Raw genomic sequence first — 56,804 nt, 5'->3', positions numbered from 1 at the left:
ACGCGCGTGTAGACGAAGAGGTAGGCGACCACGGCGATCAGCGCCGTGCAGAAATAGACCAGGAACGCCGGCAGGCCGGCGAGGGATTGCAGGATCATGTGATGCGCCCGAACAGCCCTAGATGGTCATCCTATAGCTGATTGGTCGCGGTTCGCGAAGCTTCGGTTCGATCTGAGCTGTGGGCTGCGGTGGCCGCGGACTGCCGGCGGAAAATTGCTGCGTGGCGGTGTGAGCCGCTTCACAGCGGCCCCCGCGATAGTCGCATATACGATATGCAACCAGAAGTGAAGTCGCGAATGGGTTCGGTGATCCCGATGACGACCAGTTTTGGCAACGACATCCTGCCGATGTTTCGACCGGGCGACATCGCCTGCATGACCCCAAAGGGCGTTCGGCTCGGTGACGCCGGCTGGATCTGCGACCCGGCCGGCAATGATGACTTTGCCGATCACGCCAACGCACGCCGTGTCTTCGCTGCGCTGTCGTCCGGCTTCATGCCGCCCGGTCACCGATGGTCGCAGGACGCGCTCGATACCTATGCGAGCTGGATGGGGGACGGATTCCAACCTTGAACGGATTGCAACCTTGAACCCCAACCTTGAATCCAATGTGGAGAGCAAGATGAGAAGGTCGATCGACACGCTGCTCGTCTGTGGTCTGCTGGTGCTTCCCGCGCTTCCGGCCGCGGCGCAATCGCCGCCGAATCCCGCGATGAGCGCGCCGGATCAGGTCGCCTGGCAGATCTTCATCCAGGCCAACACCCGCGCGGGCGGCAGCAATTCGACGTTCGAGACCTGGGCGAGCGATACCGATCTGTTCCAGCCCAATCCGCAGTTCCCGGCCGCCGCAACGCCGCCGTCGCTGCGTGCGCCGATCCTGCCGCAGGTGGCGCGAGAAGGCGTGCAGGAGAGCGGCGGTTTGCTGCCGGCGCTGCCGCCCGGAGCCGCGCAGGGCGAGATGGAGGAAGCGCGCCACAACAAGGCGACGTTCGACTTCATCGTGCAGAACAATCTCTACAAGCGCTCAGGGCTGAAGGCCGCCTTCGGCAAGCAGCTGTCGTTCCCGGTCGATTCGATCGAGGTGAAGGGCAATTGGATGCCGGTCAGCGACATTCCGCAATTCACCAACAACAAGGTGACGGTGGCGCAGGTGCCGCAGCTCTATCACGTCAACAGCGCGGCCGGCGTGCAATACGCCCTGGTTTCGATGCATGTCATCAGCAAGCAGGTGCCGAACTGGACCTGGGCGACGTTCGAGCACCGCTTCAATCCGAGCCGCTGCGACATCATCGGCTGCCGCGATAATTTCGGCGCGCAGACCGCGTTCGTGCCGTCGAACCGGACCGCCGGCCAGGGCTATCCGGATTGTGTGAAGACGGCCGCACTGACCGCGATGCTGTCGAGCGCGGACATCGATCCGGTCTACAACAACTATTGCCTGAAGGGATCCCAGGCCGATTTCGTCGACAATGTCGGGCTCGACATCAGGGTCGGCAATTCCGTCACCGAGAACGGCTTCGTCGCGACATCGTCCTGCATCACCTGCCACGGCCGCGCGGCCTTCAAGGCGGACGGCACGCCGGCGTCGCAGGCGGGATTCCTGTCGTTCGGTCCGAATGGCCCGGTCGCTCCGCTCGGGCCGCTGCTGCCGGAATGGTATTGGAAGTTCTCGGGCCAGCCGCCGATCTTCGAAGGCAAGCCCGGTCTCACCCGCATCGCGACCTCGGCCGATTTCGTGTGGTCGATCCCGTTCTGCGCCTACGACGATACGCAAACTCCGGTGCAGCCGACGCCATGTAGCGGCAAGTGAGATCGCAGCGATGGCGGCCACCTCCGAGCGCAGGGTTCCGCTCGCCGGCAGCAACCGCGCCGCGCCTGATGGTGCGACGCTGGTCGGCGATGTCGATCCCGACGAGCGGATTCCCATCGTGGTCTATGTGAAGCGGCGCACCCCCGACAAGTTTGCGCCGGGCAGCGCCGGGGATCTGGCCCGGTTCGCAGGGCCGATCACGCGGCATCAGCTCGCAACGCAGCGCCATCGCAGCCATGCCCGCGCCATCGCGCGCGTGGTGCACCTGGCCGCGGAGCGGGGCTTGACCGTCGGCCGCAGCGATCCGCTCGCGCGAACGGTCGAGCTGGAAGGCACCGCGCGGCAGATGGCAGAGATCTTCGGCGCGACGCTTCGCATCTACCGCGACGGCGCGCGCGCGTTTCGTGCCCGCGTCGGCGGCTTGACGGTGCCGACCGAGATCGCGCCATGGACCCGCGCCATCCTCGGCTTCGATCAGCGGCCGCTGCGGACCAGGACGCCGCTGGTGCAGGCCGAGGCCGACGCGGGCAGCGGCAACGGACTGTGGCCGACCGACATCGCGGCGCTCTACGGCATTCCGCTGGATCGCGACGTGTCGTCGACCTGTGTCGGCATCGTCGCGCTCGGTGGCGGCTATCTCGCGAGCGATCTCGCCATGGCCGTGGCCGGCATGAACCGGCCGCCGCCGGTTGTCGTCAACGTGCCGCCGACCGGCAATGATGGCAGCTTCGGCAGCAACGATGTCGCCGATCAGGAGATCGCGCTCGACCTCCAGGTGCTCGCCGGCCTGCTGCCGAAGGGCAAGATCGTGGTCTACTTTGCCGAGAACTCCGCCGCCGGTCTGACGGACGCGATCCATCAGGCGGTGTTCGATGAAGAGCATGCGCCGCAGGTGGTCTCCGTCAGCTGGGGCAGCGCGGAGAAATACTGGACCGAGCCGGGGCGCGATGCGATGCAGGCGGTGCTGGCCGATGCCGCGCGGCTGCGCGTCAGCGTGCTGTTCGCCTCGGGTGATCAGCTCGCGACGAGCGGCCTGACCGACGGCAAGGTCCATGTCTGGTTTCCCGCCTCGAGCCCCTATGCGACGAGCTGCGGCGGCACCCAGCCCGTGCTTGCTGAGGGCAATGGATCGGCTGCAGCGGAGGCGGTGTGGAATGCCGGCGCGGTCGGCACCGGCGGCGGCATCAGTGACGCGTTTCCGGTCCCCGATTTTCAGTCGCATGTGACGCTGCCGAAATCGCAGAACGACGGCGCTACCAGGCGCGGCGTCCCTGATGTCGCCTGCGCGGCGTCGGCGAGCCCGGGCTACCGCATCATCGTCAACGGACAGGCGATGGCGATGAGCGGGACCAGCGCCGCGACACCGCTATGGGCCGCTTTGGTCGCAATTGCGATCGCCGCGCGCGGCGAGCAGATCGGCCTGCTCAACGCCGCGCTTTACGCCAACCCCGGCGCATTCCGTGCGGTCGTGCAGGGCAACAACCGCGTCGGCGGCAAGGGCTACGATGCCGGCCCCGGCTGGAGCGCCTGCACCGGGCTCGGCGTTCCGAAGGGCGCGGATCTGCTGGCCGCCCTGACCGCGATCCCGGTGGCGTAACCTCCCAAAACAAAAACCCCGCCGTTTGCGGCGGGGTTGAGGAGGTTTGCTGCAGAAAGCGACGCGTCAGGCGGGAATGCGCTCGTCGGCCTCGTGCGGCTCGCGCAGCACGTAGCCGCGGCCCCACACAGTCTCGATGAAATTGCGGCCCTCGGAGGCGTTGGCGAGCTTCTTGCGGAGCTTGCAGATGAAGACGTCGATGATCTTCAGCTCCGGCTCATCCATGCCGCCGTAGAGATGGTTGAGGAACATTTCCTTGGTGAGCGTGGTGCCCTTGCGGAGCGAGAGCAGCTCCAGCATCTGGTATTCCTTGCCGGTGAGGTGCACGCGCTGACCGCCGACCTCGACCGTCTTGGTGTCCAGATTGACCACGAGATCGCCGGTCTGGATGACCGACTGGGCGTGACCCTTGGAGCGGCGCACGATCGCGTGGATGCGGGCGACCAGCTCGTCCTTGTGGAAGGGTTTGGTCATGTAGTCGTCGGCGCCGACGCCGAGACCCTTGACCTTGTCCTCGATGCCGGCGAGGCCGGAGAGGATCAGAATGGGGGTCTTGATCTTCGAAACCCGGAGCTGCTTGAGCACGTCGTAGCCGGACATGTCGGGCAGGTTGAGGTCGAGCAGGATGATGTCGTAGTCGTAAAGCTTGCCGAGATCGACGCCTTCTTCACCGAGATCCGTCGTGTAGACGTTGAAACTCTCGGATTTGAGCATCAATTCGATCGACTGCGCGACGGCGCTATCATCTTCAATCAGCAAAACGCGCATGCCAGTCCCCTATAGTCGCCGCTCCGGGCGTCAGGTCGGCCGCACTTGCGGCACTCACAAAACGCCTTTGAACAACTGATTCGGATCCTGACGAGATATGGTTAACAAAAACTGATTCCTCGACGCAAGCTCTAACCGTGCAATTTTTGTCGAATCGCCCTAAGATATTGCGTAGAAGAAGCTTTTCCTAACCGCGCTCGTTCAGTTTCCACATTAAGAGCCGGGCCTAACCGACTCTCGCGACTCGCCCTTCTTCTGATGGGCGAGCGACCTCAGTCACCAAAGACAGTGACGCAATGATTAATGATGCGGGTAAACACGAAGTTAAGCGGCCGGAGCAAAATTGCGGAAACTTAAGGTTTTCGCAATGAAGGCGCTCGCGGAGCAGATCGGGGACATCGACGGCGTCAATATTTATGGCCGTGTGGTCGGCGTCCGCGGGCTCATGGTCGAGATCGCCGGCCCCATTCACGCAATGTCGGTCGGCGCCCGCATCGTGATCGACGTCGGCGCCGGCCGCTTCATCCCGGCTGAGGTGATCGGCTTCTCCGGCGAGAACGCGGTGGTGATGCCGTTCGGCGGGCTCGAGGGCGTCAGGCGCGGCTGCCGCGCCGTGATCGCCAACGCGGCGAGCCAGGTGCGGCCGTCGCCGGCCTGGCTCGGCCGCGTCGTCAATGCGATGGGCGAGCCGATCGACGGCAAGGGGCCGCTGGTCCAGGGCGCCTCGCCGATGTCCTACCGCAACTCGCCGCCGCCGGCACATTCGCGCAGGCGCGTCGGTCCGCCGCTCGACCTCGGTGTCCGAGGTCTCAATACCTTCCTGACCTGCTGCCGCGGCCAGCGGCTCGGCATCTTCGCGGGCTCCGGCGTCGGCAAGTCGGTGCTGCTCTCGATGCTGGCGCGCAATGTCGATGCCGCGATCTCGGTGATCGGGCTGATCGGCGAACGCGGCCGCGAGGTGCAGGAATTCCTCCAGGAGGATCTCGGGGAGGAGGGGCTGGCGCGCTCGGTCGTAGTGGTCGCCACTTCGGACGAGCCGGCGCTGATGCGGCGCCAGGCGGCGTATCTGACGCTCGCGATCGCCGAGTATTTCCGCGACGAGGACCAGGACGTGCTGTGCCTGATGGACTCGGTGACGCGCTTTGCGATGGCGCAGCGCGAGATCGGTCTCTCGGCCGGCGAGCCGCCGACTGCCAAGGGCTACACGCCGACCGTGTTCACCGAATTGCCGAAGCTGCTCGAGCGGGCAGGGCCGGGCACCGGCGTCGGCACCATCACCGCGATCTTCACCGTGCTGGTCGACGGCGACGATCACAACGAGCCGATCGCGGACGCGGTGCGCGGCATCCTCGACGGCCATATCGTGATGCAGCGGGCGATCGCCGAGCGCGGCCGCTATCCCGCGGTCAACATCCTCAAATCCGTCTCGCGCACCATGCCGAAGTCGGCCAACCCCGACTTCCTGCCCTACATCAACAAGGCGCGGCAGGTGATGGCGACCTATGCCGACATGGAGGAGCTGATCCGGCTCGGTGCCTACCGGCCGGGTTCCAGCCCCGAGGTGGACGAGGCGATCCGGCTGCACGAGCCCTTGGAAAGCTTCCTGCGCCAGGCCAAGGACGAGGCGACCAGCCTCGGCGACGGCTACCGGCAACTCGCTCAAATCCTGTCGGGTTTGGAAACGGAACGCTAACTTTGTCAGGCCATCATCCCCGGCACACCATAGCTATGCCGGCGGGGCCCAGGGGGGAGCCGGTTCTGTCCCGCGTTCAGAATTGGGACTTCTGGGGAGTATGAGTCGATGAAGTCACGTGAAACGCTGATCCGCCTGAAGAAGTTTCAGGTCGATGAAAAGCGCCGTCGGGTTACCCAGATCGAGGGCATGATCGCGGACTTCCAGCGCATGTCCGTCGAGCTCGAGCGCGAGATCCAGACCGAGCAGGAGCGCGCCGGGATCAATGATCCCTCGCACTTCGCCTATCCGACCTACGCCAAGGCCGCGATCCAGCGCCGCGAAAACCTGACCCGTTCGGCCGACGAGCTGCGCGCCCAGCTCGACGACGCCAAGGCGCTGCTGTCGGAAGCCTTCGAGGAACTGAAGAAGGTGGAGCTGCTCGACGAGCGCGACCAGGCGCGCGAGCGCGCGGAGGAGACCGCCCGCGAGCAAGCCGACATGGATTCGATCGGCCTGATGCGGGCCCGCCTCGGCGTCATCGCCTGATCCCTCGCTCCCTCCGCTGACGATCTTTAAGAGCCCGGGCCGATCGCCCGGGCTTTTTGTTGAGCGCTGTCCACAAGGCGGTCAGCGGTCGGCCACTTGTTAGCCCCTTGGCGGATCGCGCTGTCCCAAAATATGCTACCACCTGTCCGGACCAGATGATGATCGGCGGCGCGGCGGCAATGGGGCGATTGGGGATGCAGGCTTGGAGGGCGCTGAATGCTGACGCCGGCTGAGCTCGTCTGGCTGATCGCCGCCGTCGCGAAGGGGGATCAGGCCGCCTTTGAGCGGCTGTACGCCGCGACCCGCTCGAAACTCTTTGGCGTCGTGCTCCGTATCTTGCGGCGTCAGGACCTCGCCGAGGAGGTCATTCAGGAGGCCTACGTCAAGATCTGGAACAGCGCCGGCCAGTTCAACCCGGCCCTGTCGTCCCCGATCACGTGGATGGCGTCGATCGCGCGCAACCGCGCCATCGATGTCGTACGCAAGCGAGGCGAGTCCTCGCTGGAAGACGAGCCTGCGGCGATGGAAGTTGCCGCCGACTCGCCCGATCCGCTGGCGCGGCGGGAAATGACGGAAGAGTTGAAGCGGTTGCTGGAGTGCGTCGGTCGTCTGGAGCCCGATCGTCAGAAGCTCGTGCTGCTCGCCTATTACAACGGCTGGAGCCGCGAGCAGCTCGCCGCAAAGTTCGAGACACCGGTCAACACGGTGAAGACCTGGCTGCGCCGCAGCCTGATGGATATCCGGGAGTGTCTTGGACTCTGATTGATGGCCTATAGCGAAGACCATATCGCGCTCGCCGCGGAATATGCGCTCGGTACGCTCGATGCCGACGAGCGCACGCAGGTCGAGACCATGATGGCCGTGGACACCGAGTTCGCAGCCCTCGTGCAGGCCTGGGAGTTCAGGCTTGGGCCGCTGAACCAGATGGTCGGCCTGGTCGAACCGCGTCCGGTGGTCTGGGAAAATATCAAGGCGGCGATCGGCCATGCCGGCGCGCCGCAGGCGCCGCTGGTGCTGCCCGAGACGCCGGCCGCGACTGTGACCCCGCCGCCAGCGATAACCGACGATCCTGAATTCGGTTCGGCGTTCGATCCGGAGCCTGCTCAGCCATCAGAAATCCCACAGCCGGCCGAGATTCGACGGCCACCAATCCAGCCACGTTTTGGCGTCAACGACAGCACCAACATGATCGCGCTTGCGAGCCGCGTGAAGCGTTGGCGCGGTATCGCCTCAGCCGCGACCGCGATCGCGGCCGCGCTGTTGGTCACGCTCGGCCTGCAGATCTACCGGCCCGACGCGTTGCCGAATGCGATCCGTCCGAAGCCGCGCATCCAGACCGTCGAAGTGAAGACGCCGGCGCCGGCGCTCGCGCCTTCGGCGCAATATGTCGCGCTGTTGCAGGGACAGAATGGCGGGCCGGCCTTCATCATGACCATCGACGGCGCGACCAAGAATTTCACCGTGCGCAAGGTCGGCGCGCCGTCCGAGCCCGGCAAGAGCTTTGAGCTCTGGCTGATCTCCGACAGACTGCCGCAGCCGCGTTCGCTCGGCGTGATCGGCGCCGATGATTTCACCGCGCGCCCGGTGCTGTCGGGCTACGATCCTGATGTGATCAACGGCGCCACCTACGCGGTGACCGTCGAGCAGGCCGGTGGTTCGCCGAACGGCCAGCCGACCTCGGCGCCGATCTTCACCGGCAAGCTGATCGAGACCGTGCCGCCTGCGTCGGGCTCGACGCCGCGATAGGCCAACGCGCCTCGTCATCAGAGGTGGACCCGTCATTGCGAGCCATTCCGGCGGCGCGTCCCGCCGACCGGGTGGCTCGCAATGACGTGGACAGAGCCGTGGCGTCGATCCACCATCCGCACAAAAAGAAAACGCCCGTGGGGAGCGGGCGTTTTCGATAGTCAACTTGGGGGTAGTTGGGGGTCTTAAATATCCACGCAGCGACTTTGGGGGGCTGTAAAGAACACTACGTGAATTCGTGAAACTCTCCTGTTAGCGGACCAGCGAGGTGCTCGTGCTCGTGATCGCGACCGGCTTGCCGGCCTTCATGACACGTGCCGTCTGCGTGTAACCCTCGTCCGACGAATTGTGCGCGGTGGTGCCGAAACCAGCGACCAGGATACCGGCGACCAAGGCCACGACCACAATCTTCAGGTGCGTCGTACGATCAGCGCTGTAGATCGAGTGGTTCATGGAAGTCTCCTGCCGCCTTCCTGCTCTCAGTAGATCTGTCGGTTTGGTCCGTTGCCCGGTTCAACGTCTCGTGCCCCACCAACGTAGGATTTGTCGATTCCGTTCCCTAGGGATCATCACAAGGGCGTGATGAGACGTGATCGGGCGCGATCAAAACCCGTCTCTGGCACCCGAAATGCACATTAACTGGATGTAATATCAGTATCTTGCCGGGGCACCGGATCATGTTACCCCAGATAGGGCCGTTTCGGACTGTTCCACATAAATCAGTTGCCTGTGGCGAGAAAGCACAGGCGAAAACGCAAATGATTTGCGACGGCTACAGCGTTTTTCGAGCAAAGCTTGTCCCGCACTTGATGCGGGATGGACGCCGGTTCGCGTGAAGAAAACGCGTCAAACAGGAAGTTCTACACGCTGCCGACGGTCTTCAGCCGGGCCCGCGGATGGATCTCCGCCTGCGACAAAACGGTCGTCTGCGAGCGGAACCGTTCCACCAGCGAGCGAACGAACGGCCGGATCGCGGCCGAGGTCACCAGCACCGGCGCTTCGCCCTCGCGCGCCGCCTGCTCGAAGGCGTTGCGCACGGCGGTCATGAATTCCGACAGCTTGGAGGGCTGCATCGCCAGGCTGCGATCGTCGCCCTGACCGACGATCGACTCGGCAAACGCCTGCTCCCAGCGTGCCGACAGCGCGATCAGCGGCAGATAGCCGTTCGGAGAGGTGTTCTGAGCGCAGATCTGGCGCGCCAGCCGGGCGCGGACATGCTCGACCATGGTGGCCGGATTGCGCGAGAACGCGAGCGCGTCGGCGATGCCCTCGAGGATGGTCGAGAGATCGCGGATCGAGATCCGCTCGGCGAGCAGCAATTGCAGCACGCGCTGGATGCCCGACACCGTGACCTGGCTCGGCACGATGTCCTTGATCAACTCGCCCTGCTCCTTCGGCAGGTCCTTCAGCAGCTTCTGCACCTCGCCGTAGGACAGCAAGTCCGACATGTTGGTCTTGAGCAGCTCGGTCAGGTGGGTCGACAGCACCGTCGCGGCATCGACCACGGTGTAGCCCTTCAGCGCGGCCTCTTCCTTCAGGCCGGCATCGACCCAGGTCGCGGGCAGGCCGAAGGTCGGCTCGATGGTGTGGATGCCGGGCAGCTGCACCTGGTTGCCGGCGGGATCCATGACCATGAACTGGCTCGGCCAGATCTTGCCGGTGCCGGCGTCGACTTCCTTGATCTTGATGGCGTAGCTGTTGGCCTCGAGCTGGACGTTGTCGAGGATGCGCACCGCCGGCATCACAAAGCCCATTTCGATCGCGAGCGAGCGGCGCAGCGCCTTGATCTGCTCGGTGAGGCGGTCGGTGCCGTCGGGGCCGTTGACCAGCGGCAGCAGCGCGTAGCCGAGCTCGATCTTGAGGTCGTCGATCTTCAGCGCCGCGGCGATCGGTTCTTCCGCGGCGGCAGCGGCGGCGGCCGCGGCAGCAGCGGGGGCGGCAGCGGCGGCGGCCTCGGCGGCGTTCGCGACCCGCTTCTTCTTGCGCGCGTTCCAGGCCAGCGCCGCGGCGCCGGAGCCGAGCGCCAGGAACGGCAGCGTCGGAATGCCCGGCAGCAGCGCCAGCACCAGCATGACGCCGGCCGACATGCCGAGCGCCTGCGGATAGCCGGAGAGCTGGCGCATCAGCGCCTTGTCGGCGGCGCCGGTGATGCCGGCCTTGGAGACCAGGAGGCCGGCGGCGGTCGAGACGATCAGCGCCGGCACCTGGGTGACGAGGCCGTCGCCGACCGTCAGCACGGTGTAGGTGCGGGCGGCTTCGCCGAAGGAGAGGCCCTGCTGGGCGACGCCGATGATGATGCCGCCGACGATGTTGATGCCGACGATCAGGAGGCCGGCGATGGCGTCGCCGCGAACGAATTTCGAGGCACCGTCCATCGCGCCGAAGAAGCCGCTCTCGTCTTCCAGCGCCTTGCGGCGCTCCTTGGCGGTCTTCTCGTCGATCAGTCCGGCGGACAGGTCGGCGTCGATCGCCATCTGCTTGCCGGGCATCGAGTCCAACTGGAAGCGCGCCGCGACTTCGGCGATGCGGCCCGAACCCTTGGTGATGACCACGAAGTTCACGATCACCAGGATCGCGAACACGATGATGCCGATCACGAAGTTGCCGCCCATCACGAAGTTGCCGAACGCCTCGATGACGTGGCCGGCGGCCGCGGTGCCCTCGTGGCCGTGGCTCAGGATCAGCCGGGTCGAGGCCATGTTCAGCGACAGCCGCATCATGGTCGAGATCAGCAGGATGGTCGGAAACGACGAGAATTCCAGCGGCGCCTGGATGAACAGCGAGGTCATCAGGATCAGGATCGAAATCGTGATCGAGACCGCCAAAAAGAGGTCGAGCACGATCGAGGGCAGCGGCAGGATCAGCACCACCAGGATGGTGAGGACGCCGAGCGCCAGCGCGAGATCGCCGCGCTTGAGGATGTCGCCGATCTCGCCGAGACCAGGCAATCCGCCCTTGCCTGCCGTGCCCTGACCCGCCGTGACGTCGACCATGGTAGCCGCTCTCCCCCGCGACTGGCGGCTACGGCCGCCAAGCGTCTGCGCGACGGCCGCAGGGCCGCCGTTCCGAAAGTGAGGCACCGCGCTGGCGTCCACGGGGATCTCCACCCGTCATACGCGTTCGACGACACTCGACTTCACTCGGCAATTCTTGCCGGGTGTATGGTTAGCAAAGGGTTAATAAGTGCGTTTTGCGGGGGTGTGCGGGTCGTCGCAGGCGCCGGGCATCGGGGATTCCCGGCCGCGAGGGGCGGCGGGACCGCCCGGCCGTTCCGGCGGCGGAGGTCGCGCAGCCTCTATCTGAACGCACCGAGCACGACGCCCGATGCGGCGATGAGGCCGAGCGTGATGACGCTGGCGCGCCACAGCAATTGGTGCCGGGCGGCGCGCTGGTCATGAAACGCCAGCCAGTCGCGAACGAAGCCCGCGGGAATGTCGAACACCACGGCAAGCTCGTCGCGATGGTGCGTCTCATGCTCGCAATACATCGTGCGGACCGTGGGCACGCCCAGCCGCTCGAGCTCGCAATGCCACTCCCAGGCACGCTTGCCGTTGGTCCAGCGATTTTCGAAGGGGACCACGTGTGATTCCATGACGAGCCTCCTGGCCCACCCTTGAACCTCACGTGGCAAGTCTAGCTCAATATCCGGACCGGCGCGAGATCGGCGTCGGCCGCCCGGGACCGATCATGGCGGCGTCAATTGGCCGATAACATCCATTTGCGCCAATGCGTCGGCTGGATGTCGAGATGCCTGCTGCCGGCATGGTCGACCCATTCGGAACCGTCCCGGTGGCACGGGAACATCAGCGCGTGCACCATGCCGTCATAGTCGAGGACACAGACCTCGAGCTCCCGGTCCGACGGCGCTGACGCAACGGGCAACCACTCTGCTGACGACGAATGCATGGCGATCCTCCGACGATGTGCGCTTCGATCCTTCAACCTTGCGAGCTGCGCGCCATCCGGGCGGGATGATAGGTCCGGACGGCGAGCCGCCGATGTGAACCGGCTCGCATTGTAGCAGTTTTCTCATCAGCATGGATCACGGCTCGACGGACGATATTCCCGCTCGATCGGTCGGCTGCGATCGCTGCGGTGCATGACGCGGATTGAACTTTCGCGGCCCGGCCTCCGACCAAACGCCAGCAACGCCACTCAACCACCAGAGGCATCGATGTCGAACCGGACAGGTCGAACCATGACAGCAGGCCTTGCTGCTGCGATCGCGTTGCTGTCGGTGCCGGCGTCCGCCGTGACGCTGCCGGACGACCGGGCCTGGATGATCCGCATGATCGCCTGCAAGGGTAACGGTGTCCTGATGGAGGTCTACCTGCCGCAATCCGTCGTCTTCGCGCCGCATGGCGGCATGGCCGCGGGCAAGACGGCGGACGGCTACTACACGCTCGATCTGACCGAGCTCAACAAGGGCAAGGACCTCGAGCCGGTGCATGTGACAATGAGCGCGGACAAGAAGTCCGTCACCGTCGACCAGTACACGCGCGGCTTGCCGCCGACCCGCATACCGGTCGGCGGCGGCACCGTGGATTTCGATCAGCGCTTCGGCATCGGTGCGAAGTGCGGTCCGTTCCAGGCGCAGGATCCGAACTACGGCAACTGAGATGCCTCACGCGCCGGCGAGTTCAGCACGTCCCCTTGTTGCTGCATGCCTAATCTCTCGGCAACGCGCTTGACCTTGAGGCAAATGCCGACGAAGTTCCGCGTGCCGTGGTAATTTCTTCTGAATATTCCCCTGAAGCTGCAGTGTTCATTCCCGACTCGCGCCGGGCATGGCTGCGTCTTGCCGTCGCCGTGGTGATCGGTTCGCTCGGCAGCGTCGGCATGTGGTCGGTCGTGGTGGCGTTGCCGGCGGTGCAGACCGATTTCGGCGCGACCCGCGGAACGGCCTCGCTCGCCTTCACGATGGTGATGCTCGGCTTCGGCCTCGGCCAGGTCGTGACCGGCAAGATCAGCGATCGCTACGGCATCGTCTCGGCGATTGGCGCCGGGATCGGCATTCTCGGCCTCGGCTATATCTGCGCCGGCTATGCGCCGTCGATCTGGGCCTTCATCCTGCTGCATTTCGCGATCGGCCTGTCGTCGGCCGCGACCTTCGGTCCCCTGATGGCGGAGGCCTCGCACTGGTTCGAGCGCTACCGCGGCCTGGCGGTCGCGATCGCCGCCAGCGGCAATTATGTCGGCGGCACGGTGTGGCCGCCGCTGGTCAATTTCGGCATGCAGAGCGTCGGCTGGCGCACCACCCATATCGCGATCGGTATCTTCACCGCGATCGCGATGGCGCTTGCGCTCGTGGTGCTGCGTTTGCTGATGGGGGCGGCGACCCGGCGCAGCCATGTCAACGCGGCGCCGCCGCGGGTCGACATGCGGCTCTCCACCAATGCGCTCACCGCGATCCTGTCGCTCGCGTCGATCTCCTGCTGCGTGGCGATGTCGATGCCGCAGGTTCACATCGTCGCCTATTGCGGCGATCTCGGCTACGGCGTGGCGCGCGGCGCCGAGATGCTGTCGCTGATGCTGGGCTTCGGCATCATCAGCCGGATCGGCTCCGGCTTCCTCGCCGACCGGATCGGCGGCATCCGCACCCTCTTGATCGGCTCGATCGCGCAGGGCGCGGCGCTGCTGTTCTACCTGTTCTTCGACAGCCTGACCTCGCTCTACGTCATCTCGGCGATGTTCGGCCTGTTCCAGGGCGGCATCGTGCCGAGCTACGCCATCATCGTGCGCGAGGCGATGCCGGCCGCCGAGGCCGCGACCCGGATCGGCATCGTGATCTTCGCTTCGGTGTTCGGCATGTCGTTCGGCGGCTGGATCTCGGGCGTGATCTTCGACGCCACCGGCTCCTACGCCGCGGCCTTCGCCAATGGCCTCGCCTGGAACCTGCTCAATGTCAGCATCATCCTGCTGCTCATGATGCGGTCGCGGCAGCGGCTCGCCATGGCCTGATCCGCTAGAGATCGACCGAGATTCTCGCGATCGCCTTTTCCAGCCGGCTCTTGATGGAATCCATCTTGCCGGTCAGTTGCTGCAGCTCCCGCAGATCGAGGTCGGCATAGACGAACTCGTTGAGCTCCTTGCGTTGCGCGGACAGGTTCGCCATCTGCTTCTTGGCGTGCTCGGTCAGCGACAGGTTCACGACCCGGGCATCCTCGGTCGAGCTCTTGCGGCGCAGCAGGTTCTTCTTTTCGAGCAGCTTCGACTGCGTCACCACAAACGACTGGTCGACGCGCAGGGCCCTCGACACCGCGCCGACCGGCAGGCCGACGCTGCGGTCCTCGGCATTCGCCAGCACCGTCATGATCATCCATTGCGGACCGGTGATCCCGATCATCTTGGCCCAGATGCTGCGCAACTCGTCGAGGCGGATGCTGGTCGACACGATCTCCCAAGCCAATCGCTCAGCCGCGTCCTGCAGTTTGTCGGTCGATTTGCGCTCGGTCATGACGTACCTTAACAAAAATTCATCTTCACAGATATCGAGCAATTTTTGAAGCGGGCGTCCTGACGAAATGTTCGTCGGTGCGTTGCCTGAATGACACATGGCTGCGCAAACATAGAATGACTAACTAATATAAGTTGAATATGTGACTACCTAATTGCATTGTTCCGCATCGTAGATGGGGGGCATCCACCATCTCACGCCTGCAGTGGCCGAGTTGACCACGAGCATCTTGAAAATGGCTGCGCCGCAGCGGTTTTCGGGAGGGGAACGTTTGTCGCTTTGCCAGCAGTGCAAGGCATCACTTGGAGGATAGCATGAAAATCGTAAAGGGCCTTTTGTTGGGCTCGGCGGCAGCTCTCGCCGCGAGCAGTGGAGCCATGGCGGCCGATCTTCCGGTCAAGGCCAAGGCAGTCGAATACGTGAAGGTCTGCTCGCTCTATGGCCCGGGCTTCTACTTCATTCCGGGCACCGACACCTGCATCAAGCTGGGCGGTTACCTGCGCATGGACGTTCTGGCGAACACCAACTCGGACCACACCGGCAACTACGCCGGCGCGGGCGGCGCACAGAACCGCTTCACCAACGGTTACACCTGGCGTTCGCGTGAAGACCTCAACGTCGACACCCGCACCGCGACCGAATACGGCGTGGTTCGTACCTTCTTCGATGCGACCTTCAGCTGGACCTCGGACAGCTATGGTGCGGGCGCCGCAGCAGGCTCGACGGTCTACTCGCCGATCGGAACGTCTGCCGCCCCGAACAACGCAAGTGCGGGCGGTGTCGCCGCCGGCACGGTCGGCGTCTACTACGCCTTCGTCCAGTTCGCCGGCTTCACCATGGGCAAGGCGGTGTCGCAGTTCTCGGCGCCGTGGGCCAATTATCCGGGCAACAACTTCGACGGTCTCGTCGGCGGTGGCGGCACGATCACCGGTGTGAACCAGTTCACCTACACCGCGCAGTTCGGCAACGGCGTGTCGCTGGCCCTGTCGGCCCAGGATCAGTCGGCCTACTATCAGGCCGGCGTGCAGAATCTCGGTGTGCAGGGGACCGGCGCGCTCGGTCCTTACGGTGCGAGCGACTATGCCGGCACGATTGCTCCGGATCTGGTCGCGACTCTCCGCGTCGACCAGGCCTGGGGTCTGTTCCAGGCGTCGTTCGCGGCGCATGACAACCACGCGGCCTACTACGGCGCCACCGAAGTCACCGGTCATCCCGACGACAAGTGGGGCTGGGCGGGTCAGCTGGCCCTGTCGATCAAGAACATCCCGACCGGACCTGGCGACACCATCAACGTCCAGGGCGTCTATACCAACGGCGCAACGCGCTACAACATCCAGGATCTCTCGGGTGCCGGTGCGTTCACCTACTTCGGCAACACCAGCGTTCCCGGTGCCTACCAAAGCATCGGCTTCGGCATCGCGCCGGACAGCGTGTTCGTCAGCGGTGGCTCGCAGCAGCTGATCACGACCTACGGCGTCCGCGGTGCATACGTCCACAACTGGAATCCCTATTGGAACACCAGTGTCTACGGTGCGTGGGCCCAGGTTAACTACAACGGCACCGCCAAAGGCTACATCTGCGGCCCGGGCGGGACTGGCGTGGGCGGATCGTTTGGCGTCCTGATCGGTGCTACCTCGAATCTGACCTCGTGCAACCCCGACTACAGCATTGCTCAGATCGGTACGCAGACCCAGTGGACCCCGGTGAAGAACCTGACCTTCTCGGCTGACTTCACCTACACCCATCTGGATCAGAACTACGCGGGCACCATCACCTACCCGGGTAGCGCTGCGATCGGCAAGCCGGCCGCTGTCTACTCGCTCAGCAACCAGGACACCTACATGTTGCTGCTGCGCGCGCAGCGTAACTGGTAATGCCGGGTTGATCCGGACTTGATCGCGACCCAAAGCCTCGACGGGAAACTGTCGAGGCTTTGATTTTGAAAGAAGAGTCTGTTGTATGATTTACTAACATTAGTCTATCATGTACAAACCAAGCGTCGGTTGCTCTGCCGACCATGACGAGGAGATATCAGACTTCTTCATGAACTAACCTCCAGAACCTCCGGCAATGCCCTGCCGGAGGTTTTTCATTTGCGGCGGCGACAGCGCACCCATTTAACGGTGCGGGGATAAGCTAGCGCGCGCTCAAGCCGTCCATCTTCGCGAAGTCACGGCCGGGTGAGTAGCTGCATGCCGGTTCTCGCGATTCCGTGAGCGCGCAGTTCGCCACGCGGGACAGGCAAGTTGGCGGCATCCGGAACATTTCCGAGCATTTGCTCGGCAACGATTGCTGCAGCAACATTCGGCCCTCAGGCATAAGCGCAACGCATTCCTGCGCCGCCATATCAACATTTGCCGCCGCCGAATTACTTCAATTATATGAAGCGCAATTGGAATAATTTCTCGGGAGAGCCGCGTGATTGGCGTTTGCGATTTCGGCGCCAGTTCTTTCGCGGCGACCGAAGCGGCGGCTCGTCGACCCCAACGGACGGACTCGTACCTTTCACGCGTACCGGCAGCGGAGCCGGGTGCGAACGAGTTGACGAAACATGCATGACCATTGTGGGGCGCGTGGAGCCTCGTCAAGCAGCGTCGAGTTCGATGACAAGGGCTGGCCTGCCTGGCCGGATCGCGAGGATTTGTCGGCGGAGTTCATCAAGCTGCTGGCGGCCGCCCAGGAAGGCGGTTCGACGGTCTCCGAATGCTGGCTGACTTTGAGCAAGATCAACCTCGCCTCGGAGCGCTCGTGGTCGGAAGAATGGATCAAGACCGCGGAATTGAACGAGGCGAGGGCCGAGCATTCGCTGCTGAACAACAATCTGGTCACCGCACGCCGCAACTGGCTTCGGGCGACGACTTACTTTCACGCCGCCGTAAGGCCTCCCGGCTACGCCAACGATTTGCTGGACCGTGCCGTCGCCGGCATGCGGCGATGCGCGACCAGCTTTCTGAGGACCCGTCTTCCGGCCGGCCAGGTGTTCTCGATTCCCTGGACGGAAGACCTGTCGCTTCAGGCCTACTACCTGCCGTCAGCGTTTCGCGATGATGGACCCGTCATCGTGTGCATCGGCGAGCCGGGTTCCTACAAGGAAGAGTTGATCACCAAATACGCCGGTCATGCCAGCGAGCGCGGGTTCTCGCTGCTCGCCGTGGATCTGCTGGGGACTGAGACGGCCTTGTCGCCGGAACGGCTCGAGGGCCACAAGTTCGAAGCGGCGATGAGCCGCGTCCTCGACCTTCTTTCGGAGAGGCCCGGTGTCGACAGCACGCGGATCGCCATCGTGGCGGACGCCTGCAGCTCGTCCCTGGTCGCCCGGGCAGCCGCAAGTGATGCCCGGTTTGCCGCGGCGGTCTGCGACGCGGGAATTTGGGACTTGCACGAGAGAAGCTTCTTCCATCGGCAGGTAGGCGACGACACGCAAATCTGCTGGATTGAAGAAGCCAACGCGATTTCACGAAGCATCGAATGTCCGTTGCTCGTCACTGCCGGCGAAGCCGGCTGGCTTCTGCCAGGTGCCTTGACCAAATTCGGCGACCAGTTGAGTAGCATTCATCGCGACGCCAGCCTGATCCTGTTCCGGCGCGCCGAAACCGCTGCGATGCAGGGGCATATCGACAACCCCACATTGGCGAATGAAGTCATCTTCGACTGGCTTGAAGACAGGCTCCGGCCGAGAAAGGGCTTGTCCTGAAGCGACCGTCTTCAAGTGACCGTTGCGGATCCGGTCCGTGCGATCACACCGCCTGACCGGCCTTCAGCAATGAGCAGCCGGTGATCTTCAAGCTGCCGTCGGCCTGCCGCTCCAGCGTGTAGAGCGCCTCCCACGCCTCGCCGTTGGCGTCGACGATGTGAACACGTTGCGCGATCCGGTCGCCTTCGCTGCGCGCCTCGCCGAACTCGAAGCTCCTGTGGCGATAGACCGGCGCGTATTGGTTCTGCACCATCGACATGAAGATATCGGCCTGCGGAAAGATCTGCCGGATCGCGGGTGCGGCATAGGAATAGGCCGCCGCGGCGTCGTCGCGGCCGAACGCCTGCTCCTGGGCGCGGATCACCTCCTGCGCGGCGCCAACGTCGTCGGCTATGGCCGGCGAGGCGAGGGCGAACAGAATGGCGGCAATGAGGGCGATCGCGCGCATCGGAAGGCTCCCTGGTCGATCCCTTGAGCTTACGCGGCAAATCCAGCGTGGTTTCAGCGCGATCGATTCCCGGCGAAAATTGATCTGCCGCAAGGCTTCCTCCGACCGGCGCACTAACCTTGTTTTGCCAATCTTGGAGGATGTCATGACCCTGGATACCATTCTCGTCGTCATCGCCGTGACCATGATGTTCGCGACGGTCGCGTTCGTGATCGCCTATGGCGACCACCAGACCCGCAATCTGTGATGGCGCAGCCGTCCGTCCGCGCCGCTACCTGATCGAGCCCTTGAAACTGTCGATGTCGGGCGAGGGGCGAGCTGGAAACAGCCGCGCGGTCGAGGAGTTGTCGAGCCGGCGCTTGCATTTGGCCTCGTCGGCGCTGTCTTCGGTGCCATCCTTCCCGGTGCGCTTCTTGGCGAAGGAATCGTCCTGCCGGTTGACGATCAGCATTGTGTGATCACGCTCGAGCGTATCCGGATTCTTGCGCTGCTCGTCGGAGCGGAACGCGCCGCCGGTGATTTTGCCCATCATCTCGTAGTCGCAGCCGGCCTTCCAGTCGCCCTGGTCCCACTTCCATCCGGCAGCCTTCAGCGTGCCGTCTTTCTCAACGGTGACCTTGATGATGGCGTTGTACGCCAGCCAGACGCCGGCAAGCCCGCTGCGCTTGTCGTCAAAGCCTTCGAGCAGCGCCAGGCGTTCGCGCTGCAAGCCGTCGACGTGATCGCGCGCATCGACGGTGAAGTGGACCTGCGAGCTCTGCTTGTTCCAGGCCGGATGCAGGAATTCCGGGAATTGTTCGGTCTGGCTTTTCACCCAGTTGCGCTGGTCGTCGATCAGCGCGCGCCGCGTCGCCTCGTCGAGCCGCGGCTGTAGCGTCTTCCAGGCGCGGTTCAGCCGCTGGTCGTTGTCGGCAAGATCGGGATCGGCGCAGATCTCCTCGTCGGTTGCGGTCTCGGGCCTGGTGCAGTCGAAGGTCGGCGCGACGAACGCGGTGTCGGCCTTGTCGGATGCCGCATCCTTGCCGACGGCAAAATAGCTGCCGGTGACCTGCCACATCGACGAGCAGTCGTTGAACCCGTCCCAATCCTCGTCGTCGATGCTGCCGACGATCCGCAACGTCTCGCCCTGGCGGCGGAGCTTGATGGACGGCGGCTTGGCGGGAGTGGCGGCCGTGTCTGCCTTGGGCTTGTCGGGCGGCGTCTCCGCCTCGATCACCACGGGGCCGGAGAGCCAGCCAGCGCCCGAAGGCTTCAAATCGGCGCTCAGCTTGCAGGTTCGCCGGCGGTCGCCGCCATAGTCGCCGCGCAGATCGGCGGCGAGGTGGTAGGCGCCGCCCTCAGTCGGCGTCAGCGTGATACTGCCGAAGGCATTGACCCAGTTGCCTGACATGCCCGGGCGGCCGGATGCCAGCCCGCCGAGCGCCGCCGCGCGGCGGCGCAAGGCCGCGGCAAAACCAGCTTTCAGTTCGTCCCCGTCGGTATCGGCGAGCACGTCCGCGGCGTCGATGATCATCTCGTTGAACCAGGCCTGGTCGCGCTTCAACAGCGGTTTGACGTTGGCCGGTAGCCGGCCGAGCGCGGCGTCGAACGCCTTGTCGATCTGCGCCACCAGTCTGTCGGTGCCGGCCTTCTTGCAGTCCGCGGTCTTGATCCGGTTATCGCCGCCATCGCCGCACAGGCTGATCGCGGTCGGCGCGCTGCTCGATGCGCGCAGGAAATCGTCCATCGCAGCCGACGCGCCGGGCGCAAGGACCGAGATGGCCGCGACGGCGGCCGCAAGCCGTGGGAAGCAAGGCATGAACGTCACCCCGCAAGGCCGCGACATGCAGCCCTTGCGGCTTGGGTCGCGCACCGCCCGCGCCGGGTTCAAAATGTCGGCGGCGTGCAGGCCGAAATCACCTCGCACGGCTTGGCGCCGATGCAGCGGAAGCGGTGCGGGCGGCGGCTTTCGAAGTAGTAGGCGTCGCCGGCGTTGAGCACCCGCCGCTCGTCGTCGACCGTGACCTCGAGCCGGCCCGAGACCACGATGCCGCCTTCCTCGCCTTCATGCACCAGCGGCACCCGGCCGGTGTCGCTGCCGGGCTCGTAGCGCTCTTTCAGGATCTGCAACGCCCGTCCGAACAGGCTGTCGCCGATCTGCAGGTAGGAGATCGGCTTCTTGCCGATCTCGGTCAGCTCGTCGGCGCGGTAGAATGCCTTGCGCGGCCGCTCCGGCTCGATCGCGAAGAACTCCGCAAGTCCCATCGGAATGCCGTCGAGGATGCGCTTGAGCGCGCCGACCGATGGGTTCATCTGGTTGGATTCGATCAGCGAAATCGTCGAATTGGTGACGCCGGAGCGCTTGGCGAGCTCGCGCTGCGACAGCTTGTGCCGCGCGCGGATGAATCGAAGCCGACCGCCGATGTCGACGCTCATGACAGATCCCTGTTGCAGGTGTTGCGGATCGAACAAATCTTGGCAGACCGCCTCAGCAAGATCAATGGCTTGCGCTGCGACAGAAAAGGACTTGTTGAGTGCCCCGAAGAGTGGTCCGACTACCCATCCCCAGCCCATGGAGTGCGCCGTGACCGTTCATCAGATTCCGAACACCATCAAGACCGATTCGTTCTGGATGCCCTTCACGGCCAACCGGCAGTTCAAGAAAGCGCCGCGGCTGTTCTCCTCCGCCAAGGGCATGTACTACACCTCGGTCGATGGCCGGCAGGTGATCGACGGCTCCGCCGGTCTCTGGTGCGTCAACGCCGGCCATGGCCGGCCGCAGATCGCGGCCGCGGTCGAGCGCCAGCTCTCCACGCTGGACTTCGCGCCCTCCTTCAACATGGGTCACCCGCTGGCGTTCGATTTCGCCGAGCGCCTCGCCGAGATCGCCCCGAAGGGGCTGGACCGGATCTTCTTCACCAATTCGGGCTCTGAATCGGTCGACACCGCGCTGAAGATCGCGCTGGCCTATCATCGCGCCAACGGGCAGGGGACCCGCACCCGTCTGATCGGCCGCGAGCGCGGCTATCATGGCGTCGGCTTCGGCGGCATGTCGGTCGGCGGCATGGTCGCCAACCGCCGCCAGTTCGCGACCCATCTGCCGGGTGTCGACCACATCCGTCACACCCATGATCTCGCCCGCAACGCCTTCGCCAAGGACCAGCCGGACCATGGCGCCGAACTCGCCGACGACGTCGAGCGGATGGTCGCGCTGCATGGCGCGGACACCATCGCGGCGGTGATCGTCGAGCCGGTGCCAGGTTCGACCGCGGTGCTGCCGGCGCCGAAGGGCTATCTGCAGCGCCTGCGCGAGCTCTGCACGAAGCACGGCATCCTGTTGATCTTCGACGAGGTCATCACCGGCTTCGGCCGCCTCGGCGCGCCGTTCGCCGCGAACTTCTACGGCGTCACGCCGGACATGATGACGACCGCGAAGGGCATCACCAACGGCACCGTGCCGTGCGGCGCGGTGTTCGCCAGCCGCCAGGTCCATGACGGGCTGATGGTCGGCCCGGACAACGCCATGGAGCTGTTCCACGGCTACACCTATTCGGCGCATCCGGTGGCCTGCGCGGCGGGTCTTGCCACGCTCGACATCTACAAGGACGAGGGTCTGCTGACCCGCGGCGCCTCGCTCTCCGATTACTGGCGCGATGGCCTGCATTCGCTGAAGGGGCTGCCGAACGTCGTCGACATCCGCAATCAGGGCCTGATGGGTGCGGTCGAACTCGCGCCGCGCGATGGTGCCGTCGGTGCGCGCGGCTATGACGTGATGGTCGACTGCTTCAATCGCGGCCTCTACTTCCGCATGAGCGGCGACTCGCTCGCGCTGTCGCCGCCCTTGATCGTCGAGAAGTCGCATATCGACGACATCGTCTCGATCCTCGGCGACGCCATCAAGCGCGTGGCCTGATAATTGCTAGCTGAACTTTAGCTAGCTCTACAAATTGCTGTCGCCGTTGCGAAGCAGAGTGGTTTCGCAGCGGCGATTGCATTTTCGCTGCAGGATGTGAGGAAAAGTGAAGGTCCTTGTTCTCGGCAGTGGCGTGATCGGCGTCACCTCGGCCTATTATCTTGCACGTGCCGGCCACGAGGTGACGGTGATCGACCGCCAGCCGAAGCCTGCGCTCGAAACCTCCTTTGCCAATGCCGGCGAGGTATCACCCGGCTATTCGTCGCCCTGGGCCGGACCCGGCGTGCCTGTCAAGGCGGTGAAGTGGCTTCTGATGAAGCACGGCCCGCTGGTGATCCGCCCGAAGCTCGATCCCGTGATGTGGCTCTGGCTCTTGAAGATGCTGCGCAACTGCACCACGTCGCGCTACGCGGTGAACAAGAGCCGGATGATCCCGATCGCGGAATACAGCCGCGATTGCCTGCAGGCGCTGCGCAGTGAGATCGGCATCAAATACGACGAGCGCGCGAAAGGTACGTTGCAGCTGTTTCGTGAGCAGGCCCAGCTCGACCACACCGGCGACGACATCGCCGTGCTGAAGCAATATGGCGTGCCCTTCGAGGTGCTCGACCGCGACGGCTGCATCAAGGCGGAGCCGGCGCTGGCCGGCGTGAAGCAGAAATTCGCCGGCGGACTGCGGTTGCCGCATGACGAGACCGGCGACTGCCACATGTTCACGCAGGCGCTGGCGCTGGAAGCCGAGAAGATCGGCGTGCGCTTCAACTTCAATGTCGGCATCGACGGCCTGAACGCGGACACCACCCGCATCACCGGCGTTGCGACCAGCGCCGGCCTGATGCAGGCCGATGCCTATGTGCTGGCGCTCGGCAGCTACTCGCCGCACCTGGTGCGGCCGCTCGGCATCTCGCTGCCGGTCTATCCGGTGAAGGGCTATTCGATCACGGTCCCGATCAAGGACGCATCCGGCGCGCCGGAATCCACCGTGATGGACGAGAGCTACAAGGTCGCGATCACCCGGCTCGGCGATCGCATCCGGGTCGGCGGCACCGCCGAGATCTCGGGCTATTCGACCAAGCTCTACGACGCGCGCCGCGCGACGCTGGACCATTCGCTGACCGATCTGTTTCCGCGCGGAGGCGACCTTGCCAAGGCGACCTTCTGGTGCGGCCTGCGCCCGATGACGCCGGACGGCCCGCCGGTGATCGGCGCGACGCGGTTTGCCAATCTGCACCTCAACACCGGCCACGGCACGCTCGGCTGGACCATGGCCTGCGGCTCGGGTCGGGTGCTGGCCGACATGCTCTCCGGCAAGAAGCCCGAGATCGATACCAAGGAGCTGTCGATCAACCGCTACGATCACCGCTTCGGGTAAGTCGCGTCTCGCACGCGAATGGCTATTCGGCGGCGTTCTTCACGGACGGTTCGACTTCGTCGGGCGGCTTCGTCGCCGTCCAATTCGAGAGCGCGTTCGAGAATCTGTCGAGATAGAGATACACGACCGGCGTCGTGAACAGCGTCAGCGCCTGGCTCACGATCAGGCCGCCGACCATCGCATAGCCGAGTGGCTGACGGATTTCAGATCCCGTTCCGGTGCCCAGCATCAGCGGCACGCCGCCGAGCAAGGCGGCCATCGTCGTCATCATGATCGGGCGGAAACGCAGGAGCGCCGCTTTCCGGATCGATGCGCGGGGCGACAGATGCTCCTCGCGTTCGGCGGCGATCGCGAAGTCGACCATCATGATGCCGTTCTTCTTCACGATCCCGATCAGGAGGATGATGCCGATCAGCGCGATCAGGCTGAAATCGAACCCGAACGCCATCAGGATCGCCAACGCACCGACGCCGGCCGATGGCAGGGTGGACAGGATCGTGAGCGGATGGATGTAGCTTTCATAGAGCATGCCGAGGATCAGATAGACCACGACCAGCGCGGCCAGGATCAGCAGCGGCACCGAGCTCAGTGATTGCTGGAACGCCTGCGCGGTGCCCTGGAAGCTCGAACTGAGCGTGGCCGGGGCGCCTAGATTGGCCACCGCGTCCTGGATCGCATCTGTGGCCTGGCCGAGCGCCACGCCCTGCGCCAAGTTGAAGCTGATCGTGGTCGCAGGAAACTGCCCCTGGTGGGCGATCGCGAGCGGACGCACCGGAACCGTCGTCCACTTGCAGAACACCGAGAGCGGCACTTCGTCGCCCGTCGTCGGCGACTTGATGTAGAGCTTGTTGAGCGTGTCGAGCTTGCCCTGCAGTTCGGGCAGGATCTCCAGGATGACGTGATAGCTGTTGAGCTGGGTGAAGTATTGGGTCACCTGGCGCTGGCCGAATGCGTCATACAGCGTGTCGTCGATCAGTTGCGGCTGGATGCCGTAGCGCGACGCGGTGTCGCGATCGATGGTCATCGTCACCGTCGTCCCCTCGGTCTGCTGATCGGTGGCGACGTCGCGCAGTTGGGGCAGCGTCTTCATGCTGGCCAGGATCTTCGGTGCCCATTGGTTCAGCTCGGCGAGGTTCGCATCCTGCAGCGTGTATTCGAACTGCGTCCGGGTGGCGCGGCCGCCGAGCCGGACGTCTTGCGACGCCTGCATGTAGAGGCGTGCTCCCTCGACCGCCTCGAGCTTCGGCCGCAGCCGCGCGATGATCTGTTGCGCGTCCGCGTCGCGCTTCTCGTGCGGCTTCAGCGTGATGTACATGCGGCCCGAATTCAGCGCGGTGCCGCCGCCGCCGATGAACTCGGCCATGCTGTCGACCGCGGGATCGGCCCGGACGATCCGGCTGAGTTCTTCCTGATGCTGCTTCATGTCGGCAAACGAGATGTCCTGGGCCATCTCCGACACCGCGTTCAGGAAGCCGTTGTCCTGTTGCGGGAAGAATCCCTTGGGAATGATCACGAACAGATAGACCGACAGTGCCAACGTCGCAAAGAAGACGCACAGCGTGGTCCGGCTCCAGCCGAGCGCCAGGTCGAGGCCGCGCTCATAGCCACGCAGCATCCGGTCGAATGCCGCCTCGCTCCATTGGTAGAGCCGGCCGTGCCTGGTTTCGCCATGCGCGCGCAGGAAGCGCGATGCCATCATCGGCGTCAGCGTCAGCGACACCACCAGCGAGACGAAGATCGCCATCGCGAGGGTCACCGCAAACTCGCGGAACAGCCGGCCGATGACGCCCCCCATCAACAACAGCGGGATCAGCACCGCGACCAGCGAAATGCTGATCGACAGGATCGTGAACCCGATCTCGCCGGCGCCCCGCAGCGCCGCGGCAAGCGGCCGCTCGCCCTGCTCGACGTAGCGCGTGATGTTTTCCAGCATGACGATGGCGTCGTCGACCACGAAGCCGACCGCAATCGTCAGCGCCATCAGCGACAGATTGTCGAGCGTATAGCCGAACACCCACATCAGCGCGCAGGCGCCGAGCAGCGCGAGCGGTACGGTGACGGCGGGAATCACCGTGGCCCAGAAGCTGCGCAGGAAGACGAAGATCACCATGACGACCAGAACGATGGTGATCAGCAGCGTGATCTGCACGTCCTCGACGGCGGCGCGGATGGTCAGTGTCCGGTCGCTGATGATCTTGATCTTGATGGCGGGCGGAATCGCGGCAATCAGTCTCGGAAGCTGCGCCTTGATCCGGTCGACCGTGCCGATGACGTTGGCGCCGGGCTGCTTGAAGATGACGAGAAACACGCCGCGCTTGCCGTCCGCCCAGGCGGCCTGCTTCATGTCTTCCGGCCCGGCGATGGCCCGGCCGATGTCGCGAATCCGCAACGGGCCGCCGTTGCGGTAGGCGACAATGACGTCATTCCAGTCGTTGGCATCCGGCAGCTGATCGTTGGCGTAGATCGTGTAGGCGCGGCTGGCACCGTCGATGTTGCCCTTCGGGCTGTCGACCGTCGTGATGGCGATCTGGCTGCGGATATCTTCCAGCGAGAGCCCCTTGGCGACCAGTTTCGCGGGATCGATCTGCACGCGGATCGCGGGCTTCTGCTGGCCGCCGATGAACACCTGGGCGACGCCGGAAATCTGGCTGATCTGTTGCCCGAGCTGGGCGTCGACCGCATCGCTCACCCGGATCAGCGGCAGGGTGTCGGAGGTCGCCGACAGCAGCAGGATCGGCGAGTCCGCCGGGTTGACCTTGCGATAGGTCGGCGGCGACGGCAGGTTCTTCGGCAGCTGGCCGCCGGCGGCGTTGATCGCGGCCTGGATGTCGTTGGCGGCGCCGTCGATGTTGCGGTTCAGGTCGAACTGGATGGTGACCGCGGTTGACCCGAGCGAGCTCGTCGAGGTCATCTGCGCAATGCCGGGAATCTGCGCGAACTGCCGCTCCAGCGGCTGCGCCACCGAGGAGGCCATGGTTTCGGGGCTGGCGCCGGGCAGGCTTGCCGAGATCTGGATGGTCGGAAAGTCGACCTGCGGCAGCGGCGCGACCGGCAGCAGCGGATAGGCCACGATGCCGACGAACAGAATGCCGGCCATCAGCAGCGAGGTGCCAATAGGGTAGCGGATAAACGGAGATGAGATGCTCTCGTTCATTTCTGCAATCCAAATGAACGGCAGGCGCATCTTTTCCCGAATGCCGGGAGTCGTCCTCGAAAAGCTCGAGCGCGAACGCGCGTTTCCTCGCCATGGCCAATCGGCAGATCGCGGAGTTCGCGTCTACCTGTTTTTTGCCAGCATACTCACTCCCGGGGACGGCGCGCGAATGGAAACGCCGCATCGCCCATTCGACCTTCGTTCAATGGCCGGAATCCGCGCCCAAAACAGGTCTTCCGCGCCGAATATATCTGATTACGATATATCTGCGGCAGCTACGGCGAACGCGGCCCGCTTACCTTCTTCTTTGCCGGCTTTGCTGCGGATGCCGCTGCACCGGTCGGGTGCACGCGCAAGCCATCCACGAACACATCCAGGAGCCGCAGCGCCGTGGTCTGCCAGCCCGGCTGGTCGTGCATGTAGCACATGCCGATCAGCGCGCGCAGCACGTCCTCGGCGCTGATGTCGTCGCGGATCGCGCCGGCGGCGACGGCGCGCGCCAGCAGGGTGCCGATCGCCTTGGTGAGGCGATCGAACGAATAGGCGTGCAGCTCGGTCGAGCCGTGCGCGACCAGCGCGAGCGCGGCGACCATGCCCTTCTTGGTGGCGACGAATTCAACATTGGCGCGCAGCCAGCGCCGCAGCGCCTCGACCGGCTCGGGCGCGCATTGCAATTGCTCGGCAAGATCGCCCAGCTGCTCAACCTCGCGGCGATAGACCGCCTCGTACAACGCCTGGCGGGTCGGGAAGTGGCGATACAGCGTGCCGATGCCGACGCCGGCATGGCGCGCGACGGCCTCCAGGCTCGCCTCGCTGCCGCCGGCCGAGAACACGGCCTTGGCCGCTTCCAGCACGCGCTCGCGGTTGCGCACGGCATCGGCGCGCGGCTTGCGGACAATTTCTGGTGATGAGGTGGTCATTCCTTTTTCTTTTTACCCTCCCTTGTAAACGGAGGATGCCTCCGTATATGGCGACCAGCACCGGGCCTGACAAGGCGCGCCGATCATGCATCGGCGGCCACGGGTTCGCGTTGCCTCGATTCAACCCGACCATACACGGATCGGAGCGCCTTGCATGAATCTCCCACTCAGTCTCACCATCAACGGTGTCCGCCGGGACATTGTCCTCGACGACCCCCGCGTCACCCTGCTCGACCTGTTGCGTGAGCGGCTCGACCTCACCGGAACCAAGAAGGGGTGCGACCGCGGCCAATGCGGCGCGTGCACCATCCTGGTCGACGGCCGCCGCATCAATTCCTGCCTCGCGCTCGCCGTCAGCCATGACGGCGCCGAGATCACCACGATCGAAGGCGTCGGGAGCGGCGGCGAGCTGCATCCGGTGCAGGCCGCCTTCATCGCCCATGACGGCTTCCAGTGCGGCTTCTGCACCCCGGGCCAGATCATGAGCGGCATCGGCCTGATCCAGGAGGGGCAGGCCGGCGACGACCCCGAGCGGGTGCGCGAATGCATGAGCGGCAATCTGTGCCGCTGCGGCGCCTACCAGGGGATCACCGAAGCCGTGCTCGAGGCACAATCCGACATGACCGCCAGCAAGCAGAGGCGCTCCGCATGATGAACTTCGATTATGTCAGGCCGGCCAGCGTCGCGGATGCGATCGCGGCGGGCTCCGAGAAGGGCGCGAGCTATCTCGCCTCCGGCACCAATCTGCTCGACCTGATGAAAGGCGGCGTCAGCCGGCCGAGCCGCCTCGTCGACGTCACGCGGCTGCCCGGGCTCGATCGCATCGAGCATCTCGCCGACGGTAGCCTGCGCATCGGCGCGCTGGTGCGCAACGCCGATCTCGCGCATGACGCCGAGTTCGCGCGCAACTATCCCGCGGTCGCCGAGGCGTTGCTGTCGGGCGCATCCGCGCAACTGCGCAATGCCGCGACCGTCGGCGGCAATCTGATGCAGCGGACGCGCTGCGCCTATTTCTACGACGCTGGCAGCGCCTGCAATCGGCGCTGGCCGGGCGCCGGCTGCGACGCGCTCAAAGGCGAGAATCGTCTGCACGCGGTGCTCGGCTGGAGCGAGGGCTGCATCGCGACCCATCCGTCGGACTTCTGTGTGCCGTTGGTCGCGCTTGATGCCATCGTCGAGATCGAGGGCAAGGGCGGCCGGCGCGAGCTGCCGCTCGAGGCGCTGCATCGGCTGCCCGGCGAGACGCCGGAGCGCGAGACCGCGCTGGAGCGCGGCGACCTGATCGTTGCACTCCGCCTGCCGTCCGAGGCGCAAGGTTTTGCCAGGCATGCCCGCTACATCAAGGTGCGCGAGCGGACATCCTATGCCTTCGCCGTGGTCTCGGCCGCAGCGGCCTTGCGCATCGTGGACGGCAAGATCCGCGAGGCGCGGCTCGCGCTCGGCGGCGTCGCGGCAAAGCCGTGGCGGGCGCGCGAGGCCGAGCAGGTGCTCGCAGGCGCCGCGCCCGATGCTGCGGCCTATCGCGAGGCGGCACGCGCCGCGCTCGCCGGCGCAAAACCGTCCGGCGACAACGCCTTCAAGATCGAGCTCGCGCAACGCATCCTCGTGCGCGCGCTCACCCTTGCTGCCGCAGGCACGCCGGACCGGATTCCCGCGCTGCCCGGCTCTCCCTTCTCGTCCGTTGCAGGAGCGTAACGCATGACGGTTGAACTCAGTCTGACCCGCGACCCCGCTCATATCAGGCATGGCTCGAACATCGGCCAGCCGATGACCCGCACCGACGGCGTGCTGAAGGTCACCGGCAAGGCGCGCTATGCCGCCGACAATCATCCGCCCGGCATGGTCTATGCCGTGATCGCGACCAGCTGCATCGCGCGCGGCCGTGTCACCGCGCTCGACGTCGCCGCCGCCAGGCGCCATCCCGGCGTCATCGACGTGATGACGCCGGCGCACAAGCCTGAACTTGCCGAAGACCCCGACGCCAAGGGCAACCCGTTCGCGTTCCGCATGGAGCTGTTGCAGAGCGACGAGGTGCGCTACGCCAACCAGGCCGTCGCCGTCGTGATCGCCGAGACGCTGGAGGCCGCGACCGAAGGCGCGGCGCTGCTGTCGCCGCGCTATCAGGTCGAGATCGCGCGCGTCGGCCTCGACGCCGGCGAGGCCTATGCGCCGCCCGTGGTCGGGATCGGCAACCCCGCCGAAGTCCGCCATGGCGATATCGATGCCGGCATGGCTGCGGCCGCGAAGCTGACGGATTCGACCTACCAGACGCCGGCGCAATATCACAACGCGATGGAGCCGCATGCGATCGTCGCGGTGTGGGACGGCGACCGCCTGTTCATCGACACGCCGAGCCAGGGCATGGGGTTCGCGCAGATGCGCATCGCCGGGCTGTTCGGCATCCCGCCCGCGAATATCCACATCAACAGCCCGTTCCTCGGCGGCGGCTTCGGCTCCAAGGGGCTGATCTCCGGACCGCAGGTGCTCGGCATCATGGCCGCCAAGCTGATCGGCCGTCCGGTCAAGCTGGTGCTGCGGCGCAGCCAGATGTATGGCCCGGTCGGCCATCGTCCGCCGACCCGCCAGCGCATCCGGATCGGCACCGACGAGTCCGGCGCGCTCACCGTGATCAATCATGAGGCGCGCGTCACCACGTCGAGCTTCGACGATTTCTACGAGCCGGCAGCCGACGCCTCGCACACGCTCTATGCCAGCCCTGCGATCCGCACCGCGCATGAGGCGGTGCGCGTCGACACCGGCACGCCGCTGTTCATGCGCGCGCCGGGCGAGGCCACCGGATCGATCGTGCTGGAAAGCGCGATCGACGAGGCGGCGTTCGCCTGCGGCATCGATCCCTTGGAGTTTCGGCTGAAGAACTACGCCGAGGTCGAGCCGACCACCGGCAAGCCGTTCTCCTCCAAGGCGCTGCGCCAGTGCTACGCCAAAGCCGCTGAACGGTTCGGCTGGGCGGGACGTCCGTTGCAGCCGAAGCAGATGCGCGACGAGAACGGCTTTCTGGTCGGCTGGGGCGTCGGTACCGCGACCTTCCCCGCCATCATGTTCCAGGGCAATGCGCGCGCGGTGATCCGTGCCGATGGCAAGGGCGTGATGGAGACCGGCGCGCACGACATGGGGCAGGGTGCCTGGACCGCGCTGGCGCAGATCTCGGCCGACTCGCTCGGTCTCGATTTCGACCAGCTGACGTTCCGCTCCGGCAGCTCCGATCTGCCCGATGCCGGCATCGCCGGCGGCTCGGGGCATACCGCAACCGTCGGCGCCGCGATCCACAACGCAGGCGCTGCCGTGATCGCCAAGCTCGCCGAGCTCGCGACCTCGGACCAGCGCTCGCCGCTGTTCGGCGCCGGCAATGCCGGCGTCGTTGCGCGGGCCGGGCGGTTGCATCGCCGCGACGACGATGCGCGCAGCGAAGGCTATGCCGACATCCTGGCGCGCGCCGGCCTCGCCGAGGTCGACGCCACCGGCAGCGGCGCAGCCGATGCGGCGGCGCAGTCGCAATATGCGATGCACGCGCATGGCGCCGTATTTGCCGAGGTCAAGGTCGATCCGGAGCTCGGCCAGATCCGTGCCACGCGGCTGGTCGGCGCGTTCGCTGCGGGGCGCATCATCAATCCGTTGATGGTGCAGAGCCAGCTCTACGGCGGCATGATCTGGGGCCTCTCCTTCGCGCTGCACGAGGAGGCGGTGATGGACCATCGTTCGGGCCGCATCCTCAATGCGAACCTCGCCGAATACCATGTGCCCGTGAATGCCGACGTGCCGCCGATGGATGTCATCACGGTCGACGAGCACGATCCGCACGTCAACCCGCTCGGCATCAAGGGTGTCGGCGAGATCGGCATCACCGGCAGCGCCGGCGCCGTCGCCAACGCCGTCTTCCACGCCACCGGCATCCGGGTGCGGAATTTCCCGATCAAGATCGAGGAGATCGTGATGGGGTTGAGCTGACGCGGCTCGATACGATCATGGACTAGCCATCATCGTCGTCCCGGCGCAGGCCGGGACCCATAGCCCCAGGGTTGTGTTGTTTAGAAGGCTGGGGCCGCAGCGTCGCGCAACAACTCGCATTCGTGGTTATGGGTTCCGGCCTGCGCCGGGACGACGGGATGAGAGAGCGAGGCTTTATCCCGCCGCCGTCACGCAATTCACCCACAGCACCACCGCGTTGGCATCGCGCGCTGGATTGGAGAATCGGTGCGGGCGGCGGCTGGCGAAGCGGAAGCTGTCGCCCTGCTTCAGCGTCCAGGTCTCGGTGTCGACCGTCAGGGTCATCTCACCTGACAGCACGAGGCCGGCCTCTTCGCCGTCATGGGTATAGAACTCGTCGCCGGTGTTGCCGCCGGGCTCGAGATGCACCAGGAACAGATTGAGTCGGCTCTCGCTGCCCGCGGGACTGAGCAGCTGCTTTGAAATGCCGGTGCGCCACAGTTTCAGCTCGGCGCGCTGCACCTCCCGGGTGACAACACCATTGGTGTTGTCATCCCGCGGCGTCGCGCCGAACAGCGCGGCGATGCCGACGCCGAGCACGTCGGCCAGCGTTGCCAGCACGCGCAGCGAGGGCGACGACAGGCCACGCTCGATCTGGCTGATGAAGCCGATCGAGAGGTCGGTGCGCGCGGCGACCACCTCCAGCGACATCTGCTTGGTGCGGCGCAGGTCGCGGATGCGGCGTCCGACCGCGAGATCCATCGCCGGCTCGGCCGGTTTCTTCACGGGCCTTTTGGCCGCGCGGCGTGGCGTCACGGGCTTCGCTGCCGCGCCTTTGCGCATTCTCTTGCCGCCGCTCACGTCAGTCCGCTTCCTTCATGTGCATGAAAACCGCTTGCATTGGCCGCGGTTTCGTGACCACAATTTCATATTGGTGAAAATAGGCCGGAACGGCGTCGCCCGCAACATCTAGCTCGAAAAGCAGGGCGATGCGGCGTCGAGGTCAGCTTCGGGAGGTGTGCGATGTCGTTTCAGCGTCTCGTTCAGGCCGCAGTCGCGGTGCTTGCCCTTGCCGTGAGCGCACCGTCGGGTGCGCAGCAGGTGCTCAAGGTCGGCTCGACGCCGACCGGCATCCCCTTCACCTTTCTCGACACCAAGACCAATTCGATCCAGGGCATCATGGTCGATCTCGCCACCGAGATCGGCAAGGACGCCGGCTTCTCCGTGCAGATCGAGCCGATGCAGTTCTCGGCGCTGATCCCCTCGCTGACCGCGAACAAGATCGACATCATCGCGGCCGCGATGTTCGCCACCGCCGCGCGCAAGGAGGTGATCGACTTCTCCGAGCCGGTCTACACCTATGGCGAAGGCCTCGTGGTGCCGAAGGCGGACACCAAGGCCTATGCCTCGCAGGAGGACCTGAAGGGCACCGTGGTCGGCGCCCAGGTCGGCACGGCGTTCGTCGACGCGCTGAAGAAGACCGGGCTGTTCAGCGAGGTCAAGGTCTACGACACCATTCCCGACATCCTGCGCGACGTGAATGCCGGCCGTCTCAAGGCCGGCTTCGCCGATTATCCGATCCTCGCCTACAATCTGCAGCAGGGCAATTTCGCCGATGTCCGGCTGGTCGACGGCTACAAGCCCGTCACCGTCGGCACGGTTGCGATCGGCATCCGCAAGAGCGATACCGAACTCTTGGCCAAGATCAACACGTCGCTGGCGAAGCTGAAGGCCAACGGCACGATCGCCAGGATCCTGGAGAAATGGGGCCAGAAGGCCAGCGCGTCGTGATGCGGGTGTGTTGCTCCATTCCGCCCCAGGTTACGTAAGAGTGATCCGTCACCCTGAGGAGCGCGTAGCGCGTCTCGAAGGGGCGACGGCCACCGGCCGGGCCGTGCATCCTTCGAGGCTCGCCCAGCGGCGCAATTGCGCCGCAAGGCTCGCACCTCAGGATGACGGGGAGAGTATTCGAGTGTGTGTCGCGACTAGATGCGTTTGAGCCGATGCAAAAATTCTTCCATGACGCCGTCGAGTTCGTGCCGATCCTGTTGCAGGGGTCTGGCTGACCATCGTCGTCACGGTCGGCTCGCTCCTGCTCTCGACCGTGCTCGGGCTGGTCTGGGCCTTGATGCGGGTGTCCGGAATTCGCATCCTCACCGGCCTCAGCGCCGCGCTGATCAATGTGATCCGCGGCATCCCGATCATCGTGCTGCTGTTCTACATCTATTTCGTGATGCCCGATTTCGGCATCGCGCTGTCGGCGCTGCAGGCCGCGATCATCGGGCTCGGGATCGCCTATTCGGCCTATCAGGCGGAGAATTTCCGCGCCGGCATCGAGGCGATCGACAAGGGGCAGATCGAGGCGGCGCAGACCATCGGGATGGGCTGGTGGCTCACCATGCGCCGCGTGGTGCTGCCGCAGGCGGTCAGAATCATCCTGCCGCCCTACGGCAACATCATGATCATGATGCTGAAGGATTCTTCGCAGGCTTCCACCATCACGGTCGCCGAGCTTGCATTGCAGGGCAAGCTGATCGCCTCGTCGACCTTCAAGAACACCAGCGTGTTCACCCTGGTGGCGCTGATGTACCTCACCATGAGCATTCCGCTCATCCTGCTGGTTCGGCACTTCGAGAACAAGGCGAACCGCAAATGATCGAGCTCAACGACGTCCACAAGAGTTTTGGCAAGGTCGAGGTGCTGAAGGGAATCACGGCTTCGGTCGCCAAGAGCGAGGTGGTTTGCATCATCGGCCCGTCTGGCTCCGGCAAGTCGACCATCCTGCGCTGCATCAACGGGCTCGAGAGCTACGATCGCGGCGAGATCAGCGTCGAGGGCGCGCGCGTCGATCAAGGCAATCGCTCGATCGTGGCGATCCGCACCCAGGTCTCGATGGTGTTCCAGCGCTTCAACCTGTTTCCGCATCGGACCGCGCTCGAGAACGTCATCGAAGGGCCGCTCTATGTGAAGAAGGAGCCGCGCGAGGCGGCGATTGCCCGCGGCCGCGCGCTGCTCGCGCAGGTCGGCCTCGCCGACAAGGCCGAGGTGCATCCGCCAAAGCTTTCCGGCGGCCAGCAGCAGCGCGTTGCGATCGCGCGGGCGCTGGCGATGCAGCCGAAGGCGATCCTGTTCGACGAGCCGACCTCGGCGCTCGATCCCGAACTGGTCGGCGAGGTGCTCTCGGTGATGCGCAAGCTCGCCGACGACGGCATGACCATGGTCGTCGTCACCCACGAGATGGGCTTTGCCCGCGACGTCGCCGACCGCGTGCTGTTCATCGACGGCGGCGTCATCGTCGAGCAGGGCGCCGCCAAATCCGTCCTCAACCAACCGCAGCACCCGCGCACCCAGGATTTCCTGCGCCGCGTGCTGCACCCGCTGTGATCATGACGTTGTTCGATCAAGCTGCGGCCGCATCGGCACTCCGCCCCCTGTCCCGCTTGCGGGGGAGGGTTGGGGTGGGGGTCTATCCACGAGTCGTATCGTGGAAAGAGCCCCCACCCGGATTGCATCTGCGATGCAATCCGACCTTCCCCGCAAGCCGGAGAGGTGAGTGGAGTCCGCGGACGCGCCAAGGCACCCGCATCATCTGCTGTTAGTCCGGTATCTCATGACCCCAACCACGCGCCTTCCTCTTCCACCGAGCCTCTACGCCGACACCGCGGTGGAGGCGACGCCGACGCCGCCGCTGACGTCGGACAAGAGCGTGCCGGTCGCGATCATCGGCGGCGGCTTCACTGGCCTGTCGACCGCGCTGCATCTTGCCGAGCAAGGCGTGCTTGCAACCGTGCTGGAGGCGCAGGAGCCGGGCTGGGGCGCCTCCGGCAACAATGGCGGGCAGACCAATCCGGGGTTGAAGCACGACCCGGATCAGATCGAGCAGGATTTCGGCGCCGATCTCGGCCGCCGCATGATCGAATTCTCCTACGGCACCACCAATTTCACCCACGACCTGATCCGCCGCTACCAGATTCCCTGCGAGGCGCGGCAGAACGGCACGCTGCGCGCCGCCTACAATGAGGCCAGCGCGGCCGCGATCGAGACCACGGCGAAGCAGTGCATCCGGCGCGGCATGCCGGTAAAACGGCTCAACGCCGCCGAGATGCGCGCGATGACCGGCAGCGACCGGTACCTGTGCGCCATGCTCGATGCGCGCGGCGGCGACCTGCATCCGCTGAGTTACGCACGCGGCCTGGCGCGCGCCGCGATCGGCGCAGGTGTCGCCGTCCATGGCGAGACACCGGCGCTGTCGCTCCGCCGTGACGGCGGCCGCTGGCGGATCGAAACCCCGCGTGCGGTCGTGCATGCCGACAAGGTGCTGCTCGCGACCAATGGCTTTACCGATGATCTCTGGCCCGCGCTCCGCCGCACCATCGTGCCGGTGTTCTCGTCGATCGCGGCGACCGCGCCGCTTTCCGAGGAGGTTGCGTCTTCGATCATGCCGGGCCGTCCGGTGCTCTACGAGAGCGGCCATATCACGGTCTATTATCGCATCGACCAGCACAACCGGTTGCTGATGGGCGGCCGTGGCCCGATGCGCTGGATCAGCAAGCCGACCGACGTCGCCTATCTGATCCGCTATGCCGAGCGGCTGTGGCCGCAGCTCAAGGGCGTCAGCTGGACCCACGGCTGGAACAGCCGGCTCGCGATCACCGCCGACCACTATCCGCATGTCCACGCGCCCGCGGAGAACCTGCTGATCTCGCTCGGCTGCAACGGCCGCGGCGTCGCGCTCTCGACCGCGATGGGCGCGCAACTCGCCCGCCGCCTGATCGGCGGTGCCAACGCCGAGATCGACATGCCCGTCACCGGCATCAAGCCGATCCCGATGCACGCCTTCTGGCGCGTCGGCGTCACCACGGCGGTGCTGACCGGCCGGGTGCGGGACAAGCTCGGGGTGTAGCTGCCGCTATCGTGTCCCGGCCTCGCCAAGCTGCGTTTTGAAGAACGCGATGGCCGCGGCGTGGAAGCGCTGATGAAAGGCGAGGCGATCGAAGCCCGGCGCGTCGGTGCAGATGGCAGGCATCTTGGCTGTCTCCGCCGGTGTGCAGGTCGCGAGGAAGGAGAAGTGCTTGGCATCCTTCACCAGGTGAAAGTCCGGTCTGGACGGAAGCCTGTCGTTGATCGCGGCCGCACAGCACCCGGACAGACCGTCGCCATTCTGCGCGGGGTCGGAGCTCCACAATTGAATCGGGATCGTCACGGCTTTCAAATTCTCCGCCGCAAAGAACAGCACAGGAAAGGGATCGACGATGATCGCGGCCTTGATCCGCGGATCGTGGACGACCGGTCCGCTCGGCTTTTCTCCGCTCTCGAGCTCCTTGCAGGCCCGCAAGCTCGACGTCTGGCAGTTCGGCAGGCCCTTGCGGAGATCGGGCTCACCGCCGATCGCCGCGAGGCCCGTATAGCCGCCCCAGGAGAAGCCGTAGAGACCGATGCGTTCGGCATCGATGTGAGCCGCATCGGGCCAGCCTTGAAGCGCGTAGTCGATCGCGCGCTTGATGTCGGCGGGCCGCTCGACCATGAGGGCAAGGCTGTCGGTGCCGCTGGTGTCGCGCTCGGTATCGGTCGGATGATTGATCGACACGACGATGAAACCGGCATCCGCCAGCGCTGCGGCCGTATCATGGTGGCCGCCGAGCCAACCGCGCCGGCCATGCGAGATCACGATCAGCGGCAGCTTGTCTCCCACGATAGCGCAGTCGTTGGTGCCGAAGAACGTTCGGCCGCCGCGGGCATCGATCTCGTGCGAGGGCTCGGCGCAGGGGTGCCAGGCCACCCCTCTGATCGCAGGCCCGTCGGGATCGGCGGGAACGTCGAAGTGCCGTAGTCCGGCTGCGTGCGCCGCAGAGACCGCAAGCAACAACAGGGCTGACAACACGAAGGGAGCACAACGCATGGCTATCGCTTGTCCAGAATCCGCAATTCGGCCGTGGCGCTGGCAACCGTCACATTGTCGGCGTCGATCAGATCGGCCTCGACGATCATGTCGCGTTCGGTCTGCGAGACGATCTTGGCCTTGGCCGTGATCGGACCGACGCGCGCCGGCTTGAGAAACCGTGTGGTGAGGGTTCTGGTCACCACTGTCTTGGTTGACGGGAGCGCAGCAAGGGCGCCGAGACCCGTGGCCGAATCGAGCATCGCCGCGAGGAAGCCCCCCTGGATCGTTCCGTGCCGGTTGGTGAATTGCGGCTGCGCCACGAAGCGGATCGAGGCAATTTCGCCGTCGAAGCCGAGCCACTCGCGTCCAAGCAGCTGCGCGCCGGGCGGCACGTCTGCACTTGTATCTTTCAAGCCGGTCACCATCGTCCGTTGTCGCTGCGAAATGTATCAGCCCGTTTGCGTCCCGCAATGTCCCTCGGCGCGCCATCGCGAAAACGTCAATCACTGCATGCGCGGGTGATGACACCGCGTGGTGTAACAACTTGGTCGAGAACCATCCTCATCGTCGTCCCGGCGAAGGGCGGGACCCATTACCCCAAATCTCAATCGTTGCACGACGCTGGGGCCGCTATCCCGTTCATCACCGAACGCGGTGGTTATGGGTCCTGGCTTTCGCCAGGACGACGATTGGGAGATATCGTCCTCGTCTCTATCACTGTCATGCTGCGAAGGCAGTGCAGCGGCCGGCTCACAGCACGACGGTCTCCGCGCCGCGATTCCGCGTCATTTTGCGGGTGTCCACCACGGATACTGGCTCGGCATGTCCTGCGAGACCTTGCCCGGAAAGGCCGGTTTCCGCTTCTCGATGAAGGACTGCACGCCCTCGCGCACGTCGGCGTGGCCGCCGCGCTCGACCGACATCGGTTTGTCGATCGCGAGCAGTTCGAACGGATCAGGCGCGCCGGCGAAGCGCCAGAGCATCTGGCGGGTCAGTGCGACCGACACGGCGGAGGTCTCCGCCGTCATCTCGTGGGCGATCTGCCGCGCCCGCTCGAGCAGGACATCCGGCTCGACCACCTCGCTGACGAGGCCGCCCGCCAGCGCCTCGTCCGCGTCGAAGGTGCGGCCGGAGAGGCACCAGCGCAGCGACTGCGGCAGGCCGACGAGCTTCGGCAAGAACCACGCGCTGCCGGCCTCCGGCACCAGCCCGCGGCGCGCGAAGATGAAGCCGATCTTGGCGCCGCGAGCGGCGATGCGGATATCCATCGGCAAGGTCATGGTGATGCCGACGCCGACTGCAGCGCCGTTGATCGCAGCGATCGAGGGCTTTCGGCAGTTGAAGATCGCTTCGACGAAGCGGCCGCTGCGCTGGCCGGCGCTTGCGAACACGCCGGCGCCGTGGCTGCCCGATGTGTCGAAGCTCTTGGCGCCGCCGGAGACGTCGGCGCCGGCGCAGAACGCGCGACCCGCGCCGGTGACGATGATCGCGCGGACGCTGTCGTCCGCATCAGCGCGCTGAAACGCGTCCGCAATCTCCGCGCCCATGGTGCCGGTGTAGGCATTGAGCTTGTCGGGCCGATTGAGCGTGACGATCATCAGCGAGCCGTCGACGTCGCACGTGATGTGTTCGTAGCTCATGACGGCCTCCCCGGGATGCTTGTCGTTATGCGCGCCGTGATCGGTTCACGCCTCCGCGATTGCATCGCTCCACGGATGAAACGGCTCGGTGGCGCCGCTGTTTGTGGTGCCATCGCGCAGCACGATGCTGGGGCAGGCGAACTTCTTTGGCTGGGTCTGGATGCGCGCCTCCGCATAGTCGAAGCGGCCGCGCAGCACCTCACGCACGGCTTGCGGCAGGCGGACATCGCCGATCACGACATTGCCTTCGCTGGCGTCGATGCGGGGCTGATGGATCGCGGCGTCGAGATCCATGCCGAAATCCATCACGTAGGAGAGCAGCTGCGACACCGCGGGCAGGATGCGGCGGCCGCCGGATGCGCCGGCGGCAAGACGGCGGCCGTCGGCTGTCTCAGCCACCACGGGCGTGTAATTGGTCAGGCAGCGCTTGCCGGGGGCGAGCGAGTTCGGATTGCCTTGCGTCGGATCGAACCACATGATGCCGTTGTTCATGGTGAGGCCGGTGTTCGGCGTCACGAATTTGGAGCCGAAGGTCGACAGCAGTGTCTGCGTCACCGCGGCCATGTTGCCGTCGCGGTCGACCGCCGAGAAATGCGTGGTGCAGGATGGCGCGATCGCCTCGGCACCGAGCGCGCGGCGGCCGTCGACATCGCCCATGTCCTTCAGCCGCTCGCGATAGGCGGCCTGCAGCGCCTCGGCGTAGGCGGTATAGGCGGCCGCATCCGGACCGCCCTGCATGGGTACGAGCGCCTTCTGCAGCAGGCCGAGCGTGCGCGCCATGGTCGGACCCGCGGTCAGCTCCGGGGTCGCGTAGACCGTGCCGCCGCGATAGGGAATCTTGAGCGGTTCGCGCAAATGGGCGCGGAAGGCGGCGAGATCGCGCACCGACAGTGCGCCGCCGGCGGCCTGGATATCGTCGGCGATGCTGCGGGCGAGATCGCCCTCGTAGAAATCGCGCGGGCCGGCTGCGGCAAGCTGCGCCATCGTCGCCTGCAGCCTGTCCTGCGGCATGCGGACCACCGACTTGATGCCCCATTGCGCATTCGGCGGCAGGCCGTCCAGCAGATACGCCGCGGCGCTGGCCGGATAGCGCCGCAGATCCGCGGCCGAGCTAGCGACCATGTCGGTGGTCCACCAATCCACCAGCAGGCCTTCGCCGGCGAGCTTGACGCTCGGCGCCAGCAGGTCCTTCCACGGCATTTTGGCGTGGCGGCGATGCGCCTCTTCCATGCCGGCGACGACGCCGGGCACCGCGATCGAGCCCGGGCCGTGCAGGTTGCGGTCATCCTTGACCCGCGCCCAGGGGAACAGGTCGGAGGCCGCGCCCCCGGTCAGCGGATAATCCTCCAGGCGCAGGCCGTCGGGCGCGCGCATGCCGTAGTCGATCACCTCGACGCGGTTCTCCTTGGCGCGATACAGCACCATGGCGCCGCCGCCGCCGGCGCCGCTCATCCACGGCTCCAGCACGCCGAGGGCGAAGGTGGTTGCAATCACGGCGTCGACGCAATCGCCGCCCGCTGCCAATACCTCGGCGCCGACTTCGGCCGCCTTGCGCGACTGCGCGGCGACGATGCCGCCCTTGGCGCTGACGGCCGGCTTGCGGATCACTTGCGAGTTGGAGAACTGATCGGACATGGCGTTGCTTTCGCTGTTCTTGTTGCGGGCGGGTCACGTTGGCGTAGCATGCCAAGCTTGGCACTGTCAGTGCAACAAGAACCAATTTCGGGGAGCGGAAAATGAGCAGTGTGAAGCGTGAGCGGGACGGCAAGGTCGGCATTCTGACGCTGAACGATCCCGCCAGCCTGAACGCCATGACGCCGGAACTGCTCGGCGATCTCGCTCGCGCCATAGGCGAGATGGGCGTCGAGCCCGGCATCCGCGCGCTGATCCTGACCGGGGAGGGACGCGGCTTCTGCTCCGGGCAGAATCTCAAGGCGTTCAACTCGCTCGGCGACAATATCTATACCGGTGTCATGAAGCATTACTGGCCGGCGATGCAGGCCTTGCGCGAGTGCCGGATGCCGGTGGTGGTTGCGGTCAACGGCGTCGCAGCCGGCGGCGGCTTCAGCCTTGCGATGTCCGGCGACATCATCCTGGCCGCGCGCTCGGCGAGCTTCATCCAGGTGTTCAGCCGGATCGGCCTGGTGCCCGACCTCGGCTCGACCTGGCTCTTGCCGCGCCTGATCGGACGCCAGCGCGCGCTCGAGCTGATGCTCCTGAACGAGCCGCTGTCGGCCGAGCGGGCGAAAGAGTGGGGACTGGTGCGCGACGTGGTCGATGACGAAAGGCTGCTCGACGAGGCGAGGGCGCTCGCCGGCCGTCTCGCCGATGGCCCGACGCGCGCGCTGGTCGCGACCCGGCAGCTGCTCGAGGAGAGCGAGCACGCCAGCTACGCCGATCAGTTCCGCCGCGAAATCGAGTTGCAGATGATAATCCGCGAAAGCGCCGACGCGAAGGAAGGCCGTCAGGCCTTTGTCGAGAAGCGCAAGGCCCAGTTCACGGGGCGCTAGGCAAGCATGCTAGCCGATCGCAATCGCGATCTTGCCGAAATGCGCGCCGCTCGCCATGTGGGCGAACGCGTCCTTGACCTGGTCGAACGCGAACACCTTGTCGATCACGGGCTTGACGCCGTGCATGCTGATGCCGTCGCACAGCGCCTGCAGATCCTCGATCGAGCCGACGGTGACGCCCTGCAGCCGCTGCTGCTGCATCACCATCAGCGGCAGCCTTGTGTCGGACGAGGCGGGACCGGCGAGCACGCCGATGAAGGCGATGGTGCCGCCGATCTTCGTCGCGCGGATCGACTCGTTCAGCGTGCCGACGCCGCCAACCTCGACGACGAGATCGACGCCGCGCCCGGTCAGCTCGCGCGCCTTCTTGCCCCAGTCGGGCGTGGTCTTGTAGTTGAGCGTGACGTCGGCGCCGAGCTGCTTCAGTCGCGCGATCTTGGCGTCGCTGGACGAGGTCGCGATGACGCGGGCGCCGCACATCTTGGCGAATTGCAGCGCGAACAGCGAGACGCCGCCGGTGCCCTGGGTCAGCACGGTCTGTCCCGGCTTGATGTCGCCGAGCTTGACCACCGCGCTCCATGCCGTGAGGCCGGCGCAGGGCAGCGCCGCGGCCTCGACGTCGTTCAGATGCTCCGGCGTGCGCACCAGCGCGTGCGCCGGGAAGACGCGATATTCGGTCAGCACGCCGTCGACGCTGCCGCCGAGCGCCGCGCGCATCCGCGCCTCGCTGGGCTCGCCGCCGAGCCAGCTTTCGAAGAAGCTGCCGATCACGCGATCGCCGGGCGCGAAACTCCTGACTCCGGCGCCGACCTCCTCGACGACACCGGCGCCGTCGGACACCGGCACCAGCGGAAACTTCTGCCGCGAACCGTAGCCGCCATTGACCGTGAGCAGGTCGCGATAGTTCAGCGTCGCCGCCTTCAGCCGCACCAGCACCTCGCCGGGACCGGCCTGCGGAACCGGCTTGTCGACCAGCGCAAGCGCGTCGACGCCGCCGGGGCCTTGCAACTCGTAGCATTTCACGGGCCGTCTCCTGCTGGCTGTTCTCGTCGTGAGCGGCGCGCCGCGCGCCGCCGCGCATCCACCCAGCATATGCCAGGCCCGCCGCGCGTGGCCATAGCGTGCAGTGCGGCCGATGGAATGGCGCCCATGCCCGAACCGATTGGCGCTGGCGGAAAATACCGCCAATGTACCGTCGATGACGTGAGCGAGCGGAGGTGACGATGGCTGCCTTGCTTGGGACGAAGCGCAATCTGATCGCTGCGTTCGCGCGTGGTGTGGTCCGGACGCTTGCCGCTGCATTGATCTGTTGCAGCGCTGCGATGGCGGCGGATGACGACCTCTATCGCGCGCAGACCGTCGTCACCGGCCAGGGCGAGCCGAACCGCATCATCGGCTTCGGTGCGTGCCTGGAGGACGTGCTGATCAAGGTCTCGGGCCAGCCGATGCTGGCAAGCGACCGTCGTCTCGCAGGCTACAAATCCAGGGCGCGCGAATTCGTCGGCAGTTTCGACTATCACGACCAGTATGCCGGCAAGGCGCATCATGACGAGCAGGGCACCCGCGACCGGCCTTACGACCTGACGGTTGCTTTCGACCAGAGCAAGATCGACGGCATTCTCGCCAAGCTCGGCCTCAAGGCGTGGCGATCGCAGCGGCCGATGCTCGGCGTGTTCGTCGAGATGCTGCACGGTCCGAAGGACTACATCGTCACATCGGACGGGACGCAGTCCGATCTGCAGCGCGATGCGCTCGCGGCTGCCGCCGGCAAGCGCGGCATGCGCGTCGTGCTGCCCGATGCGGCCGCTCTGACGCGCGCCAACGTCACGGCCGCCGGGCTCCTGAAGATGCCGCCCGCACAGCTGAGTGCGATCGTGGCGCCGCAGGGCGGCGAAGCCATTCTGGTCGGACAGCTGGTCTGGGATGACAAGGATCTCGGCTGGACCACGCAATGGCGGATGGCGTGGGGCGGCAAGGACTACAAATGGCAGTTCCGCGGCGTCACCTTCGATGAGGCCTTCCGGCGTGGCGTCGGCGGCGCCGCTCAGGTGCTGTCGGGCAATGGCGATCCGGGGCGATCGAAATGAACTTGCTCTAGCCGGCGTAGCCGAGCGTCTGCGACGGGTACTCCCCGAACATCGCGCGATAATATTGCGAGAAGCGCCCGAGCTCGATGAAGCCCTGTTCGATCGCAACCTTGGACACGGTGGTCTGCTCCGGCGTGCTCTCGCGCAGGATCGAACGAATCACGCAGAGCCGCTTGTAGCGCAGGAACGTCACCGGGCCGACGCCGAACACTTCGTGGAAGGCGCGGTGCAGGCTGCGTCGCGACAGCCGGAGCTCGGTGCAGATTTCCGAGACATGGACCGGGCGGGCGCCCGCGGCGTGCAGATAGTCCTCAACGTCGCGCACCAGCTTCATCGCCGACGGCAGGTAGCTGGTTCCGTCTGGCGGCAGCGATGTCATCGCCGTCGGCCTGACGCAATCGATGATCGCGCGCTTCCAGAACTCTGACGAGGTGTCGGACAGCGCGTCCGGATAGCGGGCGAGATGCGCGACGATCTGCGGCAGCCTGACCGCCCCGGCCATGCCGAGCGTGGGGTCGGCGCGAAAGTGGTTCTTGGCGTGCCATGTTTCGGCATCCGCGAGCCGGGGCTCATCGCCGAATATGTCGGGCAGATCGGCCATGTCGAAGCGAATGGCGGCATAGGAGGAGGCCTTGTGAAACACGCCGTCATGCTCGACCGACGGAGGGATCACCAGCACGTCGGCCGGCTGCATGTCGAATGCCCAATGCGTGACGCGATCCGTGGCGTTCAGCAGCATTCCGATGATCAGCTTGTCATCGGCCGAAGTCCGCTGGGTGCGGACCCCGACATTGAATGCGCCGATGCTGAGCGAGAAATCGCCGATCCCGACATGGGACAACGTCCCGCGCAGCTTGCCGCGCTCAAGCTGCATGACCTCGACATGCGAACCCTTGACGGCGTCGTGGAGTCCCTCGAAGCCGTCAAGCTCGCCGCTGTGAACCATCAGGTGCTGGCCCATATCCACGCGTCCCATGGCGGAATCGTGGGCGGGATTCTTGCCGGTTTTGCCCGGGAAGGCAACGCGGACGACGGCACGGGATCGACGGGCCGGGACATCGACTTGTCAGACCGCGCGTCGTGGGCGCGAGACTGGCACAAAGTGCATATGCGCCCGCCGCATGGCGGGCAATCATTTGATCTCAAAGCGAAATGCCAGCCGTTCGCCGTCCGACGCCGGTGGCTAGGCCGCCATCAGGTGCTCAAGCGCAACAGCCTGCTCGCGGTTCTGGAATGCGATGGCGGTGTGCGTGAAGCCCGTCGAGGCCTGGGTCTGCGCGATGTGATTGAGAACTTCGGTGCCCTTGACCACGTGAAGGTCCATTCCGGGGCCGGCCGGGAAGATGCCGAGAACGACGTCGTAAGCGTCGACGATGGCCTTCAGCGCGCCACCCTTGTCTTCCGAAGCATCGATAAAGATACGAACATCCGCGGCGATACTACGAAGTTCGTCAAAGTCGATCACTGGAAGTCTCCTATACGCAACTCACTGATCGACTCTAGCTACAACTTGCTTACTGAAACATAAATTACGCCCGGTTCCGTCATGTGCTCACCGCACCGTGAATCGAATCTCGATCTGCGCGAGCGGCGTCTTCCCGGCCTGCCGCGTTCAGGCGCCGGTCGATCTCCGCTTCGCAATGCGCTTGACCGGCGCATGGGCCGGTGCGGCACGTCCGGGCTGGTCGGCCATATGAGGAATGCGGTGCTCGATGTGATCAACGACACGGAAGAAAGTATCGAGCGCCTTGGCGTCGAGGCCGGCCGTGAGGTTGCTGTGCCGGCGCAGGATTTCGTCGAGGCTGCGGTCGAGCAGCGCCACGCCCTGTGCCGTCAGGCGGATCTCGCTCCGGTTCCGGGCGCTGCCTCTGACCGGCGTCAGCGCGATCAGCCCCTTCTTCTTCAGCGACGTCGTCTCGCGGCTGACGACGGCCTTGTCCAGTTGCGCGTTGGTCCAGATGTCGTAGGCGCTGGCGGGCTCATGCTCCCGGAGAAAGGACAGCACCCGCCATTCCGCGAGCGACACGCCGTAGGCCTGCGGGAAGAACGCGTTGGCGTTGGCGCGCAGCTTCGCGACCAGGCTCGACAGCACCGTCGGCACGTAGCGTTCGAAATCGATCACCAGTTCCGATCCCGCGTCCTCCTGCGCGGCGCGGTGCGGATCAGCGACTTTGGTACGATTTGGTGCAGTCCGGCTTTTCATTCTTTCACGAGTCGTGTGCGCGCGATCAAGACCAGGACCGCCGCGACGAGGAGAACGCCTGTGACCACGAGGAATCCGGTGGTGAAGCTGCCCGAGGTATCCTTGGCGCGTCCGATCACGATCGGGATCGTCGCGCCTCCGATGCTGCCGATCATGCCGACCAGGCCGATCGCTCCCGGCGCGCTCTGCCGCGACATGTAGGACTGTGGGATGGTCCAGAACACGGCCTGCGTACCATAGACGCCGACATTGGCAACCATGAATCCGACGATGATCCAGGCCGGCGAGGTGGAGAACGCGGCGATGGCAAAGCCCACTGCTGCGATCACGAAGGTCGTCGCGGCATAGTAGAAGCGCTCACCGACATGATCGGAGTGCCGCGACAGTGCAATCATGCCGATCAGGCCGGCGATCGGCGGGATCGCGGTCACGAAGCCGACCTGCGAATTCGGCAGGCCGAACGACTTGATGATTTGCGGCAGCCAGGGAAACAGCGATGCCAGCCCGCAGAACAGGCCGAAATTGCACAAGCCGAACAGCAGCACCATCGGCTTGGTGATGGTCCTGAGCACGCCCTCGGCATGCACAACCCCGGTTGCCCTGGCGTCGCGCTCCAGCGCGCCGGTCAGCCAGTTGCGCTGCGCCGCCGACAGCCAGCTCGCCTGCTGCGGGCGGTCGGTCAGATAGAAGATGCCGACGATGCCCAGGATGATGGGCGGCACGCCTTCGAGGATGAACAGCCACTTCCAGCCGGAGATGCCGAACGTGCCGTTCAGCTCGAGGATGGCACCGGAGATCAGCGAGGCGAAGATATAGGAGATCGGCACCGCATAGTTGAACATCGCGTTGTAGCGGGCGCGGTAGCTGAACGGAAACCAGAGGCTCAGCAGCAGCATGACGCCGGGAAACAGGCCGGACTCGGCAAAGCCGAGGAAGCCGCGGAATGCATAGAGGCTCAATGGCCCCTGCGTGAAGGCCATCAGCACGGTGGCGATGCCCCACAGGATCGCGATCCGCGTCAGCGTGATGCGGGCGCCGTATTTGCTGAGGATGAGATTGCTCGGGATCTCGAAGATCGAATAGGTGAAATACATGATCCCGACCGCGATGCCGAACATCTCGGCGTTGAGCCCGAGCTCCTTGTTCATCTGCAGCGCGGCAAAGGAGATATTGCCGCGGTCGAGAATGGCGAGGAAGTACATCGCCATCACGAACCACATCAGGCGCAGCGCGACCTTGCGGACCGTGCTGCGCTCGATCTCCGGATCGGCGGTCGCACTCGCCGCCTTGTCCATCACGACTTCGGTCATCCCGGCTTCCCCGATTCTTGATTATTTGACGGTCGCGCTATGCGGGCAGGCAGACTTCCAGCCGGTCGCCAACCACGCGGACCGGATAGGTCTGGATGTCGATCTCGACCGGACTGGTCAGCGCCTCGCCGGTCTGGATGTCGAAGCGGCCCATGTGCAGCGGGCATTCGATCTCGCAGCCGTCCAGCATGCCGTCGGACAGGAGCGCCTCCGCATGGGTGCAGATGTTGCTGGTGGCGTAGTACTCATTGCCGACGCGATAGAGCGCGATGTGATGGCCGGCGATTTCGATGCCGTGGGGCTCGCCTTCGCTCAGCGCGCCGAGTGCGGCAGCTTCGTGCCAGCTTCCGTCGTCCGTCATGTCCCCTCTCAGATGCTGTAGAAATCGAGCACGGTCGGGACCCGGTCATTGACCAGCGTGATGACCTTGCGCGCGATCTTCCAGGTCTCGCCTTCGCGCTTCAGCGTGTGCTGATAGCGCCCGTGGCGCAGATGCTCCTTGGCGACGCGCGGGTCGTAGACGTGCACCGAGAACACCGACTGACAGATGATCTCGTCAGGTCCGCTCTCGGACGCCTCCAGGTTCGAGATCTGGTGCACGGTGCGCGGCAACGGCAGCGCCGTGATCGATTTGCGCGACTCGATGCGCGCGATCCGCTCCTCCAGCCCGCGCCGGGCATCGTGGTAGAGCAGCGAGACCTGCGTATCGGGATCGCTGGTGGTGGTGTATTCGTCGAGCCATCCCGGCACCCAATAGACCGCATCCTCGCTGTACATCGCGACCCAATCGGTCCATTCGCCGGTGTCGAGCAGGCGGGCTTCGCGGAAGACGGTCGCGGCGGCGACCGCGTGCGCATCCGTTTGCTTGATTGCGCTTTCAGCCATCACGCCGTCTCCCCCGCGGCGTGCTGCAACAGCCTGCGCCACTCGCGATAGCCGGGGTGGAAGTTCGTCTCGCCGCCAAAACTGGTGGGGCCGAACGACCATTCGGACGCGGTTATGCCGAGCTCGCGCGTATGCGCGCTCTCGTCGTGGCCGACGTCGGCAACGCCGCGCAGATAGCCTTGCGTGGGCGCGGCCGATGTCGCCTCATAGCCGGTCTGGCAGAATTCATACATCACGTTGTCGTCGGAGCTCGCGAGCCCCGAGGCGTTGAAGAAGTCTTCGTAGTTGCGGATCCGCAGGGTGCGGGCCGCAGCGCTTTCGCCGACCGGCGCGAGACAATGCGACACCATCTCGGTCTTGTCGGGCGCCAGCGGCCGCCAGGTCCGCACCTGCGCCGACAGGATGTCGATCACCTGCAGGTTCGGAAAGATCGTGAGGTTGCGCTGGCGAAGCATCCACTTGGCGCGGGTGCTGCCGACGCGCTGCCGCACCGCATCGAGGCGCGCCGGGTCCATGCCGAGCGGACGGCCGTAGAGCTGCGTCCGCTTGATCGACCAGTTGACGGCGTGGCCATAGTCGAAGCTGAAGCTGCCCTGTCCTTCCTGCTCGCCTTCCGGCTCGACCGTGAAACCGGCGTCCGGTCCGGCGGTGGCGTTGCGCTTCTTCAGGATATCGACGTAGGAGCTGTGGGTGGTCGCGAAATGGTAGTAGTCGAGACCGTTCTCGAACTGCAGCTTCCAGTTGGCATCGAAGGTATAGGTGCTTGCGCCCGGCACGAACTCGACTTCACCGCTGTCACTCTGATCTATGATGAGGTCGAGGAAGGCGCGGGTGTCGCCGAGAAACTCTTCCAGCGGCGGAACGTCGGCTGAGAGGCTTGCGAACAGGAATCCGCGATACGAGCCGAGCCGGGCGACCGGGAGCAGGTCGTGATTTTGGTTCGAGAAGGACGGCGGATACTGCCCGCTGGCTTCCTCCGTCACCGAGATGTTGCGTCCGCTCGAGTCGTAGGCCCAGCCATGATAGCGGCAGACGTGAAACTTCTGCCGGCCCTGCTTGAACGGGCAGACGATCGTTCCGCGATGCCGGCAGGTGTTGAGGAATGCACCGACCTTGCCCTCGGCGCTCCGCATCACGAGAATCGGATGCCGGCCGATATGGGTGGTGACGAAGTCGTTCGGCCGGGCGACCTGGGACTCCAGGCCGATGAAATTCCACGTGGCCTCGAAAATATACCGCAGCTCGGCGTCGAACACGTCCGGATCGCTGAAGATCCGGCGATCGACTTGGAAGATGCGTTCGCTGGGGCGGTCGTCAATGAGCCGGGAAATCTCGCGCAGCCGTGCCGCGTGGTTCTGCGAAGCAGCGTTCATCACGTCCTCCCTACGACTTGCCGTCGGCTGCAAGGCGCGTTCCGCGGCGGGAACAGCCGGCTTGATCGCCAATCTTGGAATGACTCTATAGTTGTCATGACAACTATGGTCAAGGCGATTGGTGGACCCAGGGCGGACGCGGTGAGGCCGGGCCGCCTGGAACGGGCGGGATGCCGCGAATGGAGCCCGCGCGTGCGGCGCGGAATCTTGCTCAGCTCTTGCGCGCCGGCGCGGTCAGGATAATTCCGTCATCGATCAAAGCGCGGCAGATCTTCTTCAACGTTGCAATCGTTTCACGCGTTGCCCGGCTCACCGGCCGTCCGCGCGGCAATGCCAGGACGCGGTCGGCGCGCATCCACGGCAACAGCGCTGCCGCTAGCGTACCGGCAGCGACTTCCTGGTGAATGCCGGAGAACGGCAGCAATGCGTAGCCGAGGCCTGCGGCCACCATGCGCTTCATCGGGGTGCTGTTGTCGACGCGAACCGCGCAGAGCGTTGTCGACGGAAACGGGTTGCGGCTGAGCGGGCCCACGGCGGACGGCAGGGCATCGAACTCCTTGCGGGTCAGTCTGCCGCGCTTCAGCAGCGGATCGCGCGCCGGCCCGATCAGGAACACCTGTTCGACCATGAGCAGTTCATAGTCGAGGTGATCGTTGGGAGGCGGCGTCGTCACGATCGCCAGATCGAGCTCACCGCGCAGCAGGCGCTCGGATGCGTTTTCCGTCAAGACTTCATTGAGCTCGAGCCGCACGCGTGGAAATTGCTTCACGAATGTCTGGGCGAGCGGCGGGTAGAGGATATCGCCGAGGCTTGGCGGCGCGCCCATCCGGACCGTACCGCTGGGCTCCCGATTTTCGGTGCGCACCTCGGCCTTGATGTCGTCGATTGTCCCAAGCAGCCAACGCCCGCGCGCGAGCAGTACCCTGCCGGATTCCGTGACCGAGACACCGCGCGCGCCGCGTTCGAGCAGGGCGCCGCCCAACTCGTCTTCGAGTTCCTTGACGTGGCGGCTGAGCGCCGATTGGGCGACATTCAGCGTGCTCGCGGCGGCGGCAAAGCCGCCACGCTCGGCGACGGCGACGAAATAGCGGATCTGTCGCAGGTCCATGACGGGCGCTCCATCTCAATTCGAGATGGATACCATATCAAACATATTCTTGTGAGATACCAAAAAGGGAGCAGTCTCTCACCAACGATCAAACGGAGGAGAGACGAGGATGGGCATCGCCACCGATGAGGCACGCCAGACGTCCGTATTCATCGCCGGCGGCGGGCCGGTCGGGCTTGCGATGTCATTGCTGCTCGATCGCTTCGGCATCGATTGCGTCGTGGTCGAGAAGAGCCCGACGACGACGGATCATCCCAAGTCGCGCGGCTGCTGGGTCCGCACCATGGAGATCTTCCGGCAATGGGGCATCGAGCAGGCGATCCGCGACCGCGGCCTGCAGGACAACTCCGACATGTTCGTGTTCCTCGACAGCATCGCCGGTCGCGAGTTCGGCCGCACCCGTCCCGAGCCGAATATCGGACATACCCCCGCCTGGAAGAGCCTGGTCGCGCAGGATGCCGTCGAAGAGGAAATTCTGCGGGTGGTCGAGAAGTCCAAACACGCCACCGTCCTTTTCAACACGGCCTGTGAATCGTTCGAGGAGACCAACAGCGGCGTCAACGTCACGACGCGTTGCGAAAAGTCCGGCGAGGTGACGCAGTGGACGGCGACCTACCTGATCGCCGCCGATGGCGCGGGCAGCCAGACGCGGCGCAGCGCCGGGATCGAGATGGTCGGACCGTCCACCCTGGCGGTGATGTCGAATGAATATTGGCGGGCCGATCTGTCGCGGTTGCCGATCGCACGCGAGGCTGCCGGCTTCATCATCGTCCCGGACAGGCCCGATCTGCCGCGCGCCGGCATCCTGAACACCAACGGCCGGGACCGCTGGCTCACCGTGACGCAAATCGGCCTGACCAAGGACGATCGCGAGCGGCCGTGGACCGACCAGGAGTTCATCGAGATCGCGCGCGGCCATGTCGGCATCCCGGACCTCGATGTCACGCTTCTCAACCGTTCGATCTGGCGCGTCAGCATGCAGGTGGCCGAGACCTTTCGAAAGGGCCGGGTATTTCTGGTCGGCGACTGCGCGCACCGCTTTCCGCCCACCGGCGGCTTCGGCCTGAACTCCGGCGTTCAGGACGCGCATAATCTCGCCTGGAAGCTCGCCTTCGTGCTGAAGGGCCGCGCGGACGAAAAGCTGCTCGACAGCTATTCCAGCGAGCGCCGACCGATCGCGCAATCCAACGCCAATTTCAGTTACGGCAATCGGCTGCGATTTGGGCTGACCGACGACGCCGTGCGATCGCGCAATCCGGACCGGATCAGGTTCTGGATCAACGATATGGACAATCACCTGCACAGCATCGGGCAAAACCTCGGACACAATTACGAGGAGGGCGCGGTGATCCCCGATGGCACCGTCGCGAAGGCGTTGAACTCACGCTACTACACGCCGTCCGACCGTCCAGGCGCACGCTTTCCGCATATGTGGCTCGAGCCTTCGCGCAAGAAATCGACGCTCGACTGGTTCGACAAGGCATTCACCGTCGTCACCGGGCCGCTCGGCAGCGAGTGGCTGGAGGCGGGGAAGCAGGTGTCGGAGAAGACCGGCCTGCCGCTCTCGTTGAAGCAACTGCCGTCAGCCGACCCGGCCGATGGATTCCAGTTGGGCATGCGGGGCGCCGTGCTGGTGCGCCCTGACGGACACGTGGCGTGGCGGATGCCGTGGGTGCCGTCGGATCCGGCGAAGGAATTGGCCGGCGCGCTCTCGACGTTGCTGCACTAGCGGAGACCCTCATGCAATCGTTCGAATCTGGCGGCGTCGTCACGGCGTTCGAGAAAACCGGACGCGGCGAGCCGATCGTGCTGCTGCACGGCGGCGAGGCCGATCACTCGATGTTCGACGGCCTTGCGCCTGCGCTGGCGGCGAACTTCACCGTGATCGCCTATGACCAGCGCGATTCCGGCTCCACCAGGAATCTTCTGTCGTCCTATTCGCTGGCCGATCTGGCTGACGATGCCGCGGCCTTGATCGGAGGGCTCGGTTACGATCGTGCCCATGTCTTCGGGACCTCGCTCGGCGGCCAGATCGCGCAAGTGCTGGCGGCACGCCATCCCGGCAGAATCGATCGCCTGATCCTGAGCAGCACCTGGAAGGTCAACAGGAGCCCGCTCGACGTCAACGCGGATGTCTTCCGCAAGCTCGCGTCGTACCGCGCGGACACCGCAGGCAACGCGCCGAAGATCGCGGAGTTCTTCTTTCCGCCGGACTATCTGCGCGCGCGGCCCGAACTGATCGACATCTTCCGTGGCTCGAACCGCGACGACGGCCAGAAGACGCGGCGTGGTGCGTTGCTCGCGCAGCCCGTCGCCGCTGATCTGACGGGCTTTGATCGCCCGACCTTGCTGCTCGCGGGCGGCGACGACCGGCTGATCCCGAACGCGGAGACGTTTGCGCTCGCGCGCGATCTCTCGTGCGTCGAGACCAGGACCATCGCTGATGTCGGCCATGTCGCATCGATCCAGGCCCCCGAACGGGTGGCGGAGGCGGTGACGGCGTTTGTGAATTCAAAAAAGAAGGCGGCTTGACAACAACAGGGGGAGACCATGGCTGAGCAAGCGAACGCCGTGCCGTTCGACGAAGCGCCGGTGACGACGCGCTATTGGCTATCGATCATCATCTTCGCCATCTCGGGCGTGGTCGATTTCTTCGATTTCTTTGTGGTGGGGTTTCTGGTCTCGGTGCTGGCGCCGAAATGGCACCTGACGTTCGGCCAGACCTCGATCATGCTGATGAGCGCCGGCGTCGGGGCGATGCTGGGGGCGTTCGCCGCTGGCGTGCTCGCCGATCGCTTCGGGCGCAAGCCGCTGGCGGTTGCCGGCGTTCTGCTTTGCGGCCTGACCTCGGGCGCGATCGCGTTCATTCCGGAGGACGGCTGGGTTGCGTTTGCGATCCTCCGCTTCTTCGTCGGCTTCGGCCTTGCCGCGGGCGCGGCGGCGGCGGTTCCCGCCATCGTCGAATTCGCACCGACCCGGCATCGTACGCTGGTCACGAGCCTCGTGGTCGTTCCGGTCGCCTTCGGCGTGCTGTCGGCATCAGTGACGGCGAGCTTCCTGTTGCCGCTGGTCGGCTGGCGCGGCCTGGCCGCGGTCGGCTTCCTGCCGATCATCCTCGCAATCCTGACCATGATCATCATGCCGGAATCGCCGCGCTGGCTGATCAGCAAGGGCCGCGTGCGCGAGGCGCAGGCGAGCATCCGAAAGCTCTATCGGGTCGGCGGCGATGCGTTCGCCCTGCCCACGCTGCCGCCGGCGAACCCGGCGACATTCGCCGATCTCTTTGCAGAACAGCGGCGCTTCTGGCTGACGGTCCTGATCTGGTTCGGCGCCAGCACGGCAAACTACGGCGTTTTCCTGTGGGGACCGACAATCGTGGCGCTGCTGCTTGGCGTCGCGCCCCAGGATGCGGCGAAGATGTTCATCTATGTCAGTCTCGCCGGCGTGCTCGGCCGGACCGGCTTTGCCTTTCTCGCCAATCGGATCGGCCGCAAGCCGTGCGGCCAGTTGATGGGCTATGGCACCGCGATCTCGCTGGCGCTGGCCGCCTATTTTCACAACGACTTTGCCGGCTCGGTGCCGCTGTTCCTGGTCTTCCTGATCGTCGGCGCGGTGTTCTTCGACGGTGGGTTCTCCAACATCGGGCCCTATCCCGCGGAGATCTTTCCGGTCCAGCTTTCGGGACGCGCGGTCGGCCTTGCCCAGCTCTCGAACGGCGTCGGCAAGATCGTGGGTCCCCTGTGCCTCGCATTGATCGCGGGTGCGGACAATGTCGTGCATCCCAGCGCGACCGCGTCGGCGGTGATGCCGGCGTTCTTGTTTCTTGCCGGCGCGGGCCTCCTGATCGGACTTGCCTTTACGTTCCTCGGCGTCGAGCCGCATGGACGCCCGGTGGCGCTGTTCGGTGAAAATGCGGGCTCGAGCGCCGCATCGAAGCCGCTGGCCGCAAAAGCGGCAGCGGGACAGTGAAACACGGAAAGTTTATCATGGACAATGCGCACGACACGATCGCAACGGCGGCGCCGTTCGATGCTGCAAAACTCGATCGGCTGATGGAGGAGGCGGGGCTCGACATCCTGATCGCCACCTCGCGTCACAATGTGCAGTATTTGCTCGGTGGATATCGCTTCTTCTTCTTCGACGTCATGGAGGCGATCGGCACCAGTCGCTATCTGCCTGTCTTCGTCTATCAGAAAGGGCACCCTGAAAATTCCGCCTATATCGGCAACCGCATGGAAAAGTTCGAGCATGAACTCGGACGGATATCGGCGCCGATCGTCAAGGCGGGCGCATGGGGAACGATCGATGCGATCGGCCTCGCCGTTGATCATGTGAAAAAGCTCGGGGGCGTCGCCAGGCGCGTCGGCATCGAGGCTGGCTTCCTGCCGGCCGACGCCAGGGATCAGCTGCTTTCCGGTCTTGGCAACGTCGAGGTCCGCGAGGCCCATTTCACGCTGGAACGGCTTCGTGCCGTCAAGTCTCCGGCCGAACTGGACCTCATCAGGGAGGCTTCCGAGCGGGTCGTCAATGCGATGATGGCGACGTTCAAATGCTGCACGCCGGGCATGACCAAGAACGAGGTCGTCGCCCGTCTGCGTCGTGAGGAGCAGCAACGCGATCTCGTCTTCGAATATTGCCTGATCGCCGCGGGCAAGAGCCACAACCGCGCGCCGTCGGACCAGCTCCTCGTGGAGGGCGACGTGATCTCGATCGATTCCGGCGGAAACTACCGGGGCTATATCGGCGACCTCAGCCGCATGGGCATTCTGGGCGAGCCCGACAGCGAGCTCCGCGAGTTGCTGCAAGAAATCGAGGACGTCCAGCAGGTGGCGCGGCGCGCGATCCGGCCGGGCGCCATGGGAGGCGATATCATTGCGGCGGGCGAGGCGTCCGTCAAAGCCTCCCCGCATCGCGCCGTGCTCGACTTCACCGCACACGGCATCGGGCTTGTCAGTCACGAAGCGCCGCGCCTCACCGCGACCGGCCCGGTACCCTACGCGCCGTATGACGCCGACCGGCCGCTCGAATCCGGGATGGTGATCTCGATCGAAACCGCGCTGCTGCATCCGGCGCGCGGCTACATCAAGCTCGAGGACACGCTGCTCGTCTCCGAGGTGGGCTGGGAAGCGCCCGGTGACCATGGCAGGGGATGGAATTCGTCGCATCTCATGGCGTGAACCGGTCAACGCCAGGGCCGCATTTTGGGCTGGGTCACCGATTCAGCCTGCGGTGCCTGAGGCGCTTGTGGTAAATTTCGGAATACTAGAAGTGTATCCCTGAGTTGCCCGACGTGTCAAGTGGTGCGGTCGACGTCTGTCAGTAGCTCGTGATCTGTCGCCTGTTTGTAGCTCGTGAAGTGTCGTGTTTTCGGTGCTCCGGAACAAAGGGGGCACGATGGGCACGGCATCCATTCACGAGGGTGTACGACGGATGCGGTTTTCAGATTTGCTGGAACGGACGGAAGCGAGGGAGCTGACGCAGGAGGCTGCTTCGGAGCTTCTCGGGATCAGTGTTCGGACCTTCCAACGCTGGGCGGAGCGTTATGAGGCGGAGGGCGATGACGGGTTGGTCGACCGACGCATGGGACGGCGATCGCCACGGCGGGCGCCAGAGGAAGAACTGGAGCGGATGCTGGGACTGTTCCGGGACCAGTACGCGGACTTCACGGTGAAGCACTTCCACGAGCAGTTGCAAAAGCGGCATGACTATGTGCTGGGCTACACGGTGACCAAGCTCGCCCTGCAGGCGGCGGGCCTGGTGCGGAAGGCGCCGAAGCGTTCGGCG

Annotated in this window: 52 protein-coding genes and 1 pseudogene (1 of these 53 running past the window's edge); 27 read left to right on the top strand and 26 right to left on the bottom strand. The window is 65.2% G+C overall.

All coding sequences use genetic code 11. The features are described from left to right. Window positions 1–98, bottom strand: partial view of a DUF350 domain-containing protein gene (locus CO675_RS37090; RefSeq protein ID WP_050401130.1) — the start only. The gene continues 307 nt to the left of window position 1, outside the view; 98 of the gene's 405 nt are visible here — the first part of the coding sequence; it begins with the start codon at window positions 96–98; its stop codon lies off the left edge, out of view. Window positions 99–314: 216 nt separating this feature from the next. Here CO675_RS37090 and CO675_RS37085 point away from each other — a divergent pair, with 216 nt between their 5' ends. From CO675_RS37085 to CO675_RS37080, 3 genes are read left to right on the top strand one after another with little or no spacing between them, the layout of a single operon-like run. Further along, window positions 315–572 carry a hypothetical protein gene (locus tag CO675_RS37085; protein WP_143279209.1) on the top strand — a complete coding sequence of 86 codons (258 nt, stop codon included), beginning with the start codon at window positions 315–317 and terminating at the stop codon, window positions 570–572. Between the two features lie 49 nt (window positions 573–621). Further along, a complete protein-coding gene (locus CO675_RS40785; protein ID WP_158231368.1) occupies window positions 622–1,809 on the top strand; it encodes a hypothetical protein in 1,188 nt (395 codons plus the stop codon). Between the two features lie 10 nt (window positions 1,810–1,819). Continuing rightward, the gene (locus CO675_RS37080; protein ID WP_158231367.1) at window positions 1,820–3,406 is read left to right on the top strand and encodes a S53 family peptidase; all 1,587 of its coding nucleotides are present in this window, start codon (window positions 1,820–1,822) and stop codon (window positions 3,404–3,406) included. Window positions 3,407–3,472: 66 nt separating this feature from the next. Here CO675_RS37080 and ctrA read toward each other — a convergent pair whose 3' ends face one another. Further along, window positions 3,473–4,174: a response regulator transcription factor CtrA gene (gene ctrA / locus CO675_RS37075; protein WP_016848562.1), complete on the bottom strand. Its 702-nt coding sequence runs from the start codon at window positions 4,172–4,174 to the stop codon at window positions 3,473–3,475. Between the two features lie 367 nt (window positions 4,175–4,541). On the opposite strand from ctrA, the gene fliI reads away from it, so the two are divergent. The 4 genes from fliI (at window position 4,542) to CO675_RS37055 (ending at window position 8,141) form a co-directional block, all read left to right on the top strand. After that, entirely contained in the window at window positions 4,542–5,867 is a 1,326-nt protein-coding gene (gene fliI / locus CO675_RS37070) for a flagellar protein export ATPase FliI (protein ID WP_097676825.1), read from the top strand. A gap of 108 nt (window positions 5,868–5,975) precedes the next feature. Beyond that, a complete protein-coding gene (fliJ, locus tag CO675_RS37065; RefSeq protein WP_097676824.1) occupies window positions 5,976–6,395 on the top strand; it encodes a flagellar export protein FliJ in 420 nt (139 codons plus the stop codon). 216 nt (window positions 6,396–6,611) lie between these two features. Continuing rightward, entirely contained in the window at window positions 6,612–7,157 is a 546-nt protein-coding gene (locus CO675_RS37060) for a sigma-70 family RNA polymerase sigma factor (protein WP_097676823.1), read from the top strand. Between the two features lie 3 nt (window positions 7,158–7,160). Beyond that, window positions 7,161–8,141, top strand: a complete 981-nt coding sequence (locus tag CO675_RS37055; RefSeq protein WP_097676822.1) for an anti-sigma factor — start codon at window positions 7,161–7,163, stop codon at window positions 8,139–8,141. A 252-nt stretch (window positions 8,142–8,393) separates the two neighbouring features. Here the strand turns inward: CO675_RS37055 and CO675_RS37050 are convergent, their stop codons facing one another. The 4 genes from CO675_RS37050 to CO675_RS40780 all read right to left on the bottom strand — a co-directional run bounded on the left by CO675_RS37050 (window position 8,394) and on the right by CO675_RS40780 (window position 12,047). After that, the gene (locus tag CO675_RS37050) at window positions 8,394–8,594 is read right to left on the bottom strand and encodes a hypothetical protein (RefSeq protein WP_097676821.1); all 201 of its coding nucleotides are present in this window, start codon (window positions 8,592–8,594) and stop codon (window positions 8,394–8,396) included. 407 nt (window positions 8,595–9,001) lie between these two features. Then, entirely contained in the window at window positions 9,002–11,134 is a 2,133-nt protein-coding gene (gene flhA / locus CO675_RS37045; RefSeq protein WP_198964881.1) for a flagellar biosynthesis protein FlhA, read from the bottom strand. 302 nt (window positions 11,135–11,436) lie between these two features. Further along, window positions 11,437–11,733 (bottom strand): hypothetical protein, encoded by a 297-nt coding sequence (locus CO675_RS37040; RefSeq protein WP_097676819.1) that lies wholly within the window; start codon window positions 11,731–11,733, stop codon window positions 11,437–11,439. A 104-nt stretch (window positions 11,734–11,837) separates the two neighbouring features. Next, entirely contained in the window at window positions 11,838–12,047 is a 210-nt protein-coding gene (locus CO675_RS40780; protein WP_158231366.1) for a hypothetical protein, read from the bottom strand. Between the two features lie 292 nt (window positions 12,048–12,339). Here CO675_RS40780 and CO675_RS37035 point away from each other — a divergent pair, with 292 nt between their 5' ends. Together CO675_RS37035 and CO675_RS37030 are read left to right on the top strand one after the other, a co-directional pair. Further along, entirely contained in the window at window positions 12,340–12,759 is a 420-nt protein-coding gene (locus tag CO675_RS37035) for a hypothetical protein (protein WP_245453076.1), read from the top strand. 143 nt (window positions 12,760–12,902) lie between these two features. Continuing rightward, window positions 12,903–14,102: an MFS transporter gene (locus tag CO675_RS37030; RefSeq protein ID WP_097676817.1), complete on the top strand. Its 1,200-nt coding sequence runs from the start codon at window positions 12,903–12,905 to the stop codon at window positions 14,100–14,102. A gap of 4 nt (window positions 14,103–14,106) precedes the next feature. Here the strand turns inward: CO675_RS37030 and CO675_RS37025 are convergent, their stop codons facing one another. Then, window positions 14,107–14,598: a MarR family winged helix-turn-helix transcriptional regulator gene (locus CO675_RS37025; RefSeq protein WP_158231365.1), complete on the bottom strand. Its 492-nt coding sequence runs from the start codon at window positions 14,596–14,598 to the stop codon at window positions 14,107–14,109. A gap of 314 nt (window positions 14,599–14,912) precedes the next feature. On the opposite strand from CO675_RS37025, the gene CO675_RS37020 reads away from it, so the two are divergent. Both CO675_RS37020 and CO675_RS37010 read left to right on the top strand, forming a co-directional pair. Further along, window positions 14,913–16,472: a porin gene (locus CO675_RS37020; protein WP_097676815.1), complete on the top strand. Its 1,560-nt coding sequence runs from the start codon at window positions 14,913–14,915 to the stop codon at window positions 16,470–16,472. A 677-nt stretch (window positions 16,473–17,149) separates the two neighbouring features. Continuing rightward, window positions 17,150–18,292: a dienelactone hydrolase gene (locus CO675_RS37010; RefSeq protein ID WP_097676813.1), complete on the top strand. Its 1,143-nt coding sequence runs from the start codon at window positions 17,150–17,152 to the stop codon at window positions 18,290–18,292. A gap of 43 nt (window positions 18,293–18,335) precedes the next feature. Here the strand turns inward: CO675_RS37010 and CO675_RS37005 are convergent, their stop codons facing one another. The 3 genes from CO675_RS37005 to CO675_RS36995 all read right to left on the bottom strand — a co-directional run bounded on the left by CO675_RS37005 (window position 18,336) and on the right by CO675_RS36995 (window position 21,155). Continuing rightward, window positions 18,336–18,740, bottom strand: a complete 405-nt coding sequence (locus CO675_RS37005) for a DUF4864 domain-containing protein (protein WP_097676812.1) — start codon at window positions 18,738–18,740, stop codon at window positions 18,336–18,338. 271 nt (window positions 18,741–19,011) lie between these two features. Next, a complete protein-coding gene (locus tag CO675_RS37000; protein WP_158231364.1) occupies window positions 19,012–20,538 on the bottom strand; it encodes a lysozyme inhibitor LprI family protein in 1,527 nt (508 codons plus the stop codon). Between the two features lie 68 nt (window positions 20,539–20,606). Beyond that, on the bottom strand, window positions 20,607–21,155 hold the full coding sequence (locus tag CO675_RS36995) for a cupin domain-containing protein (protein ID WP_018273259.1): 549 nt from the start codon (window positions 21,153–21,155) through the stop codon (window positions 20,607–20,609). A gap of 136 nt (window positions 21,156–21,291) precedes the next feature. On the opposite strand from CO675_RS36995, the gene aptA reads away from it, so the two are divergent. Together aptA and CO675_RS36985 are read left to right on the top strand one after the other, a co-directional pair. Continuing rightward, window positions 21,292–22,632 (top strand): omega-aminotransferase AptA, encoded by a 1,341-nt coding sequence (gene aptA / locus CO675_RS36990; RefSeq protein ID WP_097676810.1) that lies wholly within the window; start codon window positions 21,292–21,294, stop codon window positions 22,630–22,632. Window positions 22,633–22,738: 106 nt separating this feature from the next. Next, window positions 22,739–24,004: a D-amino acid dehydrogenase gene (locus tag CO675_RS36985; RefSeq protein WP_097676809.1), complete on the top strand. Its 1,266-nt coding sequence runs from the start codon at window positions 22,739–22,741 to the stop codon at window positions 24,002–24,004. A gap of 22 nt (window positions 24,005–24,026) precedes the next feature. Here the strand turns inward: CO675_RS36985 and CO675_RS36980 are convergent, their stop codons facing one another. Next, window positions 24,027–27,158 carry a multidrug efflux RND transporter permease subunit gene (locus CO675_RS36980; RefSeq protein WP_097676808.1) on the bottom strand — a complete coding sequence of 1,044 codons (3,132 nt, stop codon included), beginning with the start codon at window positions 27,156–27,158 and terminating at the stop codon, window positions 24,027–24,029. A gap of 275 nt (window positions 27,159–27,433) precedes the next feature. Beyond that, the gene (locus CO675_RS36975; protein WP_097676807.1) at window positions 27,434–28,078 is read right to left on the bottom strand and encodes a TetR/AcrR family transcriptional regulator; all 645 of its coding nucleotides are present in this window, start codon (window positions 28,076–28,078) and stop codon (window positions 27,434–27,436) included. Between the two features lie 154 nt (window positions 28,079–28,232). Between CO675_RS36975 and CO675_RS36970 the strand changes: the two genes are divergently transcribed. The 3 genes from CO675_RS36970 to CO675_RS36960 are packed head-to-tail and all read left to right on the top strand — an operon-like array spanning window position 28,233 to window position 32,044. Further along, window positions 28,233–28,730, top strand: coding sequence for a (2Fe-2S)-binding protein (locus CO675_RS36970; RefSeq protein WP_097676806.1), 498 nt, complete (start codon window positions 28,233–28,235; stop codon window positions 28,728–28,730). Beyond that, on the top strand, window positions 28,727–29,773 hold the full coding sequence (locus tag CO675_RS36965; RefSeq protein WP_097676805.1) for an FAD binding domain-containing protein: 1,047 nt from the start codon (window positions 28,727–28,729) through the stop codon (window positions 29,771–29,773). The genes CO675_RS36970 and CO675_RS36965 overlap by 4 nt, the downstream gene beginning before the upstream one ends. Before the next feature lie 3 nt (window positions 29,774–29,776). Next, the gene (locus tag CO675_RS36960) at window positions 29,777–32,044 is read left to right on the top strand and encodes a xanthine dehydrogenase family protein molybdopterin-binding subunit (protein ID WP_097676804.1); all 2,268 of its coding nucleotides are present in this window, start codon (window positions 29,777–29,779) and stop codon (window positions 32,042–32,044) included. Window positions 32,045–32,218: 174 nt separating this feature from the next. On the opposite strand, the gene CO675_RS36955 is transcribed toward CO675_RS36960, so the two are convergent. Further along, entirely contained in the window at window positions 32,219–32,866 is a 648-nt protein-coding gene (locus tag CO675_RS36955) for a cupin domain-containing protein (protein WP_502693446.1), read from the bottom strand. Between the two features lie 180 nt (window positions 32,867–33,046). Here CO675_RS36955 and CO675_RS36950 point away from each other — a divergent pair, with 180 nt between their 5' ends. The 4 genes and pseudogenes from CO675_RS36950 to CO675_RS36935 all read left to right on the top strand — a co-directional run bounded on the left by CO675_RS36950 (window position 33,047) and on the right by CO675_RS36935 (window position 36,926). Further along, a complete protein-coding gene (locus tag CO675_RS36950) occupies window positions 33,047–33,814 on the top strand; it encodes an ABC transporter substrate-binding protein (RefSeq protein ID WP_097676802.1) in 768 nt (255 codons plus the stop codon). Window positions 33,815–34,026: 212 nt separating this feature from the next. Continuing rightward, a pseudogene (locus CO675_RS36945) lies at window positions 34,027–34,679 on the top strand (amino acid ABC transporter permease). Beyond that, complete coding sequence (locus CO675_RS36940; RefSeq protein WP_097676801.1) at window positions 34,676–35,407, top strand: amino acid ABC transporter ATP-binding protein; 732 nt, start codon at window positions 34,676–34,678, stop codon at window positions 35,405–35,407. Before CO675_RS36945 ends, CO675_RS36940 begins: the two are co-directional and overlap by 4 nt. Window positions 35,408–35,633: 226 nt before the next feature. Then, entirely contained in the window at window positions 35,634–36,926 is a 1,293-nt protein-coding gene (locus tag CO675_RS36935) for an NAD(P)/FAD-dependent oxidoreductase (RefSeq protein WP_097676800.1), read from the top strand. Between the two features lie 6 nt (window positions 36,927–36,932). Here the strand turns inward: CO675_RS36935 and CO675_RS36930 are convergent, their stop codons facing one another. The 4 genes from CO675_RS36930 to CO675_RS36915 form a co-directional block, all read right to left on the bottom strand. Then, complete coding sequence (locus CO675_RS36930; RefSeq protein WP_097676799.1) at window positions 36,933–37,922, bottom strand: alpha/beta hydrolase family protein; 990 nt, start codon at window positions 37,920–37,922, stop codon at window positions 36,933–36,935. Between the two features lie 2 nt (window positions 37,923–37,924). Beyond that, a complete protein-coding gene (locus tag CO675_RS36925) occupies window positions 37,925–38,317 on the bottom strand; it encodes a PaaI family thioesterase (protein ID WP_502693445.1) in 393 nt (130 codons plus the stop codon). Between the two features lie 372 nt (window positions 38,318–38,689). After that, window positions 38,690–39,544, bottom strand: coding sequence for an enoyl-CoA hydratase-related protein (locus CO675_RS36920; protein ID WP_097676798.1), 855 nt, complete (start codon window positions 39,542–39,544; stop codon window positions 38,690–38,692). Window positions 39,545–39,589: 45 nt separating this feature from the next. Further along, a complete protein-coding gene (locus tag CO675_RS36915) occupies window positions 39,590–41,179 on the bottom strand; it encodes a gamma-glutamyltransferase (protein ID WP_097676797.1) in 1,590 nt (529 codons plus the stop codon). Window positions 41,180–41,280: 101 nt separating this feature from the next. Here CO675_RS36915 and CO675_RS36910 point away from each other — a divergent pair, with 101 nt between their 5' ends. After that, window positions 41,281–42,054: an enoyl-CoA hydratase-related protein gene (locus CO675_RS36910; protein ID WP_097676796.1), complete on the top strand. Its 774-nt coding sequence runs from the start codon at window positions 41,281–41,283 to the stop codon at window positions 42,052–42,054. Between the two features lie 9 nt (window positions 42,055–42,063). Here the strand turns inward: CO675_RS36910 and CO675_RS36905 are convergent, their stop codons facing one another. Next, window positions 42,064–43,077 (bottom strand): zinc-dependent alcohol dehydrogenase family protein, encoded by a 1,014-nt coding sequence (locus CO675_RS36905; RefSeq protein ID WP_097676834.1) that lies wholly within the window; start codon window positions 43,075–43,077, stop codon window positions 42,064–42,066. A 200-nt stretch (window positions 43,078–43,277) separates the two neighbouring features. On the opposite strand from CO675_RS36905, the gene CO675_RS36900 reads away from it, so the two are divergent. Then, complete coding sequence (locus tag CO675_RS36900) at window positions 43,278–44,141, top strand: DUF2066 domain-containing protein (RefSeq protein WP_097676795.1); 864 nt, start codon at window positions 43,278–43,280, stop codon at window positions 44,139–44,141. Between the two features lie 7 nt (window positions 44,142–44,148). On the opposite strand, the gene CO675_RS36895 is transcribed toward CO675_RS36900, so the two are convergent. From CO675_RS36895 to CO675_RS36860, 8 genes are all read right to left on the bottom strand, one after another. Next, a complete protein-coding gene (locus CO675_RS36895) occupies window positions 44,149–45,102 on the bottom strand; it encodes an AraC family transcriptional regulator (RefSeq protein WP_097676794.1) in 954 nt (317 codons plus the stop codon). A 222-nt stretch (window positions 45,103–45,324) separates the two neighbouring features. Next, on the bottom strand, window positions 45,325–45,606 hold the full coding sequence (locus tag CO675_RS36890; RefSeq protein WP_097676793.1) for a hypothetical protein: 282 nt from the start codon (window positions 45,604–45,606) through the stop codon (window positions 45,325–45,327). A gap of 147 nt (window positions 45,607–45,753) precedes the next feature. Then, a complete protein-coding gene (locus CO675_RS36885; protein ID WP_158231363.1) occupies window positions 45,754–46,263 on the bottom strand; it encodes a MarR family winged helix-turn-helix transcriptional regulator in 510 nt (169 codons plus the stop codon). 77 nt (window positions 46,264–46,340) lie between these two features. Continuing rightward, complete coding sequence (locus CO675_RS36880) at window positions 46,341–47,654, bottom strand: MFS transporter (protein ID WP_097676791.1); 1,314 nt, start codon at window positions 47,652–47,654, stop codon at window positions 46,341–46,343. A gap of 37 nt (window positions 47,655–47,691) precedes the next feature. Then, window positions 47,692–48,015, bottom strand: a complete 324-nt coding sequence (locus CO675_RS36875) for a non-heme iron oxygenase ferredoxin subunit (RefSeq protein WP_097676790.1) — start codon at window positions 48,013–48,015, stop codon at window positions 47,692–47,694. 8 nt (window positions 48,016–48,023) lie between these two features. After that, window positions 48,024–48,539, bottom strand: a complete 516-nt coding sequence (locus tag CO675_RS36870; RefSeq protein ID WP_097676789.1) for an aromatic-ring-hydroxylating dioxygenase subunit beta — start codon at window positions 48,537–48,539, stop codon at window positions 48,024–48,026. Then, entirely contained in the window at window positions 48,539–49,912 is a 1,374-nt protein-coding gene (locus tag CO675_RS36865; RefSeq protein ID WP_097676788.1) for an aromatic ring-hydroxylating oxygenase subunit alpha, read from the bottom strand. The genes CO675_RS36870 and CO675_RS36865 overlap by 1 nt, the downstream gene beginning before the upstream one ends. A 211-nt stretch (window positions 49,913–50,123) precedes the next feature. Next, a complete protein-coding gene (locus CO675_RS36860; RefSeq protein WP_097676787.1) occupies window positions 50,124–51,020 on the bottom strand; it encodes a LysR family transcriptional regulator in 897 nt (298 codons plus the stop codon). Window positions 51,021–51,129: 109 nt separating this feature from the next. Between CO675_RS36860 and CO675_RS36855 the strand changes: the two genes are divergently transcribed. The 5 genes from CO675_RS36855 to CO675_RS36835 form a co-directional block, all read left to right on the top strand. After that, window positions 51,130–52,749 carry an FAD-dependent monooxygenase gene (locus CO675_RS36855; RefSeq protein ID WP_097676786.1) on the top strand — a complete coding sequence of 540 codons (1,620 nt, stop codon included), beginning with the start codon at window positions 51,130–51,132 and terminating at the stop codon, window positions 52,747–52,749. Window positions 52,750–52,760: 11 nt separating this feature from the next. Next, a complete protein-coding gene (locus tag CO675_RS36850; RefSeq protein WP_097676785.1) occupies window positions 52,761–53,552 on the top strand; it encodes an alpha/beta fold hydrolase in 792 nt (263 codons plus the stop codon). Between the two features lie 18 nt (window positions 53,553–53,570). Continuing rightward, window positions 53,571–54,989, top strand: a complete 1,419-nt coding sequence (locus CO675_RS36845; protein WP_097676784.1) for an MFS transporter — start codon at window positions 53,571–53,573, stop codon at window positions 54,987–54,989. A 17-nt stretch (window positions 54,990–55,006) separates the two neighbouring features. Next, window positions 55,007–56,197: a M24 family metallopeptidase gene (locus CO675_RS36840; protein WP_097676833.1), complete on the top strand. Its 1,191-nt coding sequence runs from the start codon at window positions 55,007–55,009 to the stop codon at window positions 56,195–56,197. A 217-nt stretch (window positions 56,198–56,414) separates the two neighbouring features. Further along, on the top strand, window positions 56,415–56,804 hold a 390-nt coding region (locus tag CO675_RS36835), incomplete at its 3' end, for a helix-turn-helix domain-containing protein (RefSeq protein ID WP_143279207.1).

The organism is Bradyrhizobium sp. C9 (assembly GCF_002532045.1).
Lineage (GTDB): Bacteria > Pseudomonadota > Alphaproteobacteria > Rhizobiales > Xanthobacteraceae > Bradyrhizobium.
This window is presented reverse-complemented; position numbering and strand designations above follow the sequence as displayed.

What these genes read in the sequence shown, in the direction of transcription:
- CO675_RS37085 (WP_143279209.1), top strand. Translation starts at nt 315, where the DNA reads ATGACGACCAGTTTTGGCAACGACATCCTGCCGATGTTTCGACCGGGC.
- CO675_RS40785 (WP_158231368.1), top strand. Translation starts at nt 622, where the DNA reads ATGAGAAGGTCGATCGACACGCTGCTCGTCTGTGGTCTGCTGGTGCTT.
- CO675_RS37080 (WP_158231367.1), top strand. Translation starts at nt 1,820, where the DNA reads ATGGCGGCCACCTCCGAGCGCAGGGTTCCGCTCGCCGGCAGCAACCGC.
- ctrA (WP_016848562.1), bottom strand. Translation starts at nt 4,174, where the DNA reads ATGCGCGTTTTGCTGATTGAAGATGATAGCGCCGTCGCGCAGTCGATC.
- fliI (WP_097676825.1), top strand. Translation starts at nt 4,542, where the DNA reads ATGAAGGCGCTCGCGGAGCAGATCGGGGACATCGACGGCGTCAATATT.
- fliJ (WP_097676824.1), top strand. Translation starts at nt 5,976, where the DNA reads ATGAAGTCACGTGAAACGCTGATCCGCCTGAAGAAGTTTCAGGTCGAT.
- CO675_RS37060 (WP_097676823.1), top strand. Translation starts at nt 6,612, where the DNA reads ATGCTGACGCCGGCTGAGCTCGTCTGGCTGATCGCCGCCGTCGCGAAG.
- CO675_RS37055 (WP_097676822.1), top strand. Translation starts at nt 7,161, where the DNA reads ATGGCCTATAGCGAAGACCATATCGCGCTCGCCGCGGAATATGCGCTC.
- CO675_RS37050 (WP_097676821.1), bottom strand. Translation starts at nt 8,594, where the DNA reads ATGAACCACTCGATCTACAGCGCTGATCGTACGACGCACCTGAAGATT.
- flhA (WP_198964881.1), bottom strand. Translation starts at nt 11,134, where the DNA reads ATGGTCGACGTCACGGCGGGTCAGGGCACGGCAGGCAAGGGCGGATTG.
- CO675_RS37040 (WP_097676819.1), bottom strand. Translation starts at nt 11,733, where the DNA reads ATGGAATCACACGTGGTCCCCTTCGAAAATCGCTGGACCAACGGCAAG.
- CO675_RS40780 (WP_158231366.1), bottom strand. Translation starts at nt 12,047, where the DNA reads ATGCATTCGTCGTCAGCAGAGTGGTTGCCCGTTGCGTCAGCGCCGTCG.
- CO675_RS37035 (WP_245453076.1), top strand. Translation starts at nt 12,340, where the DNA reads ATGACAGCAGGCCTTGCTGCTGCGATCGCGTTGCTGTCGGTGCCGGCG.
- CO675_RS37025 (WP_158231365.1), bottom strand. Translation starts at nt 14,598, where the DNA reads ATGACCGAGCGCAAATCGACCGACAAACTGCAGGACGCGGCTGAGCGA.
- CO675_RS37020 (WP_097676815.1), top strand. Translation starts at nt 14,913, where the DNA reads ATGAAAATCGTAAAGGGCCTTTTGTTGGGCTCGGCGGCAGCTCTCGCC.
- CO675_RS37010 (WP_097676813.1), top strand. Translation starts at nt 17,150, where the DNA reads ATGCATGACCATTGTGGGGCGCGTGGAGCCTCGTCAAGCAGCGTCGAG.
- CO675_RS37005 (WP_097676812.1), bottom strand. Translation starts at nt 18,740, where the DNA reads ATGCGCGCGATCGCCCTCATTGCCGCCATTCTGTTCGCCCTCGCCTCG.
- CO675_RS37000 (WP_158231364.1), bottom strand. Translation starts at nt 20,538, where the DNA reads ATGCCTTGCTTCCCACGGCTTGCGGCCGCCGTCGCGGCCATCTCGGTC.
- CO675_RS36995 (WP_018273259.1), bottom strand. Translation starts at nt 21,155, where the DNA reads ATGAGCGTCGACATCGGCGGTCGGCTTCGATTCATCCGCGCGCGGCAC.
- aptA (WP_097676810.1), top strand. Translation starts at nt 21,292, where the DNA reads ATGGAGTGCGCCGTGACCGTTCATCAGATTCCGAACACCATCAAGACC.
- CO675_RS36980 (WP_097676808.1), bottom strand. Translation starts at nt 27,158, where the DNA reads ATGAACGAGAGCATCTCATCTCCGTTTATCCGCTACCCTATTGGCACC.
- CO675_RS36975 (WP_097676807.1), bottom strand. Translation starts at nt 28,078, where the DNA reads ATGACCACCTCATCACCAGAAATTGTCCGCAAGCCGCGCGCCGATGCC.
- CO675_RS36970 (WP_097676806.1), top strand. Translation starts at nt 28,233, where the DNA reads ATGAATCTCCCACTCAGTCTCACCATCAACGGTGTCCGCCGGGACATT.
- CO675_RS36965 (WP_097676805.1), top strand. Translation starts at nt 28,727, where the DNA reads ATGATGAACTTCGATTATGTCAGGCCGGCCAGCGTCGCGGATGCGATC.
- CO675_RS36960 (WP_097676804.1), top strand. Translation starts at nt 29,777, where the DNA reads ATGACGGTTGAACTCAGTCTGACCCGCGACCCCGCTCATATCAGGCAT.
- CO675_RS36955 (WP_502693446.1), bottom strand. Translation starts at nt 32,866, where the DNA reads ATGCGCAAAGGCGCGGCAGCGAAGCCCGTGACGCCACGCCGCGCGGCC.
- CO675_RS36950 (WP_097676802.1), top strand. Translation starts at nt 33,047, where the DNA reads ATGTCGTTTCAGCGTCTCGTTCAGGCCGCAGTCGCGGTGCTTGCCCTT.
- CO675_RS36940 (WP_097676801.1), top strand. Translation starts at nt 34,676, where the DNA reads ATGATCGAGCTCAACGACGTCCACAAGAGTTTTGGCAAGGTCGAGGTG.
- CO675_RS36935 (WP_097676800.1), top strand. Translation starts at nt 35,634, where the DNA reads ATGACCCCAACCACGCGCCTTCCTCTTCCACCGAGCCTCTACGCCGAC.
- CO675_RS36930 (WP_097676799.1), bottom strand. Translation starts at nt 37,922, where the DNA reads ATGCGTTGTGCTCCCTTCGTGTTGTCAGCCCTGTTGTTGCTTGCGGTC.
- CO675_RS36920 (WP_097676798.1), bottom strand. Translation starts at nt 39,544, where the DNA reads ATGAGCTACGAACACATCACGTGCGACGTCGACGGCTCGCTGATGATC.
- CO675_RS36915 (WP_097676797.1), bottom strand. Translation starts at nt 41,179, where the DNA reads ATGTCCGATCAGTTCTCCAACTCGCAAGTGATCCGCAAGCCGGCCGTC.
- CO675_RS36910 (WP_097676796.1), top strand. Translation starts at nt 41,281, where the DNA reads ATGAGCAGTGTGAAGCGTGAGCGGGACGGCAAGGTCGGCATTCTGACG.
- CO675_RS36900 (WP_097676795.1), top strand. Translation starts at nt 43,278, where the DNA reads ATGGCTGCCTTGCTTGGGACGAAGCGCAATCTGATCGCTGCGTTCGCG.
- CO675_RS36895 (WP_097676794.1), bottom strand. Translation starts at nt 45,102, where the DNA reads ATGGGCCAGCACCTGATGGTTCACAGCGGCGAGCTTGACGGCTTCGAG.
- CO675_RS36880 (WP_097676791.1), bottom strand. Translation starts at nt 47,654, where the DNA reads ATGACCGAAGTCGTGATGGACAAGGCGGCGAGTGCGACCGCCGATCCG.
- CO675_RS36875 (WP_097676790.1), bottom strand. Translation starts at nt 48,015, where the DNA reads ATGACGGACGACGGAAGCTGGCACGAAGCTGCCGCACTCGGCGCGCTG.
- CO675_RS36870 (WP_097676789.1), bottom strand. Translation starts at nt 48,539, where the DNA reads ATGGCTGAAAGCGCAATCAAGCAAACGGATGCGCACGCGGTCGCCGCC.
- CO675_RS36865 (WP_097676788.1), bottom strand. Translation starts at nt 49,912, where the DNA reads ATGAACGCTGCTTCGCAGAACCACGCGGCACGGCTGCGCGAGATTTCC.
- CO675_RS36860 (WP_097676787.1), bottom strand. Translation starts at nt 51,020, where the DNA reads ATGGACCTGCGACAGATCCGCTATTTCGTCGCCGTCGCCGAGCGTGGC.
- CO675_RS36855 (WP_097676786.1), top strand. Translation starts at nt 51,130, where the DNA reads ATGGGCATCGCCACCGATGAGGCACGCCAGACGTCCGTATTCATCGCC.
- CO675_RS36850 (WP_097676785.1), top strand. Translation starts at nt 52,761, where the DNA reads ATGCAATCGTTCGAATCTGGCGGCGTCGTCACGGCGTTCGAGAAAACC.
- CO675_RS36845 (WP_097676784.1), top strand. Translation starts at nt 53,571, where the DNA reads ATGGCTGAGCAAGCGAACGCCGTGCCGTTCGACGAAGCGCCGGTGACG.
- CO675_RS36840 (WP_097676833.1), top strand. Translation starts at nt 55,007, where the DNA reads ATGGACAATGCGCACGACACGATCGCAACGGCGGCGCCGTTCGATGCT.